Annotated in this window: 40 protein-coding genes and 3 tRNA genes; 21 read left to right on the top strand and 22 right to left on the bottom strand. The window is 66.7% G+C overall.

The annotated features are described in order from the left end of the window. Positions 1–1,197, bottom strand: a 1,197-nt coding sequence (locus tag ACLQ62_RS06165; protein ID WP_411720778.1) for a helix-turn-helix domain-containing protein, incomplete at its 3' end; no start/stop codon positions are given. 135 nt (positions 1,198–1,332) lie between these two features. Here ACLQ62_RS06165 and aceA point away from each other — a divergent pair. From aceA to ACLQ62_RS06145, 4 genes are all read left to right on the top strand, one after another. Continuing rightward, positions 1,333–2,634 carry an isocitrate lyase gene (gene aceA, locus ACLQ62_RS06160; RefSeq protein ID WP_411720777.1) on the top strand — a complete coding sequence of 434 codons (1,302 nt, stop codon included), beginning with the start codon at positions 1,333–1,335 and terminating at the stop codon, positions 2,632–2,634. Between the two features lie 116 nt (positions 2,635–2,750). Next, positions 2,751–4,373 (top strand): malate synthase A, encoded by a 1,623-nt coding sequence (aceB, locus tag ACLQ62_RS06155; protein WP_411720780.1) that lies wholly within the window; start codon positions 2,751–2,753, stop codon positions 4,371–4,373. A 178-nt stretch (positions 4,374–4,551) separates the two neighbouring features. Then, positions 4,552–4,989 carry a VOC family protein gene (locus tag ACLQ62_RS06150; protein ID WP_411720776.1) on the top strand — a complete coding sequence of 146 codons (438 nt, stop codon included), beginning with the start codon at positions 4,552–4,554 and terminating at the stop codon, positions 4,987–4,989. A 105-nt stretch (positions 4,990–5,094) separates the two neighbouring features. Further along, positions 5,095–6,294 (top strand): pyridoxal phosphate-dependent aminotransferase, encoded by a 1,200-nt coding sequence (locus ACLQ62_RS06145; RefSeq protein WP_411720775.1) that lies wholly within the window; start codon positions 5,095–5,097, stop codon positions 6,292–6,294. 94 nt (positions 6,295–6,388) lie between these two features. Here ACLQ62_RS06145 and ACLQ62_RS06140 read toward each other — a convergent pair whose 3' ends face one another. The 5 genes from ACLQ62_RS06140 to ACLQ62_RS06120 form a co-directional block, all read right to left on the bottom strand. Further along, on the bottom strand, positions 6,389–7,513 hold the full coding sequence (locus ACLQ62_RS06140; RefSeq protein WP_411720774.1) for a UDP-N-acetylmuramate dehydrogenase: 1,125 nt from the start codon (positions 7,511–7,513) through the stop codon (positions 6,389–6,391). A gap of 3 nt (positions 7,514–7,516) precedes the next feature. Continuing rightward, positions 7,517–7,936 (bottom strand): MaoC family dehydratase, encoded by a 420-nt coding sequence (locus tag ACLQ62_RS06135; protein ID WP_411720773.1) that lies wholly within the window; start codon positions 7,934–7,936, stop codon positions 7,517–7,519. Beyond that, positions 7,933–8,379: a MaoC family dehydratase N-terminal domain-containing protein gene (locus tag ACLQ62_RS06130; RefSeq protein WP_411720772.1), complete on the bottom strand. Its 447-nt coding sequence runs from the start codon at positions 8,377–8,379 to the stop codon at positions 7,933–7,935. The genes ACLQ62_RS06135 and ACLQ62_RS06130 overlap by 4 nt, the downstream gene beginning before the upstream one ends. 47 nt (positions 8,380–8,426) lie before the next feature. Beyond that, complete coding sequence (locus tag ACLQ62_RS06125) at positions 8,427–9,098, bottom strand: DUF937 domain-containing protein (protein ID WP_411720771.1); 672 nt, start codon at positions 9,096–9,098, stop codon at positions 8,427–8,429. Between the two features lie 100 nt (positions 9,099–9,198). Continuing rightward, on the bottom strand, positions 9,199–9,981 hold the full coding sequence (locus tag ACLQ62_RS06120; protein WP_411720770.1) for a sulfite exporter TauE/SafE family protein: 783 nt from the start codon (positions 9,979–9,981) through the stop codon (positions 9,199–9,201). Positions 9,982–10,048: 67 nt separating this feature from the next. Between ACLQ62_RS06120 and ACLQ62_RS06115 the strand changes: the two genes are divergently transcribed. The 3 genes from ACLQ62_RS06115 (at position 10,049) to ACLQ62_RS06105 (ending at position 12,049) form a co-directional block, all read left to right on the top strand. After that, the gene (locus ACLQ62_RS06115; protein WP_411720769.1) at positions 10,049–10,552 is read left to right on the top strand and encodes an N-acetyltransferase family protein; all 504 of its coding nucleotides are present in this window, start codon (positions 10,049–10,051) and stop codon (positions 10,550–10,552) included. Between the two features lie 97 nt (positions 10,553–10,649). Beyond that, the gene (locus ACLQ62_RS06110; RefSeq protein WP_297360235.1) at positions 10,650–10,847 is read left to right on the top strand and encodes a ferredoxin; all 198 of its coding nucleotides are present in this window, start codon (positions 10,650–10,652) and stop codon (positions 10,845–10,847) included. Beyond that, entirely contained in the window at positions 10,847–12,049 is a 1,203-nt protein-coding gene (locus tag ACLQ62_RS06105) for an NAD(P)/FAD-dependent oxidoreductase (protein ID WP_411720768.1), read from the top strand. The genes ACLQ62_RS06110 and ACLQ62_RS06105 overlap by 1 nt, the downstream gene beginning before the upstream one ends. A 129-nt stretch (positions 12,050–12,178) precedes the next feature. On the opposite strand, the gene ACLQ62_RS06100 is transcribed toward ACLQ62_RS06105, so the two are convergent. The 5 genes from ACLQ62_RS06100 to ACLQ62_RS06080 form a co-directional block, all read right to left on the bottom strand. Then, the gene (locus ACLQ62_RS06100; RefSeq protein WP_411720767.1) at positions 12,179–13,168 is read right to left on the bottom strand and encodes an NAD-dependent epimerase/dehydratase family protein; all 990 of its coding nucleotides are present in this window, start codon (positions 13,166–13,168) and stop codon (positions 12,179–12,181) included. After that, positions 13,165–15,798 carry an alpha/beta fold hydrolase gene (locus ACLQ62_RS06095; protein WP_411720779.1) on the bottom strand — a complete coding sequence of 878 codons (2,634 nt, stop codon included), beginning with the start codon at positions 15,796–15,798 and terminating at the stop codon, positions 13,165–13,167. The genes ACLQ62_RS06100 and ACLQ62_RS06095 overlap by 4 nt, the downstream gene beginning before the upstream one ends. 26 nt (positions 15,799–15,824) lie before the next feature. After that, complete coding sequence (locus ACLQ62_RS06090) at positions 15,825–16,847, bottom strand: 3-oxoacyl-ACP synthase III (RefSeq protein ID WP_411720766.1); 1,023 nt, start codon at positions 16,845–16,847, stop codon at positions 15,825–15,827. 190 nt (positions 16,848–17,037) lie between these two features. Then, positions 17,038–17,111, bottom strand: a tRNA-Met gene (locus ACLQ62_RS06085). 35 nt (positions 17,112–17,146) lie between these two features. Further along, positions 17,147–17,218: transfer RNA gene (locus ACLQ62_RS06080), tRNA-Thr, on the bottom strand. Positions 17,219–17,325: 107 nt separating this feature from the next. Between ACLQ62_RS06080 and ACLQ62_RS06075 the strand changes: the two genes are divergently transcribed. Both ACLQ62_RS06075 and ACLQ62_RS06070 read left to right on the top strand, forming a co-directional pair. Continuing rightward, the gene (locus tag ACLQ62_RS06075; RefSeq protein ID WP_411720765.1) at positions 17,326–18,567 is read left to right on the top strand and encodes a serine/threonine-protein kinase; all 1,242 of its coding nucleotides are present in this window, start codon (positions 17,326–17,328) and stop codon (positions 18,565–18,567) included. After that, positions 18,564–19,118 carry a hypothetical protein gene (locus tag ACLQ62_RS06070; RefSeq protein WP_411720764.1) on the top strand — a complete coding sequence of 185 codons (555 nt, stop codon included), beginning with the start codon at positions 18,564–18,566 and terminating at the stop codon, positions 19,116–19,118. Before ACLQ62_RS06075 ends, ACLQ62_RS06070 begins: the two co-directional genes overlap by 4 nt. A 41-nt stretch (positions 19,119–19,159) precedes the next feature. On the opposite strand, the gene ACLQ62_RS06065 is transcribed toward ACLQ62_RS06070, so the two are convergent. Beyond that, positions 19,160–20,404, bottom strand: coding sequence for an acyl-CoA dehydrogenase family protein (locus tag ACLQ62_RS06065; protein ID WP_411720763.1), 1,245 nt, complete (start codon positions 20,402–20,404; stop codon positions 19,160–19,162). Between the two features lie 165 nt (positions 20,405–20,569). Here ACLQ62_RS06065 and ACLQ62_RS06060 point away from each other — a divergent pair, with 165 nt between their 5' ends. Genes ACLQ62_RS06060 through ACLQ62_RS06040 form a run of 5 tightly spaced genes read left to right on the top strand, consistent with a single transcriptional unit; the run spans position 20,570 to position 27,242 of the window. Further along, positions 20,570–22,210, top strand: a complete 1,641-nt coding sequence (locus ACLQ62_RS06060) for an ABC transporter substrate-binding protein (RefSeq protein ID WP_411720762.1) — start codon at positions 20,570–20,572, stop codon at positions 22,208–22,210. Continuing rightward, positions 22,188–23,192 (top strand): ABC transporter permease, encoded by a 1,005-nt coding sequence (locus ACLQ62_RS06055; protein ID WP_411720761.1) that lies wholly within the window; start codon positions 22,188–22,190, stop codon positions 23,190–23,192. Before ACLQ62_RS06060 ends, ACLQ62_RS06055 begins: the two co-directional genes overlap by 23 nt. Then, entirely contained in the window at positions 23,189–24,040 is an 852-nt protein-coding gene (locus tag ACLQ62_RS06050; RefSeq protein WP_411720760.1) for an ABC transporter permease, read from the top strand. Before ACLQ62_RS06055 ends, ACLQ62_RS06050 begins: the two co-directional genes overlap by 4 nt. Then, positions 24,037–25,806, top strand: a complete 1,770-nt coding sequence (locus tag ACLQ62_RS06045; RefSeq protein ID WP_411720759.1) for a dipeptide ABC transporter ATP-binding protein — start codon at positions 24,037–24,039, stop codon at positions 25,804–25,806. Before ACLQ62_RS06050 ends, ACLQ62_RS06045 begins: the two co-directional genes overlap by 4 nt. Further along, positions 25,803–27,242, top strand: a complete 1,440-nt coding sequence (locus tag ACLQ62_RS06040; RefSeq protein ID WP_411720758.1) for an LLM class flavin-dependent oxidoreductase — start codon at positions 25,803–25,805, stop codon at positions 27,240–27,242. Before ACLQ62_RS06045 ends, ACLQ62_RS06040 begins: the two co-directional genes overlap by 4 nt. A 119-nt stretch (positions 27,243–27,361) precedes the next feature. Here ACLQ62_RS06040 and ACLQ62_RS06035 read toward each other — a convergent pair whose 3' ends face one another. The 4 genes from ACLQ62_RS06035 to ACLQ62_RS06020 form a co-directional block, all read right to left on the bottom strand. After that, entirely contained in the window at positions 27,362–29,164 is a 1,803-nt protein-coding gene (locus ACLQ62_RS06035; protein ID WP_411720757.1) for a glycoside hydrolase family 13 protein, read from the bottom strand. A gap of 37 nt (positions 29,165–29,201) precedes the next feature. Then, positions 29,202–30,122, bottom strand: a complete 921-nt coding sequence (locus ACLQ62_RS06030; protein WP_411720756.1) for a sugar ABC transporter permease — start codon at positions 30,120–30,122, stop codon at positions 29,202–29,204. Then, positions 30,122–31,747, bottom strand: coding sequence for an ABC transporter permease subunit (locus ACLQ62_RS06025; RefSeq protein WP_411720755.1), 1,626 nt, complete (start codon positions 31,745–31,747; stop codon positions 30,122–30,124). The genes ACLQ62_RS06030 and ACLQ62_RS06025 overlap by 1 nt, the downstream gene beginning before the upstream one ends. Before the next feature lie 85 nt (positions 31,748–31,832). Then, positions 31,833–33,059 (bottom strand): extracellular solute-binding protein, encoded by a 1,227-nt coding sequence (locus tag ACLQ62_RS06020; protein ID WP_411720754.1) that lies wholly within the window; start codon positions 33,057–33,059, stop codon positions 31,833–31,835. A 279-nt stretch (positions 33,060–33,338) separates the two neighbouring features. On the opposite strand from ACLQ62_RS06020, the gene ACLQ62_RS06015 reads away from it, so the two are divergent. Together ACLQ62_RS06015 and ACLQ62_RS06010 are read left to right on the top strand one after the other, a co-directional pair. Beyond that, a complete protein-coding gene (locus ACLQ62_RS06015) occupies positions 33,339–35,042 on the top strand; it encodes a glycoside hydrolase family 13 protein (protein WP_411720753.1) in 1,704 nt (567 codons plus the stop codon). Between the two features lie 239 nt (positions 35,043–35,281). Continuing rightward, on the top strand, positions 35,282–36,136 hold the full coding sequence (locus ACLQ62_RS06010) for an SDR family oxidoreductase (RefSeq protein ID WP_411720752.1): 855 nt from the start codon (positions 35,282–35,284) through the stop codon (positions 36,134–36,136). A 93-nt stretch (positions 36,137–36,229) separates the two neighbouring features. Here the strand turns inward: ACLQ62_RS06010 and ACLQ62_RS06005 are convergent, their stop codons facing one another. Beyond that, the gene (locus ACLQ62_RS06005) at positions 36,230–37,045 is read right to left on the bottom strand and encodes an inositol monophosphatase family protein (RefSeq protein WP_411720751.1); all 816 of its coding nucleotides are present in this window, start codon (positions 37,043–37,045) and stop codon (positions 36,230–36,232) included. A gap of 39 nt (positions 37,046–37,084) precedes the next feature. Next, positions 37,085–37,642: a MarR family winged helix-turn-helix transcriptional regulator gene (locus tag ACLQ62_RS06000; RefSeq protein WP_411720750.1), complete on the bottom strand. Its 558-nt coding sequence runs from the start codon at positions 37,640–37,642 to the stop codon at positions 37,085–37,087. Between the two features lie 91 nt (positions 37,643–37,733). Between ACLQ62_RS06000 and ACLQ62_RS05995 the strand changes: the two genes are divergently transcribed. Together ACLQ62_RS05995 and ACLQ62_RS05990 are read left to right on the top strand one after the other, a co-directional pair. Continuing rightward, on the top strand, positions 37,734–38,309 hold the full coding sequence (locus tag ACLQ62_RS05995; RefSeq protein WP_411720749.1) for an NADPH-dependent FMN reductase: 576 nt from the start codon (positions 37,734–37,736) through the stop codon (positions 38,307–38,309). Between the two features lie 184 nt (positions 38,310–38,493). Then, a complete protein-coding gene (locus ACLQ62_RS05990; protein ID WP_411720748.1) occupies positions 38,494–38,751 on the top strand; it encodes a hypothetical protein in 258 nt (85 codons plus the stop codon). Positions 38,752–38,830: 79 nt separating this feature from the next. On the opposite strand, the gene ACLQ62_RS05985 is transcribed toward ACLQ62_RS05990, so the two are convergent. From ACLQ62_RS05985 to ACLQ62_RS05975, 3 genes are all read right to left on the bottom strand, one after another. After that, complete coding sequence (locus ACLQ62_RS05985; RefSeq protein ID WP_411720747.1) at positions 38,831–39,211, bottom strand: hypothetical protein; 381 nt, start codon at positions 39,209–39,211, stop codon at positions 38,831–38,833. Between the two features lie 83 nt (positions 39,212–39,294). Further along, positions 39,295–39,376, bottom strand: a tRNA-Tyr gene (locus ACLQ62_RS05980). An 88-nt stretch (positions 39,377–39,464) separates the two neighbouring features. Further along, positions 39,465–40,361: a PfkB family carbohydrate kinase gene (locus ACLQ62_RS05975; RefSeq protein WP_411720746.1), complete on the bottom strand. Its 897-nt coding sequence runs from the start codon at positions 40,359–40,361 to the stop codon at positions 39,465–39,467. A gap of 137 nt (positions 40,362–40,498) precedes the next feature. Here ACLQ62_RS05975 and ACLQ62_RS05970 point away from each other — a divergent pair, with 137 nt between their 5' ends. The 3 genes from ACLQ62_RS05970 (at position 40,499) to ACLQ62_RS05960 (ending at position 43,112) form a co-directional block, all read left to right on the top strand. Continuing rightward, on the top strand, positions 40,499–41,515 hold the full coding sequence (locus tag ACLQ62_RS05970) for a LacI family DNA-binding transcriptional regulator (protein ID WP_411720745.1): 1,017 nt from the start codon (positions 40,499–40,501) through the stop codon (positions 41,513–41,515). Positions 41,516–41,639: 124 nt separating this feature from the next. After that, positions 41,640–42,128, top strand: coding sequence for a YajQ family cyclic di-GMP-binding protein (locus ACLQ62_RS05965; protein WP_411720744.1), 489 nt, complete (start codon positions 41,640–41,642; stop codon positions 42,126–42,128). A 69-nt stretch (positions 42,129–42,197) separates the two neighbouring features. Continuing rightward, a complete protein-coding gene (locus ACLQ62_RS05960) occupies positions 42,198–43,112 on the top strand; it encodes an NAD-dependent epimerase/dehydratase family protein (RefSeq protein ID WP_411720743.1) in 915 nt (304 codons plus the stop codon). Between the two features lie 79 nt (positions 43,113–43,191). On the opposite strand, the gene ACLQ62_RS05955 is transcribed toward ACLQ62_RS05960, so the two are convergent. Further along, on the bottom strand, positions 43,192–44,406 hold a 1,215-nt coding region (locus ACLQ62_RS05955), incomplete at its 5' end, for an APC family permease (protein WP_411720742.1).

Genomic DNA, 44,406 nt, shown 5'->3' with positions numbered 1-44,406 from the left:
CGACGTGCACCAGTACGTGCCGTTGGGGTTGTCGGTGTACTGGTACCAGGGGCTGAACCGGTCCTCGGCGGCGAAGACGGTGAACGCCGTCCACTTGCGGCAGACGGTCGTCCCTTCGACCGCGCCGAGGGCATCCGTCGGGTGTTTCACGCCGTCGTTCGCGTACGCCTTCACGATCGTGCCCGACTCGTGCACCTTCGAGAAGTGCACCGGTATACCGAAGCGCGCGGTGGCGAGGTTGGTGAACCGGTGGGCAGCGGTCTCGTATGAGACAGCGAAAGCGTCACGGAGGTCCTCCATCGAGATGCGCCGGAAGTTCTTCGCCTCGGTGAGGAACCGCACCGCGCCGGCCTCTGGCAGCAGAATCGCCGCGGTGAGGTAGTTCGTTTCCACCCGCTGGCGCAGGAAGTCGGCGTAATTGGTGGGCTCTTCGTGCCCGAGCACATGGCTGGCGAACGCCTGAACCACCGGCGAGCGCGAGTCGCGGGATGCCGACTGCTGGGTCGGCAGATAGATCCGCCCGTTCCTGGAGTCGGTCACCGACCGGGTCGAGTGCGGCAGGTCGCCGACGTAGTGCAGGGTGAAGCCGAGGTGGTTGGCCATGTCTCCGACGAGCTGCTGGGACACCGGGCCGCCGGTGTGACCCACTGCGGCGAGAAGCTTCGTCGCCTCCGCCTCGAGCTCCGGGAAATAGTTGTCCCGTGCCCGCATCGTCGCGCGGAGTTGCGCGTTGGCGCGCCGAGCCTCCTCGGGGGTGGCCGCGCGTTCCCGGTGCAGCCGCTCGACCTCCGAATGCAGCGCAAGAATCGCCCGGAGGGTCTCATCGCTGTGCGCCTTCGACACCCGGACCGGCCGGATACCGAGGGCGGAGAAGACGGAACCACGCTGCGCCCGCTCGACCGCGATCTCCAGGGCGGCTCGCTCGGACGGCGCCTCGTCGCTCAGAAGATTCTCGGTTGTTGTACCGAGGGCGGCGGCGATCTGGCGGAGCATCGACAGCCGGGGTTCCCGCTTGCCGTTCTCGATCGTGGAGACCTGGGACGGTGCGCGGTCGACCGCCGCACCCAGTTGCTCGAGCGTCATTCCGCGCGCTACCCGCAATTCACGGATGCGCCGGCCGAGCGTGAGCGCGTCCACCTCGCCCTCGTCGCACTCGGGAGTCGCCACATTGCGGGGGTCAGCTGCGGTGCTGGTCATGGTGCCATCGTCGCATTCAACACTCTTTTCAACAAACAGAAGAACCGGCTTTCTTCTGCCGACCAATCTGGTCGAGGAAGCGTTCGGCGCCTACAGACTCGGTTCACGGCCACACAGAATCGAAGGAGCACAACGATGAGCACCCAGAACACCCGCCCCGGGAACCAGACCCAGACCGCAGCAGAGCTGCAGCTCGAGTGGGACGCCAATCCCCGCTGGGAGGGCGTCCGCCGCGACTACACGGCCGCCGAGGTCGTCGCCCTCCGCGGAAGCGTTCGGGAGGATGCGACGCTCGCCCGCCGCGGCTCCGAAAACCTGTGGAACCTGATCCACTCCGAAGAATGGGTGCCGGCACTCGGCGCTCTCACCGGCAACCAGGCCGTCCAGCAGGTTCGCGCCGGCCTCAAGGCCATCTACCTCTCCGGCTGGCAGGTCGCCGCAGACGCGAACCTCTCCGGCCAGACCTACCCCGACCAGTCCCTGTACCCGGCGAACTCCGTGCCATCCGTTGTCCGGCGCATCAACAACGCGCTGCTCCGCGCCGACCAGATCGAGTTCGCGGAGACCGGCACCACGAGCATCGATTGGCTGGCGCCGATCGTCGCCGACGCCGAGGCCGGTTTCGGCGGCCCGCTCAACGCATACGAGCTGATGGCATCCATGATCTCGGCCGGAGCCGCCGGTGTGCATTGGGAAGACCAGCTCGCCAGCGAGAAGAAGTGCGGGCACATGGGCGGCAAGGTGCTCATCCCGACCAGCCAGCACATCCGCACCCTCAACGCTGCCCGCCTTGCCGCGGACGTCGCCGGTGTGCCGAGCGTCATCATTGCCCGCACCGACGCCCTCGCGGCAACACTGCTCACGAGCGACGTCGACGAGCGTGACCGCCCGTTCCTCACCGGCACCCGCACCGCTGAGGGCTTCTACGAGGTCACGAACGGCATCGACACCGTCATCTCCCGCGGGCTCGCGTACGCCGAGTACGCCGACCTGCTCTGGGTCGAGTCGGCTGAGCCGGACCTCGAACTGGCCCGCACATTCGCGGAGCGCATCCACCAGGACTTCCCCGGCAAGAAACTCGCCTACAACTGCTCGCCGTCGTTCAACTGGAAATCCCACCTCGACGACGCACAGATCGCGACGTTCCAGAAGGAACTCGCCGCCATGGGCTACGCCTTCCAGTTCATCACGCTGGCCGGCTTCCACGCGCTGAACCACTCGATGTTCACGCTCGCCCAGGACTACAAGAACCGCGCCATGAGCGCATACGTCGAACTGCAGGAAGCCGAGTTCGCTTCAGAGGCGGACGGTTACACCGCGACCAGGCACCAGCGCGAAGTGGGCACAGGCTACTTCGACCGGATCGCCACGGCCCTGAACCCCGGGAGCGCCACCCTCGCGCTCGTGGGGTCGACCGAAGAAGACCAGTTCCACTGAACCATTTTTCGCCGGGCCGCCCGCTCCACGTGTGCGAGCGGCCCGGCACCATCCCAAGGACTCAGATCATGAACACACTGCTCGCCGAGCACAGCTCGGCACCGACCACCTCCCCCATGCCCACCCAGCAGAGCGCCGGCCCGCGCATCGAGGTCGTCGGGCGCCTGCACGAACGCTTCGACGAGATCCTCACCCCCGAGGCGCTCCAGTTCCTCGCCGACCTGCACCAGCGCTTCGCCGGCCGCCGGCACGACCGGCTCGCCGACCGGATGCGCCGCCGTTTCGAGATCGGAAACGGGCGCGACCCGAAATTCCGGGACGACACCGCGTCGATCCGGGCGGATGCCACCTGGCGGGTCGCCGGAGCTGGCCCTGGCCTGGAGGACCGCCGTGTCGAAATCACCGGACCGACCGACCGCAAGATGACGATCAACGCCCTGAACTCCGGTGCGAAGGTGTGGCTCGCCGACCAGGAAGACGCGACAAGCCCGACCTGGGCGAACGTTCTCGGCGGCCAGATCTCCCTGTTCGACGCGATCCGTCGACAGATCGACTTCACCAGCCCCGACGGCAAGGAGTACAAACTCACTGCCGGCGAAATGCCGACGATCGTGATGCGACCGCGCGGCTGGCACCTGGTCGAAAAGCACCTCAGGTTCATTGATTCCTCGGGGCATACGATGGCGGCATCCGGAAGCCTCGTCGACTTCGGCCTGTACTTCTTCCACAACGCGCAGGCGCTGATCGACTCCGGCCGTGGGCCGTACTTCTATCTCGCCAAGCTCGAGTCCAGTGAGGAGGCGCGCCTCTGGGATGACGTCTTCTCGTTCTCGGAGAAGCGCATCGGCATTCCCCATGGAACGATTCGCGCGACGGTGCTCATCGAGACGCTGCCAGCAGCGTTCGAGATGGAGGAGATCCTCTACGAACTGCGCGACCACTGCGCCGGGCTGAACGCCGGCCGCTGGGACTACATCTTCTCGATCATCAAGAACTACCGCGGCCGCGGCGGCCGATTCGTCCTGCCCGACCGCAGCGACGTCACCATGACGGTGCCATTCATGCGTGCGTACACCGAGTTGCTCGTGAAAACCTGCCATTCCCGGGGCGCGCACGCCATCGGCGGGATGAGCGCGTTCATCCCGAACCGCCGGGACCCCGCTGTGACCACTCGGGCGATCGAGAAGGTTTCGGCGGACAAGAAGCGGGAGGCCGGCGACGGATTCGACGGCACCTGGGTGGCGCACCCGGACCTCATCGACACGGCCCGTGCCGAGTTCGACACGGTCCTCGGCGACCGGCCGAACCAGGTCGACCGCCAGCGCGACGACGTGGAGGTGACGGCGGCGCAGCTGCTCGACGTCCACATCGGCCGCGCCGTGACGGACACCGGACTCCGCGACAACGTGTCGATCGGCGTCCGTTACCTCGAGTCGTGGCTCCGAGGCATCGGCGCCGCAGCGATCGACAACCTGATGGAGGATGCCGCGACCGCGGAAATCAGCCGCTCACAGATCTGGCAGTGGATCCACCAGGACGTCCGCACCGACGACGGCGCCCCGATCACCCGCGACCGGGTCGAGCGAATCCTCACCGAACTGCTCGACACCGTCGACCGGTTCGACGGCGACCGGTTCGACGACGCCGCGGATGTCTTCCGGGACGTGGCCCTGAGGGACGACTTCCCGACATTCCTCACCGTGGGCGCGTACTCGCGGTTCCTCGTCGACCTGGCGTAGGCATCCGCCGAATTCGTTGATCGAGTAGCGAGGTACGAGCGTATCGAGATCTGCATAGCCGGATCTCGATACGCTTCGCTGCTCGATCAACGGGTGGGCCCCTTGACGATCCCGTTCCAAGTGACGAGCATCTTTCGAGACGGTGACCGCCACCGCCGGATCGTCCAAGGAGACCCTTATGACCGACATCTTCGTCAACCTCCCCATATCGGACCTGGAGCGCACGAAAGCGTTCTACACCGCCCTCGGCTGGGAAATCAACGAAAACTTCACCGACGAGAACGCTGCCTGCATCGTCGTCGACAAAAACATCTACCTCATGCTCCTGACCCGCGACTTCCTGAGCACGTTCACCGACAAGCCGATCATCGACCCGAGAACCCACGTCCAGGCGATGACCGCCTTCAGCAGAGACAGCCGCGAAGCCGTCGACACCATCATGGAGACCGGAGTCGCGTCCGGGGGCACGGAACCACGCCCGGCGCAGGACTACGGCTTCATGTACTCACGCGACCTCGAAGACCCCGACGGCAACATTCTCGAGTTCGTCTACATGGACCCGGTCGCGGCGGAGAAGGGCCCGGACGCCTATCTGGCGGAGCAGGCTCAGTCCTGAGCGCCTTCGAGCCGGCGGCGGACGGTGGGCATGGCCCACCGCCCGCCACTGCCTTGTGAGTCAGCCGCAACGGTCAGGCGCATACGGGGGCGCTACCCTTCTAAGGTGAGCACAACACCGAAACTCTCAGCAAAGATTTCCGCCATCGCCGAGTCAGCCACGCTGAAGGTGGATGCCAAAGCGAAAGCGCTGCAGGCGCAGGGCCGCCCCGTGATCAGTTACGCGGCCGGCGAGCCGGACTTCGCCACCCCCGCACACATCGTCGAGGCAGCGATCGCGGCGGCGAGCGAGACGCGAAACCACCGTTACACGCCGGCCGCCGGTCTGCCCGACCTGCGTGAGGCGATCGCCGCGAAGACGCTCCGGGATTCAGGTCTCGCGGCATCCGCGAACCAGGTGCTTGTGACCAACGGTGGCAAGCAGTCCGTGTACGAAGCGTTCCAGGTGCTTCTGAACCCCGGCGACGAAGTGATCGTCCCGACGCCGTACTGGACCACGTACCCCGAGGTCATCGCGCTCGCTGACGGCGTCGCCGTCGACGTGTTCGCGGACGCCTCCCAGGACTACAAGGTCACCGTCGAGCAGCTCGAAGCGGCACGGACCGACCGCACGAAGGTGCTGCTCTTCGTGTCACCGTCGAACCCGACCGGGGCCGTCTACACGCCGGAGGAGACCGCGGCGATCGGCCGCTGGGCTCTCGAGAACAACCTCTGGGTGATCACCGATGAGATCTACCAGAACCTGACCTACTCCGGCGCACAGGCAGTGTCGATCGTCGAAGCGGTGCCGGAACTCGCCGAGCAGACCCTGCTCGTGAACGGTGTCGCGAAGACGTACGCGATGACCGGCTGGAGGGTCGGCTGGACCGTCGGACCGGCATCCGTCATCAAGGCGCTTTCGAACCTGCAGTCGCACCTCTCCGGGAATGTCAACAACATCGCGCAGCGTGCGGCGATCGCCGCGCTGACCGGCCCCCAGGATGACGTCGAGGCGATGCGCCAGGCCTTCGACCGGCGCCGCGGGCTCATCGTGTCGGAACTCAACAAGATCGAGGGCTTCCGCACGCCGACTCCTGAGGGCGCGTTCTACGTATACCCGGATGTCTCCGCACTGCTCGGCCGTGAGTGGGGCGGCGTCACCCCGACGACGTCGCTCGAGCTCGCCGACCTGATGCTCGACCAGGCCGAGGTCGCTGCGGTGCCCGGCGAAGCGTTCGGGCCCAGCGGTTACCTCCGGTTCAGCTACGCGCTCGGCGACGAGCCGCTCCTTGAGGGCGTGCAGCGGCTGCAGAAGCTGTTCGGCTGAAGCGCTCCGCCCGGCGAAAGCACTCACTCCGGACGGAATCACCCGGCGTACCGGGTGATTCCGGCCAGAACGGGTGATTTCGCGCGAGCGAGCGCTACAGCGAGACGCCGACGAAGACCGGTTCCGGCTGCAGCACGACACCGAACTCAGCGGCGACCCGCGCCTGCACGAACCGGGCGAGCGCGGCGATCTCGTCAGCGGTCGCCCCTCCTGTGTTGGTGAGCGCGAGCGTGTGCTTCGTCGAAATTCCCGCCCGGGAACCCGGCAGCCGGAATCCGCGACGGATGCCTGACCGCTCGATCAACCACGCGGCGCTGAGTTTCACCTGCGCGTCGTGTTCGAATGACGGGGCGGGTACCGTGCCGTCCCACTCCCCCAGCGGGATGACGACAGCGGGGTCGTGATCTTCCGTGATCGGCCAGCGCGGAGCATCCGCTGGGAGACTTCGTGCGAAGGTTTCGGAGACGATGGGGTTGGTGAAGAAGGATCCGGCGCTGTACGTGTCCGGGTCGGCGGCGTCGAGCACCATGCCCTTTGACGACCGCAGGTTCAGCACGGTGCGACGGACGTCGGCGATCGGCAGCCGGGCGCCGAGCTCGACCCCCAGCGCTGTCGCGAGCTGGGCGTAGCCGATGGGCGCGCTGAGCCCGGCATCGTCGGCGAGGTCCAGCTCGATGGCGACGACGACGCCGTCCCGTTCGGGAATCGACCCGCCATGCCGCTTGAGCACCGAGGTGCGGTAGCCGAGAGCGAGCTCTTCGGCCGGCACCCGCACGACCTCGAGGGAGTCGCGGTCGAGCAAATCGACCGAGACGAGTGCGCTCTCAAGCTCCTGGCCGTACGCGCCGATGTTCTGGATCGGTGCGGCACCGCTCGAACCCGGGATGCCGCTCAGGGCTTCGATTCCGCTCCAGCCGTTAGCCACCGCGAAGGCCACGAGCCCGTCCCAGGACTCTCCGGCTTCGACGCGGAGACGCACTCGCCCCGGCGCCGACTCCAACCGTTCGATGCCGCGGGTCGCGACCTGAACGACAGTGCCGTCAAAACCGTCATCGGCGGCGAGCGTGTTCGAACCCCCGCCGAGAATCAGCGGGTCCTCACCGTTCGCCCAGCCGTCGAGCACCGTGGCGACGAGCAGCTCCCGTGTGGTCGCCGGCACGAGCCGTTCCGCCGGGCCGCCGACGCGCAGTGTCGTGAGATCGGAAAGCAGTGTCGTCATCGCCTAACCGAGCTTCACGACGGCCTGAGCCTTGCCGAGCACCGTCGCCCCCTCGAACGTCACGGTGAGGTCGACCCGGGCGGTGCTGTCCGTCAGCGCGCCGATCTTCGCGGTGACCGTGACGGCCGCTCCCGTCTCGGGGTCGACGACGACGGGGCGGGTGAATTTGACCTGGTAATCGACGATCAACGCCGGGTCACCTGCCCAGTCGACAACCGGCTGAACGGCGAAACCCATCGTGAGCATGCCGTGGGCGAGTACACCGGGCAGCCCAACGGATGCTGCGACGTCGTCGCGGTAGTGAATCGGGTTGAAGTCACCGGATGCTCCCGCGTATCGCACGAGGGAATCGCGCGTCAGCGGAAACTCGCGCTCAGCAACCACGTCGCCGACGGTCAGCGACTCGAGCAGCGGCGCGCTCATTCGCCGCCCCGAACGACGAGGGTGGAGGTCGCGGTGACGACGTGGGCTCCCGACGCGTCGAGCATCTCGGATGAGGCGGTCACCATGGCGTGCGGGCCCAGGGTCTTCACACTCGTGACAGTGAGGGTGGCGGTGAGTTCGTCGCCGGCGACGATCGGCCGCGAGTAGGTGAATCGCTGGTCGCCGTGCACGACCCGGGAGAAGTCGATGCCCGCGTCGGGCTCGCCGAGCAGCTGAGCGAGCGTGTGCTCCTGAATGACGACCGGGAAGGTGGGGGGCGCGACGACGTCTGCATGACCGGCCGCGACTGCGGCATCCGGATCGAGAGAAATCGGGGAGGTGGCGAAAACGGCGCGAGCGAACTCGCGCACCTTCTCACGACCGACCAGGTATGGCGGGGCCGGCGGGAAGACGCGGCCCTGAAGTTCGGGGTTCACTGACACGAGATCCAGCCTACCCGGCGCTTCCCTGAGCGCCGGGTGGGTCTGCGCTACCTGCGACCGCCTCCGAGGAGTCCGCCGAGGAGGTCACCGATGCCCCCCGAGCCGCCACCTTTCGACCCGCCACCCCCGAGAAGATCACCAAGGATGTCACCGATGCCACCGCTGGTCGAGCGGGAGCTTCCACCCGTCGATCCGCCACCCCCGAGAAGATCGCTGAGCACGCCGCCCAGCCCTTGTTCGGGTTCCTTCTTCGGCGATTTCGGCTGCATCGGTTCGGTCGGCTGCGCCGTTTCGGTCGTCGGCTTGCGCTCCTGGAACTTCTTGGCCAGGTAGCTGAGCACGATGGGCGCGAGGATCGGCAGGAGCTTGCCGATCACGGGGCCGAGTCCCTTGCCGCTCACCGCGGCGGGCTGGGCGCCCAGCGTCGCGACCACCTGCTCTTTGTTCGGGCCGAAGATGTGCGAGACGATCTTTTCGCCGTCGTTCGTGTCCACCTCGTCGAGGCGGACCCCGCCGTCGACCAGGGCAGGGGAATGCTTCGTGACCGCCTTTTCGATGGATGCGGCTCCGCCCGGGTCCTTCGCGTTGGCTTCCAGGCCACCGACCAGCGCGGGGAGGGCCTGCTCGACCGCCGCGCGGGCGGTCTGCTCGTCGACACCGAGTTTCGCGGCGACGTCGTTCATCGGGATCTGGCTCATCAGTTCATCCAGGGATGCCATGTGCTTCCTTCCGGTTGCGGCCGCCGTTCACGGCGGGCTCTTCCGACAGGGTATCGAGGCCATCTTCCCGACGGGTAGGGGTAGCGGGGCGGCCCGGCGCTCAGGTCGAGGGGAACCGAAGCGCCTTGACGATCAATTGCGTGGCGACGGCGGCGAGGAAGGCCGCGAAGAGCAGGTTCGCCGCCTGGGGGGTGATTCCGGCGGCCACGACCGCGCCCAGAGCCGTCGTCGTGCAGGCCGAAATCCCGATCACGGCCGCCGCCGGGAGGTCCACGTTTTTGCGCAGAAGGTTGCCGATCGTGCCGGAGAGGGCGGTCGGAATCATCATCAGCAGGCTTGTGCCTTTGGCGATGAGGTCACTCGCCCCGAAGAGGAGGATGAGCATCGGCACGACCATCGCGCCCCCTCCGATTCCGAGCAGGCCGGACAGCACCCCGACGATCAGGCCGAGCACGATGAGACCGATCACCGCGACAGGGGAGAACTCGATCGACGCATCCCGGGACGGAACCACGAGGAACAGGCTGACGATCACCACGAAGAGGAAAACGATGAACCCCCAGCGCAGCGCCCGCCGCGGCAGCCGGCTGAGCAGGTGGCTCCCTACTTGAGCGCCCACGATCGCGCCGGCGGCGAGCAACGCCGCCGCCACCCAATCGACCGAACCGCCGAGCGCATAGCTGACGACGCCGACGACGGACATCGGCACGATGGCAGCGAGCGAGGTTCCTGCGGCCGTCCGCTGATCGAACGAGACCAACAGCAACAGCGCCGGCACGATGAGGATGCCGCCACCGACACCGAACAGCCCGGACAGGAACCCTGCAGCGAGACCGATGAGAACCAACCGGACCCAACGTCCCGCTGTGTGTTGCTGTGGCATCCGTCTCCCTGATCCTGGCGCGAGGTTTCGACGCTATCACCGCCGTCGGTGCCGGTAACGTGAGGGCATGCTGATTCGGGACGCGCGGGGCGATGACTGGAGTGGCATCTGGCCGTTCCTCCGCGAGATCGTCGCCGCCGGGGAAACGTACTGCTGGCCCCCCGACACCTCCGAGGAGGATGCCAGGGTGTGGTGGATGGGGAAGGCAGGCGGGCGCGTGTTCGTCGCCGTCGACGAGGCAGGCTCCGTTCTCGGCACGGCGGAGTTGCACCCCAATCAGCCCGCCGCCGGGTCGCACATCGCGAACGCCGGTTTCATGATCGCCCCATCCGCCGCCGGCCGTGGGATCGGCCGCGCACTGGCCGCGCACGTCCTCGACGAGGCCGCTCACGACGGGTACCGGGCGATGCAGTTCAACGCAGTCGTCGAGACGAACGCCGGGGCGATCGCGCTGTGGCAGTCGCTCGGTTTCCGGATCCTCGCCACCGTTTCCGAGGCCTTCGATTCACCCACTCGGGGCCTCGTCGGACTCCACATCATGCATCGGATGCTGGGACGCTCGCCTTCCTGACGGTTCCGGCATCGCGCGGTCGCGTCGAAAGCACGATGGGAACTGGCAGAATTGGAATCCAGGCGCGCGAACTCCGCCGCCGGAAAACGAGGTCCCGATGAAGGTCATTGCCGATACCGAAGTCTGTGTCGCTGCCGGCGTTTGCGTGAACATCGCCCCGGCCGTCTTCGACCAGGATGACGAGGTCGGCAAGGTCATCCTGCTGAACCCGAACCCTGGCGCCGAGGACTACGAAGCGGTGCGTGACGCCGTTCTCAGCTGCCCGTCTGCCGCTCTCCGCCTGCTCGAGGACTAGTGGCGGCCGCACCCTCCCGGGTTCTCATCGTCGGTGCGTCCGCTGCGGGCCTGACGACTGCCGCCGCGCTGCGGCGGAACGGGTACGACCGCGACGTCACCCTTGTCGACGCCGAAGCACACTCCCCGTACGATCGCCCTCCGCTCTCCAAACACCTGCTGTCCGGCGAATGGGAACCGGAGCGGCTGTTGCTGAAGTCGCAGGTCGAACTCGACGACCTGAGTGTCGGCATCCGCTCTGGGGTGAGAGCCACCGGGCTGGACCTCTCCAGGCGGCAGGTCACGATTTCTGACGGCACGGAGCTGGGCTTCGACCGGCTCGTGCTCGCGACCGGCGTGCAGCCGCGCCACCTGCCGGGCACCGCGCAGCTGCAGGGCGTTCACACCCTGCGCACCGTCGATGACGCGCTTTCGCTTCGGGACGAACTGCAGCCGGGCCGGCAACTCGTCGTCGTCGGCGGCGGGTTCCTCGGCACCGAGGTCGCTGCCACAGCCGTGCGCCTCGGCGTGGACGTGACGCTCGTGAGCGCAGCACCGACACCGCTCGAACGGAGCCTGGGCGCGGATGTCGGCGGCCAGGTCGCCGAGCTCCACCGTGCTCACGGCGTTGCACTGCGGATGGGGCCGGAGTCCGCCGTGGTGTCGCTCGTCGAGTCCGGTGGGGTCGTGGCCGGGGTGCAGCTGGCGGACGGCACCCAGCTGTCTGCGGATGTCGTGTTCGTCGCGATCGGCGCTTCACCTGACCTCGACTGGTTGCAGGGAAGCGGCATCCCGCTGGGCGACGGCATTGAATGCGCCCCCGACCTCTCTGTGGCGCCGGGCGTGTATGCCGCTGGCGATGCCGCCCGGTGGTGCAACCCGGTTTTCGATGAGTTCATGCGGGTCGAGCACCGCACCAACGCGACCGAGCAGGGAATGCACGTCGCCCGTCGTCTCCTCGACGGCGAGCAGGGCGCGTTCGCGTCGGTGCCGTACTTCTGGACCGACCAGTACGACCTCAAACTGCAGGTGCACGGCTGGCTGCGGGGCTATGACGAGGTGCGAGTCGTCGAGGGTTCGTTCGAAGAGAAGCGGATGGTGGCGCTGTTCCGGCGCGGGGACCGTCTCGTCGGCGTGATGGGCATCGGAGCGGCGAAGGTGGTGCGCGCGTGGCGCCAGCACGTCCTCGATGGCGCGGCGTGGGCATCCGTCGTTGGTTCCTGAGCTGGGGCGGCGGCCGGTGCCGACAACTCGCACGATTAAGAGGAGATCGCACGATGGACAGGATGCTTTCGCGACTTCGGTCCTGCTGACCGTGCGATCTCCTGCAAAGCGTGCGTCCGGACGGCCCGTTCAGGACCGCTCGAGCACACCCTCAACCGCATAATGCGCGGCAAGGCGCCGGAAACCCTCATCGAGCGACACAGTCGGGGTCCATTCGAGGTCGGCGCGGGTGCGCCGCTGGTCAAACCAGTGCGCCGTCGACAACTGCTCGGCCAGGAACCGGGTCATCGGCGGTTCGTCGGCCCCGGGCTTCACCCGCCAGACCGCCTCGATGAGTGACCCGGCGGTTCGAGCGACGGATGCCGGCACCCGCCACCGTGGGGACGTCACGCCGGCTGCGCCACAGATCCCGGCAAGCAGCTCGGCGACCGGCCGCGGCTCGCCGTTGGTCAGAACGTAGGAGCGCCCGTGAACCTCGTCGACTCGACGCAGCGCCGCCGCGATGGCGCTCGCGGCGTTGTCGATGTAGATGGTGTCGATGAGAGCGGCGCCGGAGTCCAGCAGCGGAAGTCGTCCCTGCCGCGCCCGCTCGACCACTCGCTCGACGAGTTGGGTGTCGCCTGGACCCCAGACCAGATGCGGACGCACCGCGACCACCCGGATCTCGGCGGAGTCGGCGGCGAGTGCGAGCAGTTCGGCCTCGGCTTTGGTGCGGGCGTAGTCGCCACGAGCATGAACAGGATCGGCGAGGAGCGCGTCGTCGCCGACGATCGACGTACCGGAGTGTGCCACAGACGGCGATGAGACATGGACGAAACGCTCAACCCCCGCCGCGCGAGCCGCATCGAGCAGGTTTCGAGTACCGCCGACGTTCACCCGGTTGAACTCGGCCGGATCGCCGGCGAGGGACACCCTCGCGGCGAGGTGCACGATCGCGTCCTGCCCGGAGACCGCGCGCGTGACGGCGTCCAGATCGGTCACCGAACCGAGCGAGTCCGACGCTCCGTCGACTCCGGACGGGCGGCGCTGGAAACATCGCACCTCGTGCCCCGCAGCCAGAAGCTCAGCGGCGACAGCACGGCCGAGCAGCCCGCTCGCCCCCGTGACGAGGACTCTCACGGGGCGACCATCCGCCCGCCGGAGAGGATGCCTTCGGCCCAGGCCGACAAGGCCGACCGGTTGATCTTCGAATTGTGACGGATGTCGGTCGGCAGGTGCGGCACAACGAGGACGGCAGCGAGCGGCACGTCGACCGCAGCACGGATCGCGGCGGCAAGCTCAGGGCGTGCAAGTGCAACGCGTCGAGCCTCGGGCGAGGTCTCCACGACGGCGACGACCTGCTGGACGCCACGCGGGCCGACACCGACGATCGCCGCGCGCAGCACCGAATCGACGGATTCGGCCTGAAGTTCAGGTCCGACCGGGGTGACGACGCCGTCCGCGGTGACGAGGACGTGCGGCATCCGGCCTTCGACCCAGAGCCGGCCGGAGTCGTCGAGGTGCCCGACGTCGCCGGTGCGGTGCCAGCGTTCCCCGGGCACGCCGCCACGGCGGCTGGCCCGGTGGGTGAGCCACAACCGGTCGTAGTGATCCTCGACGTGGGGGGCGGAGACGAGGATCTCACCGGTGAGAAGCGGAGCATCGGTCAGGTCGCCGGTCGCGGCGCCGTCGGCGTCGAGCGGCGAGATGCGCACCCGCGTGGCACCTGACGGCGTCCCGACACACACCCCACCAGGTCCTGACGCTGACGCAGCATCGCGGATGCCATCAAGTGTGATGTCGGTCATCAGCAGACCCTCGGTCATGCCGTACGGGGTGTGCGCTGTGGCCGAAGGCATGAGCGCCGCGATGGCGGCGAGCAGCGGTTCGGACACGGGGGCGCCGGCGGAGAGGAACTGCTCGACACCGGCAAGGGCTCGGGTGTCCTCGTCGGTGAGAGCGGCGGATGTCGCCACGACGTTCGCGACAGCAGCTGGCGACAGGAAGACGACGGCGGCGTCGACCGCCTTCACCGCTGCGGCGACCGCGGCCGCCGTGAGCGTCTTCGGCGAGGTGACGTCCATGTCCGGCGTGACGGACCGCGCACCGAGTGCGGGACCGAGCAGCGCGAACGGCGCGAAGCCGGCGACGAGCCCTGTGCCGACCCCGACACCGTATTGGGCGGCGAGGGCGTCGCGCACCGCGGAGAGCTGCCCGTGCGTGTAGACGACTCCCTTGGCCGGACCGGTTGAACCGGAGGTGAAGAGGATCGCGGCGATGTCGCCTCCGGTCGGTGCCTCGGGCAGCTCTTCGTCCGAACCGAGGGAGGCCAGTTGAGCGAGAGAGAAGGAGACACCGAGTGCGCGGCGGGCGGGGGCTGCGAGCGTGGTGGTCGAGATCTTTTGCCCCGGCCAGCCGAGCGCTCGCGCGGCCGTCAGGCCGGGCAGAGCGCCGATGACGTGGTCCGGGCAGGCGCCGCGGACCGCGCGGGTGAGGCCTCTCAGGCCGAGGCCCGCGTCGGCGACGACGACGATCGCGCCGATGCGGAGGCAGGCGTAGAGCACGGCGACGAGGTCGGCGCTCGGCGGAATGAGAAGCGACACCCGGTCGCCCTTTCTCACACCGATCGAGTCGAGACCGGATGCGATCTGCCGCACCCGCTTCGAGAGCAGCCGCCAGGAGACGACGCGTGGGGCCGGTCCGCTCGACGGCACCATGTCGATGACCGCCGACTCGTCGCTGTCCTGCAACTCATCGAGGTATCGCCAGAGCGGCGGGCGGGCCGACTCATCGGCCGCGACGGCGGTCGGCGTTGCTTCGGCACCGCGGATGCCGTCACCCAGCCAGGTGAGGACGGCGGAGGCGTAGTCCACGTCCTCGGCCACGAGGTGCCCGGCGCCTTCGAATCGGTGCACGTCGGCGTGCGGCATCCGGCCGATCAGGTCGTCGAGGTACCGGTCGCTGAAGATGGGGTCGCGAGGACCCCAGAGCATGAGGGCGGGAACGGTGAGACGGGCGACTGAGTCGGCGATCCGAGCGAGTTCGGCGCGGCTCTCATGAGCGAGGTCGACGGGGATGTCGGCGACGAAACCGCCGATGCCGCCACGTCGCCCGGCGCCGCGATAGGGGGCGCGGTAACCGTCCTTGATCGATGCGTGCAGGGGCGGGTGGGCCAGCGCGAGCGTCGTCTCGAGAAAGGCTGGGGTGGAGACCGTGGCACCGCCGAGCAGGGCCGGCTGGAGGGCGAGCCGCAGCGGGGCGGGGATCGGGCGATTCTCCGGCTGGTGCACGGCCGTGTTGAGCAGCATCACGCCGGCGAGCAGCTCGGGGTGGTCGATGGCCCAGCCGAGCGAGACGACACCGCCCCAGTCGTGCCCGAGCGTGAAAACGGGACCGTCCAGGCCGAGTGCGTCGGTCAGGGTGCCGAGGTCCTGCACCCGCCGGGCGAGCGGGCGGCGCGTGCCGGTGCGCTCGGAGAATCCCATGTCGAGCTGATCGACGGCGATGACCCGCCACGCGTCTGCACCCTCCGCAGCGGCGAGTGTCGCCGCGTCGACGAGGCGCCGCCACAGGTACGACCAGGTCGGGTTGCCGTGGACGCACAGGATCGTGCCGACGGGCTCGACGCCGAGTTCTTCGAGGCGATCGGCGTTGTCGAGCACGTGCCAGCCCCGATCGACGGATGCTCCCGCCTCCGGAGCGCGCACCACCCGCGAGTACGCGGGGTCGAGACCGTCCAGGTCAGCGGGAGGCAGGGTCGCCGGCGCCATCGCACCGCCGACTGCTGGCAGTCGAGTCACCAGGCGATTTCCATCATCGCGGTGTTCAGTCCGGAACCGACGCCCATGAGCAGGACCCGGTCTCCCGGTCGCAGGGTCGCCGATTCCCGCTGCAGCGTGATCGGGATGGAGGCCGGTCCGACGTTGCCGAGCTTCGGGTAGGTCAGCGGCACACGCGTCCGGTCGATGCCGACGGCCTTGATCATGGCGTCGGTGTGGATGTCGGAGACCTGGTGCACGATGTAGCGGTCCATGTTCGACCAGGTCCAGTCGCGGCGGGCTTCCTTCCAGGCCGAGACGACAAGCTGCATGCCGCCCTTCAGCAGGGCCTTGGCGTCGGTGAACATCCCGTCGACGCTGCCGACACACAGTTCGTTGAACTGGGTGGCTGCGCGGGTGACGCCGCCGAGGATCCGGTGGCCTCCCGGATTGGCGTCCGCGCGGCCGAGTACTGCTGCGGCGGCGCCTGAACCGAGCGTGAGACTCGCGAACTCGCTCATGAAGTCCTTGCGGCCGATGCCGTCGCGACCGAGGCGCTCGATGGTGTTGTTCTGGATGTCGTCGGCGTCTTCGCCGTCGATGATCATGGCGTACTCGATCTGGCCAGAATCGATCAGCTGCGCTGCGAGGCTCATTCCGTTGACGAATCCGAGGCAGGCGTTGGCGATGTCGAAGTTGATAGCGGATGACGGCAGCCCGAGCCCGTGGTGGAGTTTGACGGCCACCGACGGCTCCAGGTGTTTGCGGGTCACCGAGGTGTTGATGAGCAGGCCGATCCGGTCCGCAGACACTCCGGCTTCAGCGAGCGCGCGGTTGCCCGCATCGACGGCGGCGGTGTCGAAAGACTGCGTCTCGCCCCAGTTGCGGCGTTCGTGAACCCCGGCGACGCGCTGCAGCAGCCCCGTCGGCAGTTTGAGCCGTTTGAGCACCGGGCTCAGGCGGGAGTCGATCTCCTCGGACGTCGTGATCCGGGTGGCGAGGGTGGCGGCGACGGAAAGCAACGCAACATTGCGATGTGTCGTCGTTGCATTTCCATCCAACGGAACTCCCTGTCCACGTGTCACTTCCGCGAAATCGCGTCCCTCGATTTTACGTCCCTGCTCCCTGATCGTTTACTGGGCTTGCGCTTACCGTCGCATACTGCGTAGCGGCATCCGACCGGGATGTGAAAAGCCCCGAGGTGGCGAGACCTCGGGGCTACATGGGAAGAGGCTTGAGAGCCTTTCCCCGTAGCAGGAGCGGGATTCGAACCCGCGACCTCACGATTATGAGTCGTGCGCTCTCACCAACTGAGCTACCCTGCCGCGAAACTTCGCCCGGGCTGACCGAGAAAGTAACGAGCCCCGAGTCGGGTTTGAACCGACGACCTCTTCCTTACCAAGGAAGTGCTCTACCACTGAGCTACCGGAGCGTGACCATCACAAAATGGCACCAGTAGAGAATAGCATCACTGGGGCGGGTACTATTACCGCCTGCGCGGATCCTCGCCCCGACATACGATGGAGCAGAGGATGACCGATGACTGAGAACGCAAATGCCCCAGCGCTCGACATCCTGCTCGGGAACCGTTATCGACTTGTCGACCTGATCGGATCCGGCGGGATGGCGTCGGTTTACCGTGCCCGCGATGAGGTCCTGGGGCGCGACGTCGCGATCAAACTCTTCCGCGTGGCCTCCACGAACGCCGATGATTTCGAGCGCCAGCAGGGCGAGATCGCGATGCTCGCCGGCCTTGCCCACTCCGGCCTGGTAACCCTGTTCGACGCGGGCAACGACGAGTCCGATCCCCTCAATCCGCGGTCCTACCTCGTCATGGAACTGATCCCAGGCCTCGACCTGCGGAACACGCTTGACCGGGGACCGTTGTCGAGTGACGATGTGCGGCACATCGGCGCTGACCTTGCTGACGCGCTCCACTACATCCACGAGCGGGGCGTCGTGCACCGGGACGTCAAACCGGCCAACATTCTTCTTGCCCACTCGCCGGGCAATGACACCCGCCCGCACCCGAAGCTCACCGACTTCGGCATCGCGAGGCTCGTCGACGGCGCTCGCCTGACCGCAACGCACTTCACCCTGGGGTCGGCCGGGTACCTCAGCCCTGAACAGGCGCGCGGCGAACATGTCGGCCCTCCGACCGACGTGTACTCGCTCGGGCTTGTGCTGCTCGAATGCGCGACGGGGCAGCGCGTGTTCACCGGCAAGGGCCAGGAGGCAGCGTTCGCTCCGCTCACCCGCGACCCGGAGATTCCAGCCCACCTCGACCCGATCCTGGCGGAAACCCTTCGGGCGATGACCTCCCGCTCGCCCGAGGCGCGGCCCAACGCCCATGAGGTCGCTCTTGCCTTGCGCGGGATCGCCCCGATCGACGGTTTCCGACGGAGCGTCGCACCTGACGCGGATGCCACTGCCGCCATGATGATGCCCGCTGAGACGCCCGTGGACGCGACGCGCCTTCTTCCGGTTTCCGAAGCGGTGACGGCGGTTTTGCAGCAGGGGCCTCCCCCGCTGCCTGAGACCACGGACGCACCGGAACCAGAACGCTCGCGACGTGCTCCCGCAACGCGGACCTCGTCTTCAGCGCGCCGGTGGCCGGCTCTCCTTCTCGCGGTCGCGCTGTGCGCCGCACTCCTCGTTCTCTCCATCTCCTTCGGCGCGTTCGACACCCCAGCTCCCACCGCCCCGAGTGTGGAGTACCCCGCCGTGCCCGGCACGATCGGGGAGCGTCTCAAGGATCTTCAGGAAAGCGTGGAACCGTGAGAAAAAAACTTCTGTCCGCATTCGCCGGCGCCACCCTCGTGCTCTCGCTGACTGCGGGGTGTCAGGCGACAGCGCCGGACATCACTACCGACCAGGCTGAAGCCTTGCAGTCCCGTGTCCTCGCGGTCACCTCTGCGGTCGCCGAAGGCGGATATGCGGCGGCACTCGAAGCACTGACGGCACTCGAAACCGAGCTCGACGCCGCTGCCGCGGCCGGCGACATCTCCTTTGCGCGACACCAGCGCATTGAAGCGGCGATGTCGGCGGTGCGCAAGGATGTCCAGGCCGCCATTGATGCGCAATCCGTGCCGGAGCCGGCTCCCGCTCCCCTGGAGACCACCGATCCCGTCGAGGAGGAGGAAGTCGCCCCGGCCCCGGAAACCGACGCCGAGAAGAAGGCCAGGGAGAAAGCCGAGGAGGCCAGGGAGGAAGCAGCGGAGAAGGCCGAGGAAGCCAGGGAGAAAGCGGCCGAAGACGCGAGGAAGGCCGCCGAGGACGCGAGGAACAACGGAAGAACCGGCAACGGTCAGGATGGCGACGGGGAGGACTGAGTTCCCCCTCGGCCGCCTTCGGCGACCGCGTGCCAGGCCAGTTAACTGTGCTCCTTCGCCTCCAGTAACGCTCCGGTTCGGGTTGACGGCGCGACGCCGTTGACAACGAAGTCCCCGACCGCTTGCTGACGGTAGATCGCCGGATTGTGCGACGCAACGGTACGCGCGTTTCGCCACAACCTGTCGAGGCGCCTGGCCTCCGCGGTGGCGGAGGCTCCGCCCACCTCGAAGATGCGACTCGTCAGCCGCAGCACGAGGTCGATCACCGTTGCCTGCACCCCAAACACGTGCGCCTCAGCCCGAGCGAAGTCGCCCTCCGCCGCGGTGCCCGCGAGTTGGTGCTCGCTGACGCCCTGAACCGTCGCCGCCGCAGCCAGGACAGCTGCTTTCACAGTCTCGACAACGCCGAAACTCTCCCCGACCACCTGCAGCGCTACCGGATCCTGGTTCGGCGGAATTGCCGGGTTGAAGAGGTTCCGGGTCCTGCCATTCACAAAGGTCACGATCTCGGCGAGCGCCGCCTGCGCGATGCCGGCGAGAGTGGCCAGATGTACAAGCTGGTACACGGCGTGGAGGATCGTGCGCGCGGCATCCTCAGGATGCTGCGGATGAACGAATCGCGGGTCGACGTCCACATCGACGAACTCGGTCGTCCCTGACCCGGTGAGCCGTTGGCCGAAACCGTCCCAGTCATCGAACACCGTGACCCCGGGTGCTCGGGTGCTCACCTGCACGACGGCGCGCACCGGCTCGGTCTCGTCAGGGTCATCGAGCGCAGCGCTCACCAGGATCCAGTCGGCATAGAGGGAACCCGTTGTGTAGTACTTCGTTCCGTCCAGCCGCCACCCCTCTGCCGTCCTCCGCACCACCGTCGACAGGTTGCCGAACGTTCCGGTGCGCTCGCTCTCCGCGTTGCCGACGATCGCCCCGTCAGCCAATCGCTCGAACCAGACCCGGCGGTAGCTCTCGTCCTGGTGTGCGAGGACATATTCGGTGAAGCCGATGTGACCTCGCAGAGCCTGCGGCAGGTTGGAGTCCGCGGCCCCGAGCTCGATCAGCAGCGCGGTGAGCTCATCGACGGTGGCACCGAACCCGCCGAACTCCTGAGGTACCCGGAGCCGGCCGAACCCGGATTCCCGCAGCAATTCGACTTCACCGACGGGCAGTTTGCGTGTCGCCTCCCGCTCAATCGCGCCCGCCCGGATGCGATCGAAGACCGGCGCAAAGTGTGCGAAGAGAGCGTCGATTCGGGTTGAACCGGAAGTGAAGGTTCTTTCATCGGTCATCTGCGGTCTCCTTCTTTGCCGCACTTTTGACGGCTGCATCCCCAGTCAAGTGAAGAAACTGCATGGCGTTGCGTTTGTTTCCTTCTGTGTCGCGCGGCATGGTGCGCGGCATGCGGCCGCCCATAAGCTCCCACTCATCCCACGGCAGAGAAAGGCATGACCCTCATGCACAAACACACCTTGAAGACAGTCCCGCTGATCGCGGCAGGCATCGCCGCCATGCTCGCGCTCTCCGGCTGCTCCGCCGGATCGATCGAGCCGTCGGCCGGCGCCAAACAGGTGAAGGGCGGCACCGTCTCATACGGTCACCAGCAGGAACCCGCGTGTGTCTTCGGCGGATGGATCGAACAGGCCTATCTCTCGTATCAGGTGCTCGACAACCTCGTCTCACTCGACGAGAACCACGAGATCGTGCCGTGGCTCGCCGAAACCTGGCAGGCATCCGACGACCAGCTGACCTGGACCTTCACACTCAAGGAGGGCGTCTCCTTCACCGATGGAACACCGGTGAACGCCGAGGCGATCGCCTACAACTTCGATTACTGGGCCGCCGGCGGCAACAGCACCGCGGCCGTCTGGCTCGGTGGCTACTACGAGTCGGCCGAAGCACTCGACGAACTCACCGTGCGGGTGAACCTCGCCAAGCCGTATCCACTGTTCGCCGAGAACCTCACCCAGGCCTACTTCGGTATCCAGTCGAAGCAAGCGCTCGAGACCCGCACCGATGAGGAGAACTGCGCCGCCCCGATCGGCTCCGGCGCCTTCACCGTCGGGAAGTGGAACCGCGGTGAGAACATCATCCTCCACCGCAACGAGGACTACACCTCCCCTCCCGCGAACGCCCGCCATGAAGGCGCAGCGTACGTCGAGAAGGTCGACTGGAAGTTCATCAGCGACGCCACGACCCGGGTCTCGGCGCTGCGGGCCGGAGAGGCAGACGCAATCTACGACGTGCCGGCGATCGAATGGGCCGGGATCGGCGAGCAGGGCTACGACCAGCTGAAGTACGTCACCCCCGGTCGTCCCCAGCAGATCAGCTTCAACACTGCGAAGGGCATCTTCACCGATGAGAACCTCCGCAAGGCGTTCGTCTACAGCCTCGACCGCGAGAGCATCGTCGACACCATCGGCAAGGGTGTGATCCCCTACGAGGGCAACGGTGCGGTCAGCCAGACGACGCCCGGCTACAGCGAGAAGGCAGCGGATGCCTACAGCTTCGACCTCGACAAGGCCAACGAACTCCTCGACGCGGCTGGCTGGACCGACCGCGACGACGAGGGTTACCGGGTGAAGGACGGCGAGACGCTGGATGTCCAATTCCCCTACTCCGGCGGAACGATCATCAACGCGGACGGCGCTTCCATCCTCCAGGGTGTGCAGCAGCAGGCGAAGGCCGCCGGGTTCAAGGTCGACCTCATTCCGATCCCGCCGAGCGCAGCGGCATCCGGAAAGTACTCAGGAGTTGACGGATACGACATCTCCGTCGGCTACTGGACGAGCGTGAACGCCGGAATCCAGTACATCAACTGGCGCCAGAACCTGCCCGAGAGCCCGAACAACTGGAACTCAGCGTTCTACAACGACCCCGCTCTGGAGAACCTCATCGTGCAGGCGAACTCTGCCGTCGACCTCGACGAGCAGAACGCGCTCTACGCCGAGGCGCAGGAGTACATCGCGGATCGCGCTCTGTCTGTCGGTCTGTACGACCGGCTCTCGACGCTCGCCGTGAACCCGCACCTCAAGGACGTCTGGCAGGAAAGCTCGCAGGGAGGACCGGTGTTCCATGACGCATACTTTGTCGAGTAGGACAGCGGATGCTCCGCCGGCCCGCGGGCGGCTGGCCGTCAGCCCGCGGGCCCGCGCCGTGATCGAGAAGCTCATCGGCGCCGTCATCGTGCTGTGGGGGGCAGCGACCGCCGCCTTCCTGGCCCAGATCGCCCTCCCCGGTGACCGGGCAACAACGATCCTGAACGTCCGCTCCGGCCAGACCCAACTGAGAACGCCCGAGGAACTCGCTCCGATCAACGCGGAGTACGGCCTGCAGAACCCGATCCTCGTGCAATACCTCGACTACGTCGGCGGGTTGCTGCGCGGCGACCTCGGGATCTCCTACCAGCAGCACCGTCCGGTCTGGGGAATCATCTCCGAGCAGGTCGGAGCCACGCTCACCCTCACGGCGGTCACCCTCGTGCTCGCCTGGGGAATCATGGTGTTCTGGGTGACCCTCACCGCCGGTCGGGGCCCGAAAATACGGGCGCTCGGTTCCGGCGTCGACACGGTGACCGCCGGTCTCCCGCCCTACTGGCTCGGCATTCTCCTGCTGCTCGTATTCGCCCTTGGACTCGGCTGGTTCCCGGTGATCGGGGGAACCGGCGCCAACGGGATCGTGCTTCCGGCGCTGACTCTGGCGATTCCGCTCGCGGGTTTCATGGGCCAGGCAACACGAACCGAGTTCGAACGCTCGCTCACGGCACCGTTCATCGTCACAGCCCGGATGCGGGGAATGAGCGATCTCGGCATCCGTCTGCGCCACGTGCTGCGGCACGCCGTCCTCCCCGCTGTGACCCTGTCGGGATGGGCGATCGGCGCGACCATCTCCGGTGCCGTCATCGTCGAGTCGCTGTTCACCCGGCCCGGGATCGGCAGCGTCCTGATCACGGCTGTGGACTCGCAGGACCTTCCCGTCGTCACCGGTGTGGTCGTCCTCGTCGCCGCCACCTACGTGATAGCGAATCTGCTCGTCGACCTCGCGTACACCGTCATCGACCCAAGGATGAAGAACTCATGACCGAAGTTCGAGAACGGACCGGCGCGCCGGCGCGGCGCCGGAACCGCGTTCATGTCGGATTCCTCGCCTCAGCCCTGACCCTCGGCATCTTTCTCATCGCCGCGGTCACACCGAACGTTCTCGCCCCTCACGATCCGTTCGCCATGGACTTCACCCGGGCGTTGCAGTCGCCATCCCTCACGCACTGGTTCGGCACCGATGAGTCGGGCAGGGACCTGTTCAGCCGCGTGATTTACGGCGCACGGGAATCGCTCGCGATCGGTGCAGGCGCCGCGGGCCTCGGCATCGTCGTCGCCCTCGCGCTCGGCTCGATCGCCGCGCTCGCCGGGCGGATTCCAGCCGGAATCGTCAACCGGATCATCGAGGTGCTGTTCGCCTTCCCAACCCTGCTGCTCGCACTGCTGCTGGTGTCAATCCTCGGCTCGTCCCCGCTGACTCTCGTCATTGCGGTCGGCCTCGGCTCGGCGCCCGGCTATGCGCGCATGGTGCGCGGGCAGATCCTCTCGTCCAGGAACTCCGGATACGTCGAAGCCGCCCGTGCGCTCGGCCACCCCCGGTTCACGATTTTCCACCAGCACATCCTCCCCAACGCGCTGCGCCCACTGATCGCCATCTTCACGATGGGTGTCGGTCAGTCGATCGTCTGGGCATCCGGAATGGCCTTCATCGGACTCGGTGTCGCTCCCCCGTCGCCGGAGTGGGGCGCTCTCCTCGACGCCGGACGGGCCTACATCACCCAGGCGAGCTGGCTCATCGTTCTTCCCGGGTTCGTCATCGTTGTCCTCGCGCTCGCCGCGACGACTCTCGGCAAGCACATCCAGAACCACCTTGAGAAAGGCGATGCATGATGACGATTCTCGACCTCTCCCTGCGCTCCGAGACCGGGCAGCAGTACACAACAACGCGCCGAGCCGTCCGGCTGAGTGTCGACAACCTGAACGTCGGCTTCTCCCGCAACGGCACGGTGCGGCCCGTCGTGAAGAACGTGTCATTCGACCTCGAGGAAGGGCAGTGCGTCGCAATCGTCGGCGAGTCCGGATCGGGAAAGAGCGTCACCGCGCGCACGTTGGTCGGCTTGACCGGCTCGAACGCGATCATCGATGCCGGTGGCATCCGGTTGGGGGATGACGATCTCACCACACTGTCCGCACAGCGCTGGCGATCCATCCGTGGCCGCCGGATCGGCTTCATCCTGCAAGACGCACTCGTGTCCCTCGACCCGCTGCGCCCGGTGGGGAAGGAAATCGAGGAGGCGCTCGCGCTGCACGGCTGGGGGGACCGCAGATCACGCAAGCTCAAGGTCCTCGACCTGCTGACGAGCGTCGGAGTGCCGTCGCCCGACAACCGCGCACGCCAGCGGCCCGACGAGCTCTCCGGTGGGCTCCGCCAGCGGGCGCTGATCGCTTCCGCCATCGCCCTCGACCCCGAGATCGTGATCGCGGACGAACCGACTACAGCGCTCGACGTGACCGTCCAGGCCCAGGTACTGCTCCTGCTCGAGGACATGAAGCGGCGCGGCACGTCGATCATCCTGATCAGCCACGACCTCTCGGTCGTCGCGCATCTCGCCGACCAGATCCTCGTGATGAGCGGCGGTGAAGTGGTGGAGCAGGGAACCGCCCATCAGATCCTGACCGAGCCGCGGCATCCGTACACGAAGAGCCTGATCAACGCTGTTCCGTCCAGGGACACCCGCGGTTCGCGCCTCGCACCGGCGCCGGAGGTGGCGCCCGTCCACACGGCGGCGCACGCCAATGACGAGCATGCGGCGTTCGACGGTCCGGTGCTCGAGGCGACCGGGCTCGTGAAGCGCTTCACGGCGCCGGACGGAACCCGCACGACAGCGGTCAACGATGTCTCGTTCACGCTTGCGCGCGGCGAAACACTCGGCATCGTCGGGGAGTCCGGCTCAGGCAAGTCGACGACAGCGCGGATCGCCCTCGCTCTCGAGAACGCGGATGCCGGCACGGTGCGGCTGCTCGGCCAGGTCTGGTCGGCTGTTCCCGAGACCAGACGCCGTCGGCTTCGGAAACAGATCTCGGTGGTCTACCAGGATCCGCTGAGCTCATTCGACCCGCGCTGGACCACTGAGCGCATCCTCCTCGACAGCCTGCCGACCGGCGCGTTCAGCAGCGCGGCACAGAGGCGCGAACGCGTTCTCGCTCTGCTCGCCCAGGTCGGGCTGCCAGACACCGTTCTGCACCGGTTCCCGCTGCAACTGTCCGGTGGGCAACGCCAGAGAGTCGCGATCGCTCGCGCGCTCGCGCCCTCACCATCGATCGTGGTGCTCGATGAGGCGGTGTCGGCGCTCGACGTCTCCATCCAGGCGCAGATCCTCGACCTTCTCGTCGACCTGCAGAAGGAGTTCGGTCTCAGCTACCTCTTCATCTCACACGACCTCGGCGTGATCAGTCACATGAGCGACCATGTGCTCGTGATGAAGGACGGTTGCGTCGTCGAGAGCGGCACCGCCGACCAGGTCTTCACCGCGCCCGCCCATCCATACACGCGGGAGCTGCTCGGCGCCCTGCCGACCCTCGACGAACACCGCTCGGTGTCCGTTTCCGCTGCCGCAGCATCCGTTCCCGCCGCAACAGAAGGATCCACACCATGACCACGCCGAGAAAGCCGCTGCACTTCAACGCCTTCGTGATGAACACGAACTCGCACATCAACCACGGCCAGTGGCGGCGGCCGGATGCTCAGCAGACCGAATTCAACGACGTGAACACGTGGATCGAACTCGCCCGCCTGCTCGAGGATGCCAGGTTCGACGCGATGTTCTTCGCCGACGTGTCCGGGCTGTACGGCGACTCCGACGCCGACTACGAGGTCTATGTGCGGCACGGCCTGCAGATCCCCAGCAACGACCCCACTGTGCTGCTCGGCGCGCTCGCCGTTGTCACCGAGAACATCGGCCTCGCCCTGACCTCGAACGTCATGCAGAACCACCCGTTCAACTTCGCCCGGCAGGTGTCGACGCTCGACCACATCTCGAACGGTCGGATCGCGTGGAACGTCGTGACCGGCATGCAGGACAACGGTGCACGCAACTACGGGCTGCCGAAGCTCACCGACCATACCGAACGGTATCGCTGGGCCGAAGAATACGTCGAGGTGACCTACAAGCTGTGGGAAGGATCCTGGGACGAAGGGGCGCTGCTCAAGGACAAGGAGAACGGCTTCTACTCCGACCCGAGCAAGGTGCACAAGATCTACCACGAGGGTGAGCGGTACCGGGTCGAAGGCCCGCACCTGCCGTCCCCGTCACCGCAGCGGACCCCATTGCTGTTCCAGGCCGGGTCGTCCGGCTCGGGGCTCGCCTTCGCCGCCCGCAACGCCGAAGCCGTGTTCATCATCTCGCCGACGCCGGATGCCGCGCGCGTGCAGATCGCGGAGACCCGCCGCCTCGCCGTGGAAGCCGGGCGCAATGCGGAGGACATCAAGTTCTTTCCCGGCTTGAGCTTCATCATCGGCGACACCGAGGAAGAAGCGCAGGAGAAGGCGCGCGAGTACGACAGGTACGTGAGCGTCGAGGGTTTCCTCGCGCACTCCGCCATGGTCGACAGCGAAGGCAGGGTCTACGATCCCGAGACCCCGATCAAGGATGTCGACACCAACACGACGAAGGGTTTCCTCGAGTGGGCGGCACTCGCGATTCCCGACCGTGAGCCGACCCTCGGCGACCTCGTCCGCCAGCGGGCCAACGTCAACCGTATCGTCGGAACCCCCGAGCAGATCGCCGACGAACTGGAGCGGTGGCAGGACGCCGGAGTGGACGGCATCAACGTGATCAACTGGGTGATCCCTGGCTCCTTCGCCGAGTTCGCCGACAAGGTGCTTCCCGTCCTCCGCGAGCGCGGGCTGGCGCAGAAGGACTACGCGCCTGGCACGCTCCGCGAGAAGCTCTTCGGCGAGCCGAGGCTCAACGAGCGGCACCCGGCCGCCGCCTACCGCGGAGCGTTCACCACCGGGCCGACGACGTGGGATGAAGCCGACGAGCAGCGGCGCGCTGATGCACAGGAGGAAGCTCAGACCACCCGGGTGTGACGCGCAGACGGGGGCGGCATCCGCCCGCACACCACCACCACCCATTTCACCCATTCCGGACCGATGCACTCGGCGCACCGGGTGAATCCGACCGGAACGGGTGACTCCGCGGCGGCCGCTCAGTCCGCTGGCGCGTGAGGTGCGGCTTGCCACACCGCGAAGGCCGGCCCCGAGCCGGACAGACGGATGCCGTCGGCGTCGTCCGACAGGATCGCCTGCCCGAACAGGCGCGACGCTGCGGGAGCGCCGGCGATGGCATCCGGCGAAAGGAGAACGTCGAAATCGGCCCGCGCCGCGACCACGAGGATCGACTCGGTCGGGTCCTCGCGAACGTAGACGAGCACGTCGTCCCCGACATGGAGCCAGCGCATCCCGCCGGTGTTGAGGGCGGAGTGGGTACGACGCAGGGCGACCAGCGCGGCATAGAGATCGATGCGCTCGGCGGCGGCGTCGATGTCCTGCCACGGGATCGGGGTGCGGGAATGTTCCCCGTCGATCCCGGAAAGCCCGAATTCATCGCCGGCGAAGATCACGGGGATCCCGGGCACCGTCATCGACATGCCCACAGCCACCGGGATGACACCGGCACGCGCGCGCGTGGCGAAGCGGGGAGTGTCGTGGGTGTCCAGCGCGTTCATGTTCGCGAGCCGCACCTGCCAGGGGAATCCGGCGGAGAACTGGCGGTGGGCCTCATAGAACTGCCTCCCGGTGTACGACGGGATCGCGTCCATCGTCATTCCGAGTCCGCCAGACGCGGCACTCGCCGGCTCGGAGAGCCAGCCCCAGAGCGGCCGGGTGAAATTGGCGTAGGTCATCGCGCCGTGCCAGCCGTCACCCTGGAAGTCGCTTGACGCATCGTTTGTCGACTCAGCCAGCAGGATGGTGTCCGGGTTGACGTCGATCATCGTGCGGCGGATCGTCTGCCGCACGATGGCATTGAGGTCTTCGCTGCCGTGTCGTCCGGTCATGTTCGCGACGTCGATCCGCCAGCCGTCGAGCGAGAACGGCGGCTCGAGCCATTCGGCTACGACGGAGTCGGCTCCTTCGATGAATCGGCGGCGAAGTTCTGCGGAGTTCCAGTTGAATTTCGGCAGACTCGGCACACCGAGCCACGACGCGTAGTCCTCCTGAGCGTCGTCGAGCCAGTAGTAGAAGTCGCTTTCGATCGCTTCGGGATTCCGGTGCGCCGCCACGAACCAGTCGTGCGCGTCTCCTGAGTGGTTGCTGGTGAGGTCGCCGATCACGGTCAGCCCGCGCCCGTGGGCGGCTTCCACCAGTCGCACGAGTGCGTCGTTCCCGCCGAGGGCTGGATCGACGGCGTCGAAGTTGGCTGCGTCATAGCGGTGATTGGATCGACCGGGGAAGACCGGGGTCAGGTAGATCATCGTGACGCCGAGCCGCTCGAGGTGATCGAGATGCTCGACGATGCCGTCGAGGTCGCCGCCGTAGAACTGTGCGGAGCGAGCCGGCGGCACGAGCGCGACCTCATCGGACCAGGCCGCGGGGATCGCCCAGTCGGGCATCGGCCGGTGATCGGCGGCGGCGGAGCGGGCGAACCGGTCAGGGAAGATCTGGTACATCACGGTCGATGCCGCCCACACCGGCGCTGGCGGATGGGTGGTCAGCTTGAAGTCCTCGCTGTCGAGGGTCTCGATGGAGAAGACACCCCGCGCGTTGATCCACAGGTCGGCGCCATCCGACGTGCGAATCACCCAGCGATAGCCGTGGACCGGGTTCTCGATGAGGAGGTCGGCCTCCCACCAGTCCCAGCCGTCGACGGAGGAGGTGAGCTCGGCGACGGCCAGCCGAGGCTCCCGATCCGGGTTGGAGCGGGCACGCACCGCGCGCACCGGCCCGAGAGCCTGCGGCACGCGCAACCGGATCCGGACGGTGTCGCCCAGCGACGGTGTCGGGTTCGACACATAGAGAGGTGAGGGGTCGTGGTGGGGTTCGAGCACGTTACTTGACCGCACCGGCCGTCAGGCCGCTGACGATGTACTTCTGGAGGTACAGGAACAACGCCATGACCGGGATGGCGGCGAGCACCGCGCCGGCGGCGAAGACACCCCAGTTGCTGGTGAACTCCTGCGACACGAACTGGTAGAGCCCGACCGCAAGGGTCTGCTTCTCGGGGGTGACCAGCACGACGCTCGAGATGACGAAGTCGTTGGTGGTGCCGATGAAGCTGAGCAACCCGATGACGGCGAGGATCGGCGCCACGAGTCGCAGGATGATGGTGAAGAAGATCCGCGCGTGCCCGGCGCCGTCGAGCTTCGCCGCTTCGTCCAAAGACGAGGGAACGGTGTTGAAGAAGCCGTACATCAGGTACGTGTTCACACCGAGCGCACCACCGAGATACACCATGATGAGGGCGATCTGGTTGTCGAGTCCCAGGATCGGGAAGATGTCACCGAGCGTGGTCAGCAGCAGGAAAATCGCGACGACCGCGAGGAGCTGCGGGAAGATCTGCACGATGAGCAGCGACAGCAGGCCGACCCTGCGGCCGGTGAATCGCATCCGGCTGAAGCAATACGCGGCGAGCGCACCGAGGAACACGGTGCCGATCGAGGTGGTGATCCCGATGACCAGGGTGTTCATGAACCACGCGGCGTACGGCTGCTGCGGGGAGTTGAACAGCGTGACGTAGTTGTCGAGACCCAGGCTGGAGAAGAGCCCGTTGGACTGCAGCAGTGTTCCGTTCGGGTTGAGCGACGCCGAGAGCACGTACAGCAGCGGGAAGACGGCGAAGATGACCATCGCGATGCCGACAAGGTGCCGCCAGCCGGTGGCCGCGAACCAGCGACCGAAGTTGAACGGCCGTTTGACCGGGACGACCGGTGCCGCAGGCTGCGTGGAAAGAACGGGTGCTGAGGTGCTCATTAGTTCAGATCCTCCAGTGCCTTGGTCTGTCGGAAACTCACGATGGCGATGATGGCCACAATGACGAAGATCAGGATGGAGAAGGCGCTCGCCAGCCCGTAGTCACGGTTGGCGCCGACGAACGCGACCTTGTAGACCATCGAGATCAGGATGTCGGATGCCCCGACGTTGATGCTGGCCGACGCATCGCGCGGCCCGCCGTTGGTCAGCATGTAAATCAGGTTGAAGTTGTTGAAGTTGAACGCGAACGAGGCGATCAGCAAAGGTGCCACGGAAACCAGAAGGAGGGGGAATTTGATGCGCTGGAACACCTGCCACGGGTTGGCTCCGTCCACGGTAGCCGCTTCCTGCAGCTCCTCGGGTATCGATTGAAGCGCCCCCGTGCAGACGAGGAACATGTATGGGAACCCCAGCCAGAGGTTCACGAACAGGATGCTGAACTTCGCCAGCCATTCGTTGGTCAGCCAGGGTATCTCCGCTCCGCCGAACAGAGTCAAGTTCACGAAGCCAAAGTCCTCATTGAGCATGCCCGCCCAGACAAGCGCGCCGAGGAACCCGGGGAACGCGTAGGGCAGGATCATGAGAACGCGGTAGAACTTGCGCCCGCGCATCCGGACGTCGTTGAAGACGATGGCGAGGAACAGGCCGAGGACGAAGGTGGTGGCGACGCTGAGCAGGGCGAACGCGAAGGTCCAGGCGGTGACGCTGAGAAGCGGCCCGCGGATGCTCTGATCGGTGAACGCCTTGACGTAGTTCTCCGCCCCGACGACGACGCTCCAGCCGGGCAGCAATTCCTCGCCGTCCTCGGACGTGAAGGCTCCGTCGCCGGTGTCCGAGTAGACGACACCGGTGTCGGTGTTCGTCATCGTGTCGGCGGACTCGTCGTAGGCGAGCGTCGACAGGTACAGGTACGCGCTTGACCCGTCGGGGGTGCGGAGCGCCCCGTCGTTCGGGTCGTCCGAGATCTGCACGGTCATGGCCGCGATCGCGTCCTGGTTCGCGATGATGTCGGAGAAGTTGAGGCTGTTGTAACCCGGGAGTGCGACGGCTTTGCCGCCGGACACCTCGGCGTCAGAGACTTCACTGAGCGGCGTCTCGGTGTTGCCGATCGAAACGTCACCGTCGGGGTCGGTGACGAGGAAGCTGTATTGACCAAGCTGTTCGACGACCGTGAGCCCGTAGGTCGGGGAATCGGGGACGCGGTACTGGGCCGACTGGATCAGCGAGGTGACGGCATCCTCTTTGGTGCTGTTGTGACCGGTGCCGTAGTTGGTGAACGAGATGTACGCGGTGTAACCGATGACGAAGATCTGGAAGATGAGCAGGAAGACCAGACCCGGTGCCAGATACTTGGCGGGCAGCATCCGTTTGGAGAAGTAGATGACGTTGATCGCCGCGGTGACGATCACGACGATGGCGAAAATCAGCCAGTCCTGTTTGAGGAACAGGATGAACAGGGCGTAGACGGCGATCGCGTCGACGATCGCGAGGAGTGCGATCTTCACGAGGAGTGCGACGACCCCGCCGGATGCCTGCTCGGCGATACGGCCGGCTCGCTTCGATCGCTTCGATTCCGCGACCTGCGGGGACGTTTCGGTGCCGCTGGGCCTGGTGCCTGTACTCATTGTCGCCTCAGTGTGTGTGGTGATGCCGGCGGTAGAAACGCGCCGGCCGGGAAGCGGAAGCTGCCGGGCCGGCTCTCTCGATTCGTTACTCTGCGATTGCAGCCTGGATGTCTGCGGTCATTTTCTCCCACAGCTGGGTCGGGTCGCCCTCACCCGCGATGATCGCGGCTTCGGTGACGCCCCAGAACTGCCAGACCTTGCCCATCTGCGGGATGGACGGCTGCGGGACGCCGTTGGCTCCCACTTCACCGAACGCGGCAACGATCGGGTCGGATGCGGCCTTCTCGAACGAGGCGGTCAGTGCCGGCGGGCGCTGGCCCTTCTCGAACAGGGCGTCCTGGACCTCTTCGGTGCCGATGAAGTTCGTCAGGAACTCGTTGGCTGCGAGGGTGTTCTTGCTCTTCGCCGAAACGAAGAAGCCCTGCACGCCGACGAACGGCTGTGCGACCTCGCCACCCGCTGAGGGGATCGGGTCGACGGCCACGTCGATGCCGGCTTCCTGGGCCGGTCCGACGTTCCACGGGCCGGTGATGAAGTAGGGGCTGGCGCCGGAGTTGAACTTCTCCTTGGCGATGTCACCGGTGACCGACGTGCTCAGGTGGCCTGCGGCACCCTGTTCGGCGAGCCAGGCGGCGAAGTCGGTGCCCCCGCCGATCTGGAGGTCTTCGGGGTTGTAGCTGCCGTCATCGTTGGTGCCGAAGACGGGAGCGCCGAATGAGGTCTGGAACGGGTAGAGGTGGTACGGGTCGCTTTCAGGGCCGACCTGCACCAGGAATGGGAACTCGGTGCCGGCTGCGGTGCCGTCGGCGACCATGTCGTTGTAGTCGGTCGGGGCTTCCGCGGCGAGTGCCGTGTTGCGCAGGAGCGCGATGTTCTCGATCGCGTACGGGAGGCCGTAGGTCTTGCCCTCGTAGCTCATCGCCTGGATGGCGACATCTTCGAACTCAGCGGCTTTGTCGCCGAGTTCGATCGGCTGGACCACACCGTTGGTGGCGAAGTTGCCGAGCCAGTCGTGGGCACCGATTGTGATGTCCGGGCCCTTGCCTGATGGCACCTGGGCGATGAACTCGTCCTGGATCTTGCCGAAGTCTTTCTGGACGAGCTTGACCTTGACGCCGGAGTCCTTGGTGAAGTCCGCGGCGGCATCCTTGAGGACGGGTGCGCGGTCCGCGTCTACCCAGACCGTCAGGGTTGCGTCGGTTTCGGTTTCTTCGTTGGAGGCGTTGCCGCCGCTGGCGCATCCGGCGAGCGCGAGAGTCGCGATTGCCGCGACCGCGCCTGCTTTCAGAAGTGCAGAGTTTTTCACCCTCATTGGTGTGTGCCTTTCATCAGGAGATATCGAGCGAGTGCTGGCCTCGTTGCCTCCTCGGATGCCGGGTGCTGTGTCCCGGCTCCCCATGCGGGGAACTCCTCGTCAGTGAAAGACCGTTCTCTCGGTGCCGCAATTACTGCAAGCGTTTCCAGATATACATCGTCGACCGTGAAATTACAACCAACACCGGGCAGTTGTTTGTTCAATCGTGACCTTGCGGTAAGGGCCCGGTAGGCAAGCGCTTCCACAGGCGGCGGAGAATGGCTTAGAGTGGCGGGCATGAACTCGCGTACCAGCACAGAGTGGTGGCGTTCGGCCGTCATTTATCAGATCTACCCTCGCTCCTTCGCGGATGCCGACGGCGACGGCCTGGGCGACCTGCCGGGTATCACGTCGAGGCTCTCAGCACTGCAGTCGTTGGGGGTCGACGCCATCTGGCTGTCCCCCTTCATGACCAGCCCGCAAAAGGATGCCGGCTACGACGTCGCCGACTATTGCGACGTTGACCCGATCTTCGGAACGCTTGACGATTTCGACGCGATGACGTCCCAGGCACACGCATACGGCATCCGCGTGATCGTCGACCTCGTCCCCAACCACTCCTCCGACGCACACCCCTGGTTCCAGGCGGCCCTCGCAGCCGAACCCGGTTCGCGGGAGCGGGCGCGATACATGTTCCGGGACGGCACGGGCGAAAACGGTGACGTCGCGCCGAACAACTGGCAGAGCGTTTTCGGCGGCCCCGCATGGACCCGCACGACGAACCCGGACGGAACCCCTGGCCAGTGGTACCTGCACATCTTCGACTCCAGCCAGCCCGACTTCGACTGGAGCAATGAGGAAGTCCGCGAAATGTTCCGCGGTGTGCTGCGCTTCTGGCTGGACCGCGGTGTCGACGGCTTCCGGGTCGATGTCGCCCACGGCATGATCAAGGCCGACGGCCTCCCCGACTACACCCCGCCCGTCGAAGGCGGAAGCATGGGCGGCGGCACCCCGCTCGGGCTCGAACCCGGCATCGACGACTTCGAGGACATCGACGGCGGCGCTCCGTACTGGGGCCAGGAGGGCGTGCACGACATCTACCGTGACTGGCACCTCCTCCTCGAGGAGTACGAGGGCGACCGCGTCCTCTGCGCCGAGGCGTGGGTCGACCCGCTGTCGAAGATGGCGAAGTGGGTGCGGCCGGACGAAATGCAGCAGGCGTTCAACTTCCCGTACCTCGAGACGCCGTGGGAGGCATCCGCGTTGCGCGCTGTCATCGACGAGTCGCTCGAAGCATTCGGTGCCGTCGGCGCCCCAAGCACCTGGGTTCTCTCGAACCACGACGTCGTCCGGCACGCCTCACGGCTCGCCGTGACCGCCGAGAACCCGCAGGGTCATGGCATCGGGCCGAAAAGCCCCGGCCAGCCGATCCGCGAGACCGGCCTGCGCCGCGCTCGTGCGGCGACCGCGCTCATGCTCGCGCTGCCCGGCGGCGCTTACCTGTACCAGGGCGAGGAACTCGGCCTGCCCGAGGTCATCGATCTTCCAGACGAGGCACGCCAGGACCCCACCTGGTTCCGCACGAACCGTGAACGCTACGGCCGTGACGGATGCCGCGTGCCGATTCCGTGGGAAGCCGGGGCCCCTGCGTACGGTTTCAACACGACCGGCGCAGCCTGGCTTCCGCAGCCGAGCGACTGGGACGGCTACGCCCGCGACGCGCAGGTCGGGGTCGCCGGCTCGACGCTCGAGCTGTACCGTGAGGCGCTGCGGCTGCGCCGCGAGCACACGCTTGGACTCGGCTCGGTCAGCTGGCTCGAAGGATTCCCCGACTCTGTCGCAGCATTCAGTAATGGCCCGGTCACGGTGATCGCAAACACCGGCGACACCCCGGTAGCTCTGCCCGCGGCGTTCGCCGGGGCCGACCTGCTGCTGGCATCGGCCGACTTCGACGGGGCATCCGTCGGCGCCGACTCCACCGTCTGGGTGCGGACTCCGTAGGTTCTGGTCTGCAGAGGGGGCGGGCGGCTTCGGTCGTCCGCCCTTTTCGTGCGCGCACAACTCCGCCGATCCGCGGAGATAGGCCGCTGTTCGGGTTCCAACGGCACGAGACGCCGCAGTCTGGCGGAGTTGGGCGCCAACCGAGGTCACCTGGTTTGGTCCATCAGGGAAGGTCCTGGCTCCTCTCGCGGTTCCCTCGAGGGACAGGCCTGCACCGGCGGGCCAGGAATAGGAAACCAATGACCATCGTCGTCACCGGAGCAACCGGGTCCCTCGGCCGTCTCATCATCGAGCACCTTCTCACCCGCGGCACCGACCCGGAGCAGATTGTCGCAGTCGGCCGCAACACATCGAAGCTTGCTGAGCTCGAAGCTCTCGGTGTATCCACCGCGGTCATCGACTACGCCGACCGGGCGAGCCTTGACTCCGCTTTCGCCGGCGCCGACACCCTCATGCTCGTCTCCGGCAGCGAGGTCGGCCGTCGCGTCGAGCAGCACGCCAACGCCATCGATGCCGCCAAGGCAGCCGGCGTCGCGCGCATCGTCTACACGAGCACCCCTCAGGCCGATACATCAGCCCTGATCCTGGCTCCGGAGCACAGGGCGACCGAGGAACTCCTGCAGGCTTCAGGCATCCCCTTCACACTGCTTCGCAACGGGTGGTACACCGAGAACTACGAGAGCACCATTCCGCAGGTCCGCTCCACGGGCGTCTACCTCGCCAGCGCGGGGAACGGGCGCATCGCCAGCGCGTCACGCACCGACTACGCGGAGGCCGCCGCCATCGTCCTGACCACGGATGGCCACGATGGCGCCGTCTACGAGCTGTCCGGAGACGTGGCCTGGGACGGCCACGAACTCGCCTCAGCGTTGAGCGACGTCGTGGGTCGCGAAGTCGTCTTCGCATCCGTGAGCCCCGAAGAGCATAGTGCCGCCCTCACCGGTGCGGGCCTCGACGCCCAGACCGCCGGTTTCCTCGTCGCCCTCGACGGGAACACCCGTGACGGCCTTCTCGAGACGACGACCGGAGAGCTCGCGCGGCTGATCGGCCGCCCGACGACTCCGTTGCGCGAGGGACTCGCCGCGATCGCGTAGCTTCAACAGGGCATTCTGTTGCGATGCGACGCTCGACAGGAACAATCGGCCCGTTCCCGGGCCCGCTTCCTGTCGAGCGTGCGCAGCCAGACGTCAGCCGAGGATGGAAGCCTCAGCACCCGCGTCGAGAAGCAGGTCGTGCAGGACGTCGAAGAGTGCGGGGTCCGCGGCCAGGGTGAAGTCTGCGCTGGCGGCGGCACCGTGCAGCCCGCCGACGCGGGCTCCTGCCTCTTGCGCGATCAGGGCACCCGCCGCGTGATCCCACGGGTTGAGGCCGCGTTCGTAGTATCCGTCGAGCCGGCCGCAGGCCACCGAGCACAGGTCGAGTTCGGCCGATCCCATCCGGCGGATGTCTCGCACCTCGCCGATCAGGTGCTGCACGATACCTGCCTGCCAGATCCGGCGGTCGGCGTTGTAGGCGAAGCCTGTACCGAGGAGTGCGAGAGACGCTGAGACTCCGGAGTTGGCACGGATGGTTCGGCCGTTGAGCGTGGCGCCCTCGCCGAGCGCTGCCGAGAAGGTCTCACCTGCGGCCGGATTGGTGACGGTCGCGGCGAGTGCCTTCCAGGTGTGCGGGTCCGGTTCTCCTTCGACGACGGCGACGCTCACGGCGTAGTTCGGGATGCCGTAGAGATAGTTGACCGTGCCGTCGATCGGATCGACGATCCAGGTCAGCCCGCTGGTGCTCGACGACGCTTCGGACTCTTCGCCGAAGAACCCGTCGTCAGGCCGGGCGTCCAACAGGAGACTGCGGATGAGAGCTTCGGATTCGTGATCGGCGAGGGTGACGACATCCTCGGCCGAGGATTTCGTCGCGGCGACGGTCACGCCTTCGGTACGTCGACGGAGGATCAGCTCGCCGGCCTTCAGTGCGATTTCGGTGGCCAGGTCCTGCAACTCGCGTGTCATGGTTACAACGCTAGACCACCTGCCGCACTGGCTTCCGGCTCAGGTTTCCGGGTCACACGCCTCAAGGGACTGCTCGGCGGGAGGGCATGAAGGGCTGCCGGCTGAGCCCGCCCAGAGCCCGTCTTCGGCGATCCGCGCGCGAATCCGGGTCAGCGCCGACTCCAGGACATCCTGTTCCGCGGGGGTCAGCGTGTCGAACACCGCCTCCCGTACGAAGGTCACGTGCCCGGGCGCTGCGGCGCGGATCGCCGCCCAGCCGGCGTCGGTGAGCACGACGTCCTGGCCGCGTCCGTCGAGGTCGGAGTGCCTGCGCTCGACCACGCCCTTGGTCTCCATCCGGCCGACGAGGTGCGACAGCCTGCTGCGCTGCCAGCCGAGTTCAGCGGCGAGGTCGCCCGCCCGCATCCGCGCGCCTGGCGCCTCGGACAGCGTCGACAGAACCGAGTATTCGACGATCGAGAGAGCTGAGTCCCGCTGCGCCTGTCGGTCGAGAGCAGCAGGGAACCCCCAGATGAATTCGCGGAGAGTCAGCCAGACCTGCTCTTCCCGTTCATCGAGCCACCGCGTAACCTGAGAGTTATCTCCATGCAAATTCATAAACCCTCCTTTTAGTTGACACGACAATAGAAACCGGGCAGACTCCTTCTGTCAGACTAATTGACACATCAACTATAGGGAAAGGTCTTCAATGACTAAGATCGCCATCGTCACCGGAAGCACCCGTCCAGGCCGCATCAACCGCGGCGTTGCCGAGTGGGTACTCGCACAGGCGCAGCAGCGCTCGGATGCAGAGTTCGAGCTGGTCGACATTGCCGACTTCAACCTTCCGCTGCTCGACGAGGCGTACCCCGCCGCGTACCAGAACTACACGAACGACCACACCAAGGTCTGGTCTGAGAAGATCGCTGAGTTCGACGGCTACGTCTTCATCACCGGTGAGTACAACCACACCGTCACCCCGGCTCTCGCCAACGCGCTGTCCTACCTGAACGCCGAGTTCAGCAACAAGGCTGCCGGCATCGTCGGCTACGGATCCGCCATGGGCGTCCGCGCCGCCGAGCACCTCCGTGGAATTCTCTCCGAACTGCAGATCGCTCACGTCCAGAAGACCGGCATGTTCAGCCTGTTCACCGACTTCGAGAACTTCAGCGCCTTCGCACCGACCGAGCAGTCGGCCGCTACGCTCGCGCCGGTTCTCGACCAGCTCGTGCCGTGGACCAAGGCTCTCGAGGCCGTTCGCGCCGAGGCTCTCGTCGCAGCGTAATCCGCTTCCTCCAACAGGGTGTCCCGCCGTCGGCGGGGCGCCCTGTTGCCGTTAACGGATGCCGTACGCGACGTTCGTGGGGAAAGTCAAGCCACCGTCCGATCAGCGGACGGAACATAGGCTGGAGTCCGGAGCGGCCAATCCGTCGAGAACTTCTGCCGCGCCTGTGAGGATTCCAATCAACATGTCAAGCACCGCCAGCGATACTTTCACGCAAGAAAACGCAATCATCCAGACTGCGCCCGCCGAAACCATCCGTCCGGCGGCCAGTGAGCGCACCCACTTCACTCGGATGGCCGGGTTCTACGCCTGGATTCTCGTGACGCTGGCGATATTCCTGATTGCGGCCATGCTCTCCGGGATACAGAAAAGCCAGGCGGCTGCCGACCCCGATGTCCGTTCCGTCGAGAGCGTCAGCGTCTCCCACCTCCGTACGCCGTAAACAGTCCGTCCACGGATCTGAATCAACAGCAAAGGACCCCAGCCGAATCAGCTAGGGTCCTTTGCGTTATCCGGCTCGTTCAGCCCTGGCGGGCAGAATCCGCGTTCTTCCAGCGTCGCGCCGCGAGAAAGGATCGCACGCCTAAAACGATGTAGATCAGCAGAAGCACGAACGTGACGGCGCTGACGATCACAGCGAGCGGCCGTTCAGCGGTGCCGGCGAACACCTCTCCCAGCTTGAGAACGTTCATGAGAGTGCCGGCCAGCCCGAGCAGGGCGACGACGAGGGCGGCATGGACGCCGAGCATCGGCTTACGCAAGGCGATCAGCCCGCAGATCACAAGCACGACGCCGAGGAAGGACGGGATCAGCGCCGTCCAGCTGGCGAACGCGGACGCGACATAGCTGATGGCACCCAACACAATCAGGATTGCACCGACGATCAAAGTATTGCGGGGCATGGTTCTTCTCTTTCTCTTGTGGACCGAACCAACAGAAAAGCCCCGACCGATGGCCGGGGCAGGATCTGCTGTTGCTTTGTACGTGGCGAGTGAGGGATTCGAACCCCCGAATGCTGAGCAGTCTGATTTACAGTCAGATCCCTTTGGCCGCTTGGGTAACTCGCCAGACGCACTCGACCGACTTGTACAGACAACCGAAGGCGCTTGAAAATAGTACTCCGTGACGGTGGTTTTCCGCGAATCGGCGGGCGCTTCAGGCGACCGGCGGTAGCTGCAGCAGCGCGCCGTTCTGCCGGCAGGTGTGCGCGGCGATGAGCATGGCGTTCTCGAGCAGCCGTCCCCACTCGGCGTCGCCCGCCGGCACGCCGTCCATGACGAGGGTGTGCACGGCGGCAGCCAGCACGGCATCCCCCGCTCCCATCGTGTCCACGACCAGACCGGGCAGGTCCGCGATCGGGCGCGACACCGTGCCGGTGGGAGTCGAAACGGATGCCCCGCCGCGGCCGGCCGTCGCCAGCACGTTCGCCGTACCGACCGTCCTCAGGCGTTCCACGAGCTGCGGCAAGTCGATGCCGTACAACAGCTGGGCATCCTCATCGCCGACTTTGCAGAGCAGCGAGGCCGCTGCCAGTCGTTCGAAGTTCGACACGAATCGCGCGGTGTCGTGCAGCATCCCCGCGCGGGGGTTCGGGTCGAGGACCAGGCGCCTGCCAGGGTTCGCCACCGCATCCTCGAGCGCCGCCGACTGCTCGTCGTCGTCGAACGGGAAGCAGCTCACCACAACGAGGCGGGCATCGGCGATCGCCAGCCTTTCCTCGTCGGCGAACACGATCCGGCGGGCGCGGGCCGCTTCGTTGAAGAGATACCGGGGTTCGCCCTCTGCGCGGTCGCTGATCGCCCGTGACGAGCCGAGCAGACTCGGGGTGGCGAGCAGCTCGACACCGTACTGATCGAGGAAGGCACGGATGCGCTGCCCGTCAGCGTCGTCACCGATCATCGCGATGAGGGTGGTGGGCACGCCGAGCCGGGACAGCCCGACGGCGACGTTGAGCGCAGCACCGCCGACGAAGTCCTGGCTCCCCGAGGCATCCCGTAGCTCGTCGATGAGTGCGTCGCCGATCACGATCACCCGTTCGTCGTCCCGATGCATACGCTCCCCCTTTTCGTCCGTACCGAGCGTTGCACACCGGCGTGCCCCGCGCCACTGTCGAGTGCGTCGCCGCGGCATCCGCGTGCGGCGCGTCGCTATGCTGGCCACTGGCATCACTCTCACCCAAAGGGGTCTCAATGGCGGGCATCGACGAGGTCGCGCGTCGCGCGGGCGTCTCAACGGCGACGGTGTCGCGCGCGCTCAGCGGCCGCGGGTACGTGTCGGAGGCCACGCGACTGAAGGTGGCCCAGGCTGCCGCTGACCTGGAGTACGTCGTGTCGTCGAACGCGTCGAGCCTCGCCTCCGGGCGAACCCGCAACGTGGGCGTCGTTGTGCCGTTCCTCAATCACTGGTTCTTCGCATCCGTCATCGAAGGGGCGGAGAGCGCGCTCCTCCGCCTGGGCTACGACCTCACCCTCTACAACCTCACCGGCGGCGGCGACGAACGCAAGAGCGTCTTCGACCACTTCCTGCTGCGGCAGCGGGTCGACGCCGTCATCGCCATCGGCCTCGAACTCACCGAGGAGGAAGTGTCGAGCCTGCATGCGATGGGCAAGCCGCTGATCGGGGTCGGCGGCCCGATCGCCGGCGTGTTCAGCCTCACCATGGACGATGTCGCCGTCGCGCGGCTTGCCACCGAACACCTGCTCGGCCTCGGCCATACCCGCATCGCCCACATCGGCGGCGGCAAGGAGTTCGACCTCGATTTCCACCTGCCATCCAACCGGCGTATCGGCTATGAGCGCGCGCTGCAGGATGCCGGCGTGCCGGTCGACGCGACGCTGTTCCGGCCTGCAGACTTCACGTTGCCCGGCGGCTACGAGGCCGCCAAGCAATTGCTGGGCAGCCCGCACAACCGGCCGACCGCGATCGTGGCGTCGTCCGACGAGATGGCGATCGGATCGATCCTCGCCGCCCGGGATCTCGGCCTTCATGTGCCAGAGGACGTCTCCGTCGTCGGCATCGACGACCACCAGCTCTCAGCGTTCTTCGGCCTGACGACGGTGGCGCAGTTCCCGCGCCGGCAGGGTGAGCATGCGGTTGAGGCGCTGATGCTGCTGCTCGAACCGACGGCGGGCGCCCCGGAGAGCGCAGACGTGCCGCTGCCGTACGAACTCATCGTGCGGTCGTCGACGGCGCGACCACCCCAGTAACCGCCAGCTCACCCGCCTCGGACGAACTCACCCGGCGTACCGGATGCTTCGGCCCGGATCGCGTGGAATCGTCGGCGCCAGCCCACCCGGCCCGGTGCGCCGCGGAAACACGTACCATGGGGCCATGGCTGATTCATCGTTTGACGTGGTTTCGAAGGTCGACAAGATGGAGGCGGACAACGCCCTCCACCAGGCGCACAAGGAGATCGAGCAGCGCTACGACTTCAAGGGCACCGGGGCGTCGATCGCCCAGTCCGGCGAGAAGATTCTCATGAAGGCGAACAGTGAAGAGCGCGTGAAGGCGATCCTCGACGTGTTCCAGACGAAGCTCATCAAGCGCGGCATCTCGCTCAAGAGCCTCGACTCAGGCGAGCCGTTCGCGAGCGGCAAGGAGTACCGCATCGAAGCGGAACTCAAGGACGGCATCACGCAGGAGAACGCGAAGAAGATCAACAAGATCATTCGCGACGAAGGGCCCAAGGGCGTCAAGAGCCAGATCCAGGGCGACGAACTTCGTGTGCAGTCGAAGAGCCGCGACGACCTTCAGGAGACGATCGCCCTGCTCAAGGGCAAGGACCTCGACATCGACCTGCAGTTCATCAACTTCCGTTAGTCGGGAACGTTTCCCCGTCCTTCTCCCACCGCTAGGCTTCGGCCAGGAGAATTCGCGGATGGAGTCGACGTGGCTGTTCTCGTTCTCGGTGCCGGCCCGGTGGGCTCGGCCGTCACCCGCGCCTTCCTCGACGGCGGGCAGGATGTCACCCTCGGCACCCGATCCGGGACGACGCTGCCCGGTACGACGGCCGTCCGGCTCGACGCGGCAGACGCGGACACGCTGACCCGCGCCGCCGCCGGACGCTCCACCATCGTCGTGTGCACCAACCCGCCGTACCACCGCTGGCGAACCGAGTGGCCGCCGATCGTCGATGCCGTCCTCCGCGCCGCCCGGACCGCTGGCGCCGACATCGTTCTGGTGGGAAACCTCTACTCCTACGGCAAAGCCGACATGCCGATCACCGAACACACGCCGGAGCATCCCGCCGAATCGAAAGGCGTCGTGCGGCGCGACCTCTGGTCGACGCTCCGCGCGGCGAACGACCGCGGCGACGTGCGAGCCGTCGAGGTTCGCGCCAGTGACTACTTCGGCCCCGGCGCCACCGCCGACGCGCACCTCGGCACCCGCTTCTTCGCGCCGATCCTGGCGAGCAAACGCTCCACAGCCATCGGCGACCCAGCACAACCGCACAGTTGGGCGTATCTCCCCGACCTCGCCAGCACGATCGTCGCGGCCGCCGGGCACGCGGGCGACTGGGGGCGCATCTGGCTCACCCCCGCCGCGTCGAACGCGAGCCGCACCGAAATCTGCCGCCAGGTCAATGAGCGTTACGGTGTGAACGGGTCCGTCTCAGGGCTGCCCGGCTGGCTGGTCCGTGGCCTCGGCATGGTCAACCCGGTGCTCAACGAGATCGCGGCGTCGAGTTACCAGTTCCGGATGCCGTTCCTCTCGGATGCCACCGGAACCGAACGCGAGCTCGGCGTGACCGCCACCCCGTGGGAGACCGCGCTCGACGCAACGGTGTCGTACTTCCGCAGGTAACTCCCACCTGCGCGAGCTGCTGCCTTTGAGGGGGTGCGGGGCGGGCAGAACCCCCTCGACCCCGGCAATTCGATCGCTGTTACCGCCGCAAGAGGAACCGGCCGCCGAGGCCGACCGCCAGAACCACGACGCCGACCGCAATCCCGAGCGGAGGCAACGTGGCGACGAGCACGAGGCATCCGGCCATACCGAGCACCTGCAGCCAGCGCGGGAAGCGCCGCACGGCGTCCTCCTGGCGAAGCGCCGCGAGGTTGGCGATGAAGTAGTACAGCAGCACACCGAACGACGAGAACGCGATGGCCCCGCGCAGGTCGACGAAGAGAACGACGACGATCACGATTGCTCCGAGCGTGAGCTCGGCGCGGTGGGGCACGGAATAACGCGGATGCACCGCCGCAAGCACTCGGGGCAGGTCGCCTTCGCGCGCCATGGCCAGGCTCGTCCGCCCGATGCCGGCGATGAGGGCGAGTAGCGCGCCGAGCGACGCGGCCGCGGCCCCGATCTGAATGACCGGAGCGGCCCAGTCCCAGCCTCCTGAGACGGCCACGTCGACGAGGGGGGCGGCTGATGATGCGAGTTCATCCGAGCCGAGCGTGCGCAGGGCCACGACTGCCACCACAGCGTAGATCACCACGACGGCGGTGAGCGCCGCGACGATGGCCCGCGGGATGGTGCGTTTCGGGTCCCGGACTTCCTCCCCCATCGTCGCGATGCGGGCATAGCCGGCGAAGGCAAAGAACAGCAGACCAGCCGACTGGAGGATGCCGTAAATGCCGGCGTCGAACAGCCCGCTCGATCCCGCGCCCGACGCATCCGCCGCCGGCGATGCGAGCCCCGAAGCCACGACCACGGCGAGCACGAGGAGCGACACGACGACGAGGACCTTCGTCAACAACGCCGTCCGCGTGACCCCGAAGTAGTTCACGAGGATGAGACCGGCGACCGCGAGGGCGGCAACCGGCTTTCCCCAGCCGGCGGGTGCCGCGTATGCCGCGAAGGTCAGAGCCATGGCCGCGCAGCTCGCGGTCTTACCGATCACGAAGCTCCAGCCGGCGGCGAATCCCCACCACTCGCCGAGGCGTTCCCGGCCGTAGAGGTAGGTGCCACCGGACGACGGGTACTGGGCGGCGAGCTGAGCCGACGCCGCCGCATTGCAGTAGGCGATGATCGCGGCAAGAACGAGGCCGACGAGCAGCCCCCAACCGGCCGACGCTGCCGCTGGGGCGAAGGCGGCGAAGACCCCGGCTCCGATCATCGAGCCGAGGCCGATGAAGATGGCGTCGCCGAGACCCAG

Source organism: Mycetocola sp. (assembly GCF_046716805.1).
In the GTDB taxonomy this organism is placed as follows: Bacteria; Actinomycetota; Actinomycetes; order Actinomycetales; family Microbacteriaceae; genus Mycetocola_A.
Note: the sequence above shows the minus strand (reverse complement) of the source record. Positions and strands in the feature narration are given on the sequence as shown.

Excerpts from the sequence above, each read along its gene's own strand:
- aceA (WP_411720777.1), top strand. The coding sequence starts at position 1,333 with ATGAGCACCCAGAACACCCGCCCCGGGAACCAGACCCAGACCGCAGCA.
- aceB (WP_411720780.1), top strand. The coding sequence starts at position 2,751 with ATGCCCACCCAGCAGAGCGCCGGCCCGCGCATCGAGGTCGTCGGGCGC.
- ACLQ62_RS06150 (WP_411720776.1), top strand. The coding sequence starts at position 4,552 with ATGACCGACATCTTCGTCAACCTCCCCATATCGGACCTGGAGCGCACG.
- ACLQ62_RS06140 (WP_411720774.1), bottom strand. The coding sequence starts at position 7,513 with ATGACGACACTGCTTTCCGATCTCACGACACTGCGCGTCGGCGGCCCG.
- ACLQ62_RS06135 (WP_411720773.1), bottom strand. The coding sequence starts at position 7,936 with ATGAGCGCGCCGCTGCTCGAGTCGCTGACCGTCGGCGACGTGGTTGCT.
- ACLQ62_RS06125 (WP_411720771.1), bottom strand. The coding sequence starts at position 9,098 with ATGGCATCCCTGGATGAACTGATGAGCCAGATCCCGATGAACGACGTC.
- ACLQ62_RS06120 (WP_411720770.1), bottom strand. The coding sequence starts at position 9,981 with ATGCCACAGCAACACACAGCGGGACGTTGGGTCCGGTTGGTTCTCATC.
- ACLQ62_RS06115 (WP_411720769.1), top strand. The coding sequence starts at position 10,049 with ATGCTGATTCGGGACGCGCGGGGCGATGACTGGAGTGGCATCTGGCCG.
- ACLQ62_RS06110 (WP_297360235.1), top strand. The coding sequence starts at position 10,650 with ATGAAGGTCATTGCCGATACCGAAGTCTGTGTCGCTGCCGGCGTTTGC.
- ACLQ62_RS06095 (WP_411720779.1), bottom strand. The coding sequence starts at position 15,798 with ATGGCGCCGGCGACCCTGCCTCCCGCTGACCTGGACGGTCTCGACCCC.
- ACLQ62_RS06075 (WP_411720765.1), top strand. The coding sequence starts at position 17,326 with ATGACTGAGAACGCAAATGCCCCAGCGCTCGACATCCTGCTCGGGAAC.
- ACLQ62_RS06065 (WP_411720763.1), bottom strand. The coding sequence starts at position 20,404 with ATGACCGATGAAAGAACCTTCACTTCCGGTTCAACCCGAATCGACGCT.
- ACLQ62_RS06060 (WP_411720762.1), top strand. The coding sequence starts at position 20,570 with ATGCACAAACACACCTTGAAGACAGTCCCGCTGATCGCGGCAGGCATC.
- ACLQ62_RS06055 (WP_411720761.1), top strand. The coding sequence starts at position 22,188 with ATGACGCATACTTTGTCGAGTAGGACAGCGGATGCTCCGCCGGCCCGC.
- ACLQ62_RS06050 (WP_411720760.1), top strand. The coding sequence starts at position 23,189 with ATGACCGAAGTTCGAGAACGGACCGGCGCGCCGGCGCGGCGCCGGAAC.
- ACLQ62_RS06045 (WP_411720759.1), top strand. The coding sequence starts at position 24,037 with ATGATGACGATTCTCGACCTCTCCCTGCGCTCCGAGACCGGGCAGCAG.
- ACLQ62_RS06040 (WP_411720758.1), top strand. The coding sequence starts at position 25,803 with ATGACCACGCCGAGAAAGCCGCTGCACTTCAACGCCTTCGTGATGAAC.
- ACLQ62_RS06030 (WP_411720756.1), bottom strand. The coding sequence starts at position 30,122 with ATGAGCACCTCAGCACCCGTTCTTTCCACGCAGCCTGCGGCACCGGTC.
- ACLQ62_RS06025 (WP_411720755.1), bottom strand. The coding sequence starts at position 31,747 with ATGAGTACAGGCACCAGGCCCAGCGGCACCGAAACGTCCCCGCAGGTC.
- ACLQ62_RS06020 (WP_411720754.1), bottom strand. The coding sequence starts at position 33,059 with ATGAGGGTGAAAAACTCTGCACTTCTGAAAGCAGGCGCGGTCGCGGCA.
- ACLQ62_RS06015 (WP_411720753.1), top strand. The coding sequence starts at position 33,339 with ATGAACTCGCGTACCAGCACAGAGTGGTGGCGTTCGGCCGTCATTTAT.
- ACLQ62_RS06010 (WP_411720752.1), top strand. The coding sequence starts at position 35,282 with ATGACCATCGTCGTCACCGGAGCAACCGGGTCCCTCGGCCGTCTCATC.
- ACLQ62_RS06005 (WP_411720751.1), bottom strand. The coding sequence starts at position 37,045 with ATGACACGCGAGTTGCAGGACCTGGCCACCGAAATCGCACTGAAGGCC.
- ACLQ62_RS06000 (WP_411720750.1), bottom strand. The coding sequence starts at position 37,642 with ATGAATTTGCATGGAGATAACTCTCAGGTTACGCGGTGGCTCGATGAA.
- ACLQ62_RS05995 (WP_411720749.1), top strand. The coding sequence starts at position 37,734 with ATGACTAAGATCGCCATCGTCACCGGAAGCACCCGTCCAGGCCGCATC.
- ACLQ62_RS05990 (WP_411720748.1), top strand. The coding sequence starts at position 38,494 with ATGTCAAGCACCGCCAGCGATACTTTCACGCAAGAAAACGCAATCATC.
- ACLQ62_RS05985 (WP_411720747.1), bottom strand. The coding sequence starts at position 39,211 with ATGCCCCGCAATACTTTGATCGTCGGTGCAATCCTGATTGTGTTGGGT.
- ACLQ62_RS05975 (WP_411720746.1), bottom strand. The coding sequence starts at position 40,361 with ATGCATCGGGACGACGAACGGGTGATCGTGATCGGCGACGCACTCATC.
- ACLQ62_RS05970 (WP_411720745.1), top strand. The coding sequence starts at position 40,499 with ATGGCGGGCATCGACGAGGTCGCGCGTCGCGCGGGCGTCTCAACGGCG.
- ACLQ62_RS05965 (WP_411720744.1), top strand. The coding sequence starts at position 41,640 with ATGGCTGATTCATCGTTTGACGTGGTTTCGAAGGTCGACAAGATGGAG.